We start from the raw sequence: 57,671 nt of genomic DNA on the forward strand, positions 1-57,671 counted from the left end.
CTCTGGCAGGGACTGCGCGAACGCGCCCCGGACGCCGTGGAGTTCCGCACCGGGACGACCGTCACGGCGGTCGGCGGGGGCGGCCCCGACGACGGCCCGCGGGCCTGGGTGGCGACCTCCGGCGGGCGCGACCCGTACGACCTGGTGGTCGGCGCCGACGGCCACCGTTCGGTGGTCCGGGGCGCCGTCTGCCCGGACGCCCGGCCCGAGTACGCCGGCTACGTCTGCTGGCGCGGCAGCTTCGACGCCCGCCTCCTCGACCGGCTGCCCGGCGGGGGCGCGCGCTGGCCCGGGCACGAGGTGATCACCGCCTGCTATTCCGGCGGCCAGGTCGTGCTCTACCGCATTCCCGGCCTGGCGCCCGGCACCACCCTGGTCAACTGGGTCTTCTACGCCCCCGCACCCGCCTGGCTGCACCCGACCGGCGGCACCGGGGCCGGCGTCCCGGCCCACACGTCGGCCGACCCCAACGGCATCCCGGCCGGCTCGCTCGACCCCGTCCGCCTCGACGAACTGGCCGACCTCGCCGACCGGCACCTCCCGCCGTACTGGGCCGGGGTGGTCAACCTGACCCCGGTCGAGCGGATCCTGCTCCAGCCGATCCACGACCTCGCGACCCCGCGCCGCACCGCCGGACGCCTGCTGCTCGCCGGGGACGCCGCCACCCTGGTCCGCCCGCACAACACCAGCGGCGCGGCCAAGGCCCTCCAGGACGCCTGCGCCTTCGAGGACGCCTGGCGGTCGGCGGACGGCTGGGACGATCTGCTGCCCGGTTACGACCGCGAACGCGGCGCGGTGGGGCGGGCGTTGGTCGACCTCGGCCGCCGGCTCGGACGGGCCCAGGTCACCGGCGCACCGGACTGGAGGACCATCGACGAGGCCGGAATGGCCGAGTGGTGGCGCGAACAGCTCGCCGGTACGGGCGGGTTCGGCGGCCTGTCCCTCGACCGGCCGTCGAACTCCCCTTCAGTGCCGGACGGTTCGACCCGTCAGACGTTCACGCCGTAGTCGGTCGCGATGCCGCGCAGGCCGGAGGCGTAGCCCTGGCCGATCGCGCGGAACTTCCACTCGGCGCCGCTGCGGTAGAGCTCGCCGAAGACCATCGCCGTCTCGGTCGAGGCGTCCTCGGTGAGGTCGTAGCGGGCGATCTCCTGGCCGTTGGCCTGGTTGACGACCCGGATGAACGCGTTGCGGACCTGGCCGAAGCTCTGGTGCCGGGCGTCCGCGTCGTAGATCGACACCGGGAACACCACCTTGGCCACCTCGGCCGGCACGGTGGCCAGGTCGACCTTGATCTGCTCGTCGTCGCCGTCACCGCCACCGGTCAGGTTGTCACCGCTGTGCTCGACCGAACCGTCCGGGCTGCGCAGGTTGTTGAAGAAGACGAAGTGCCCGTCCGAGAGCACCTTGCCGACCGCGTTGCAGAGCAGCGCGCTCGCGTCCAGGTCGTAGTCGGCGCCGGTGGTCGTCCGCACGTCCCAGCCGAGTCCGACGATGACGGCGGTGAGGCCCGGCGCCTCCTTGGTCAGCGAGACGTTGCCGCCCTTGGCCAGCGAAACTCCCACAGTGCCCTCCTCGGTTGCGCTACTGCTCTCCCTGGAAAAGAATCTACAACACTGTAGAGATCACGAGAATCCGTGCGACCGAATACGGCCATCCCTGGCCATCCCCGGCCGGCACACGGCCGACCACCCCGCCCGCCCCCGGCACGCTCCCCGGCCGAGCCCCGCCCCTTCGCGGCCCGCCGCCTCAGCCCCCCTCCGCCAGCAGCGCCGCCACCTGCGGCGGAAGCAGGCACGCCTGCCGGGCCAGCAGGTCGACGAAGGCCGCCGTCAACGGGTCCGGCCTGGTCCGGGTGTACGCCACCAGCGCCCGCCGGACCGGCGGCTCCGGCCGGCGGACCAGCCCGTCGAACCCCGGTGGCACGATGTTCGCCGGCACCAGCGCCACTCCCAGACCGGCCGCCGCGAGCAGCGGGGCCGCCGCCGTCTGCTCGGTCCGCACCGCCACCCGGGGCCGGAACCCGGCCTCCGCGCAGGCCGCGTCCAGCAGGTCCGCGAGCCCGTTCCCGGGGGCGTAGTGCACCCAGTCCCGCTCCGCCAGCTCGGCCAGCGGAACGCGCCGGCATCCCTCCGGCTCCGCGTCCTCCGGCGGCAGCGCCAGGACGAACTCCTCCACCCCCAGTTCCCTGATCGGCCCCTCCCAGTCGGCCGGCTGCGTCCCCACCGCGACGTCCGCCTGCCCCGCCGCCATCGCCGCCCGCAGCTCCTCGTTGTGCGCGTACTCGCGCAGCCGGATCCGCACCCCCGGGTGCGCGCGCCGCCAGGCCCGCAGCACCGGCGGCAGGATGCCCAGGCTCACCGAGTACACCGTCGCCAACTCCAGCTCACCGCCGTCGAGTCCGGCCGCCGAGCGGGCCGCCGCCCGCAGCCGCTCGGCATCCGCGAGCGCCGCCCGGGCGTGCGGCAGCACCGCCCGCCCCATCGGCGTCAGCCGCACCGCGCGCGGCAGGCGCTCCAGCAGCGCGCCGCCCACCGCCTTCTCCAGCGCCCGCACCTGGTGCGAGAGCGCCGGCTGAGTGACGTGCAGCAGCTCGGCCGCGCGCGTGAAGGAACCGGTGTCGACGACGGTCACCAGGTACTCGAACTGTCGGAGAGTGGCCATGCAGGCAGTTTATGGCTTTCCCAGAAAACAAGCCTTGGACGTATCACCCCTGCTCGGCGGAGGGTTGCGGACATGACCTCCTCCGCAACCCTCCCCCTCGCCGGCCGCCGCGTCGTCGTCGTCGGCGCCGGCTCCCACACCGGCCGCGCCCTCGCCCACACCGCCTCCGCCGCCGGCGCCGAACTCGTCCTCGCCGGCCCCGACCCCCGCAAGCTGGAGTGGACCGCCGGCGAACTGACCGGCCCCACGAAGGTCGTCCCGGTCGACCTCGCCGACGAGGACTCGATCGCCGCCCTCGCCGCCGCCACCGGCCGCTTCGACCACCTGGTCTCCACCGCCGCCATGCCCGCCAACGGCCCGCTCGCCGAACTCGAACTCGCCGACGTGCACCGCGCGTTCGCCGCCAAGGTGTACGGCCCGCTGCTGCTCGCCAAGCACCTCGCCGGCCAGGCCGCCACCGACACCCCCGACGGCGCCTCCTTCACCTTCTTCTCCGGCGTCGCCGCCTGGCGCCCCGCGCCCGCCCGCACCGTGATGGCCACCACCAACGGCGCCCTCGCCTTCCTCGTTCAGGCCCTGGCCGTGGAGATCGCCCCGGTCCGCGTCAACGCCGTCTCCCCCGGCATCGTCGACACCGGCGCCTGGGACCGGATGGGCGCCGACAAGACCGACTTCCTGCGTTCCGTCGCCGACCGCAACCCCGCACGCCGGACCGGCACCACCGAGGACCTGGTCCGCGCCGTCCACTTCGCGATGACCAGCCCCTTCGTCACCGGCACGGTCCTGCACGTCGACGGCGGCGGCCGCCTCGTCTGAGGCGCGGCCAGGGCGCCGCGTCGTCCCCCTTCCCCGGGGGCCCGTTCCCGAGGCCCCGTTCCCGATCCCGTTCCCGATTCCGGGCGGGAACGGGGGCGGCCCACCACTCCCGCAGCGCTCGCGCTCGCCCGGCCGGGCCGGGGGGCCGGACGTAGACTGGCGTGGTCGCGCGGGGGGCTCGGCGGTCCCCCGGAGGTCTTCATGCGCCAGCGGCACAGCTTCCATCTCGACCGGGCCGGGCACTCCGTCACGGTGAACGTCCGGTCCGGCTGGATCACCGAGACCGAGGTGCTGGTGGACGGCAAGGAGGTCGCCTTCCACCGCGTCCACGGGCACGGCGTCTACCCGCTCACGCTGGCCGCCCAGCTGCCCGAGGAGCCTCCGCTGCCGCTCGCCGTCGAGCTCAAGCGGACCGGTGACCCCGAGCGCCCCCTCGCGTGCGCGCTGGACGTGCACGGCGCGGTGCACCCGATGGCGGAGCGCACCGGGCAGTGACCGTCTGGCGACCCGGCCGCCTGCCGCCTGCCGCCTGCCGCAAGGCTCGGCACTCGGCGCTCAGCGGACCTTGGCGATGATCTCCTCGACGGCCGCCCCGGCCCGCTCCGCGTCCGCCGGGACCAGGCCGATCCGGGTCCGGCGGTGCAGCACGTCCTCGACGTCCAGCGCGCCCTCGTGCGTCACCGCGTACACGATCTCGGCCCGGCTGACGTCGATGCCGCCCGCGACCGGCGCCGCGTAACCGGCACCCAGCGCTTCCCCCGCCACGAGCACCTCGCGCGCCGCGCCGCCGTGGCGGGCGACCAGGGAGGCCGGCACCTCGCCCTCGGGGCAGGGCCGGCTGTCGCGGTGGCCGGGCGCACCGACCAGCGGCAGGCGGGTGGTCCAGCAGTCGCGGGCGGTCAGCTCGCGCAGGCGGACCGCGGTGTCGACGGCGTCCTCGGCCATCCGGCGGTAGGTGGTGAGCTTTCCGCCGACCACCGTGATCACGCCGTTGGGCGACTCCAGCACCGCGTGCTGCCGGGAGATGTCCGCGGTGGCGCCGTCGCCGGTGTCGAGCAGCGGCCGCAGCCCGGCGTAGGCGCCGCGCACGTCGGCCCTGGTCAGGGCCGTCTCCAGGGCGGAGTTCACGGTGTCGAGGAGGAAGTCCAGCTCCGCGTCGGTGGGCCGGGGCTCGTCCGGGATCGGGCCGGGCGCGTCCTCGTCGGTCAGGCCGATCGCGACCCGGCCGAGCTGCTGCGGCAGCGCGAAGACGAACCGGCTGGTCGACCCGGGCACGGGGACGGTGAGCGCGGCGGTCGGCCGGCCGAGGGCCGCGGCGTCGACCATCAGGTGGGTGCCCCGGCTGGGCCGCAGCCGGATCGACGGATCCACCTCGCCGGCCCAGACTCCCGTGGCGTTGACGACGGCGCGGGCGGTGAGGGTGAACGACTGGCCGGTGAGTCCGTCGGTGAGCCGGGCGCCGCCTCCGGTGACCTCGTCGGCGCGGACGCGGGTGAGCACCGAGACCCCGTACTGCGCCGCGGTACGGGCGAGGGCGACCACCAGCCGGGCGTCGTCGACGAGTTGCCCGTCGTGCGCGACGAGGCCGCCGTTCAGACCGGCTGCCCGCAGCCCGGGCACCAGGTCACGGGCGCGGGCGGCGTCCACCCGGCGGACCCGGGGCAGCAGGGTGCCCGAGGTGCCGGCGCCAAGCCGCAGGGCGTCGCCCGCGAGGAAGCCGGCCCGGACCAGCGCGGCCTGCCCCGGGCGGAACAACCCGTCCAGCAGCGGCACGAGTTGGGGCAGCGAACGGACCAGGTGAGGGGCGGTACGGGCCATCAGCACACCGCGTTCGCGGGCGCTCTCCCGCGCCACGCCGATCCGCCCGGAGGCGAGGTAGCGCAGGCCGCCGTGGACGAGCTTGGAACTCCACCGGCTGGTCCCGAACGCGAGGTCGCGGGACTCGACGAGCACGGTGCAGAGCCCGCGCGCCGCCGCGTCGAGGGCGACACCGACGCCGGTGATGCCTCCGCCGATCACCAGGACGTCGACGACGGGGTCGGCGGCGAGCGCGTCGAGCTCCAACTCCCGGCGACGGGCGGTGAGTCGGGTCGTCCCGGCGTAGGGTCCGGCGGTGGTGGTCATCTGCGGCCTCCGTGGCGGGTGGCGTTGCGGCGGTTCACCGGCTGCCGACGGCGGCCGACCGGGCATGGACGGGCGGTCACCCGCAGACGGACGGCCCGCCCGGCGCGGGCGTTCACCGGTCCCCGGCGGTCGTTCACGGCGCGAGGTACCCGTCCAGGGCGCGGGCCAGTTCACGCCGCCACGCGTCCTCGGACAGCAACTGGGCCACCATACGGTGCGACTGGACGGTGGACTGGGCGATCAGCAGCACCATCGCGGCGAGCTCGACCGGATCACCGGCCCGGATCGAGCCGTGCTCCTGCCCCTGCGCGATGCCGGCGCGGAGTGCTTCGAGGAGCCCTCGCTGGCTGGTCCCGAGGCGTTCGACCACGTACTCGAAGAGCGTGTCGGAGTCGGCGGAACGCAGCAGCGCGCCGAGCACCGGATGGTCGCGCAGGCGGACGGCGACCTCGACGACGCCGTCGACGAACGCGGCCCGGTCCACCCCGGCGAGCCGGACGGCCTCCTGGGTGGCCGCGATCTCGCGGGTGAGTAGCGCACCGATCACCGCCCGGACGTCCGGCCAGCGCCGGTAGACGGTCGGCCGACTGACCCCGGCACGGCGCGCGATCTCGGCCAACTGGGTCCGGCGTACGCCGAGTTGGATGACCAGATCGGCGGCGGCGTCAAGGATGGCGTCGTCGGTGCCGCGAGGCTCGGACGACCGGTCGAGGTCCGCGTTACTACTTGACATGATGTGTAAAACTGTAACGCATGACCGCCGAGAAGCAAGCGGAACCGGCCGACGCCGCGCTGCCGCTCCCCCCGATGAAGTGGGACGCCTGGGGCGACCCGGCCCTCGCCAAGGAGCTGTCCGCCGACGTCAAGGGCCTGCTCGCCGCCGCCCTCGGCGTCACCGGCGACGCCGAGCCGGGCCCGGACGCCCCGGACGTCGTGCTGCGGCCGTCCGCCCTGTCCCCGGACGACCTCGCGGCCCTCGCCGCCGTCGTCGGCGAAGCGCACGTCAGCGCCGCCGACGCCGACCGCCTCCCCCGGGCCGGCGGCAAGTCCACCCCCGACCTGCTGCGCCGCCGCAGCCGCGCACCGCAGGACGCGCCCGACGCCGTCGTCCTGCCCGGAGGGGAGGACGAGATCGCCGCCCTGCTCGCGCTGTGCGCCGAACGCCGCATCGCCGTCGTGCCCTTCGGCGGCGGCACCAGCGTGGTCGGCGGGCTGGACCCGGAGCGCGGCGGCCTCGCGGCCGTCGTGTCGCTCGACCTGTGCCGCCTCGACCGGCTGCTCGACCTCGACGAGACCTCCGGCGAGGCCGTCCTCGGCGCGGGCCTCACCGGCCCGGCGGCGGAGGCGCTGCTCGCCGCGCACGGCCTCGAACTCGGCCACTACCCGCAGAGCTTCCGCTTCGCCACCATCGGCGGCTTCGCGGCCACCCGCTCCTCCGGCCAGGACTCGGCCGGCCACGGCCGGTTCGACGAGATGGTGCGCGGCCTGCGCGTCGTCACCCCGGCCGGCACCCTCGACCTCGGGCGCGCCCCCGCCTCCGCCGCCGGACCCGACCTGCGCGAACTGTTCCTCGGCTCGGAGGGCACCCTCGGCGTGATCACCGCCGTCCGGGTCCGCGTCCACCCCGCGCCCGCCGCCAAGGCGTACGAGGCCTGGTCCTTCCCCGACTTCGCCACCGGCTCGGCCGCGCTGCGCGCCGTCGAGCAGCAGGGCACCGGCCCGACCGTCATCCGGCTCTCCGACGAGGCCGAGACCATGGTCAACCTCGCGATGACCGAGAGGATCGGCGGCGAACCCGCGGTCACCGGCTGCCTGGCCGTCACCGTCTTCGAGGGCACCGCCGAACAGGCCGCCACCCGCCACGCGGAGACCCGCGCCGTCCTGCTCGCCGTCGGCGGCACCCCGCTCGGCGAGGCACCCGCCCGGGCCTGGGAACACGGCCGGTTCAACGCCCCCTACCTGCGGGACTCCCTGCTCCGCGCGGGCGCGCTCTGCGAGACCCTCGAAACCGCCACCAGCTGGCGGAACCTCCCCGAACTCCGTCTGGCCGTCACCACCGCCCTCACCGAGGCCCTCCCCGGCTCGCTCGTGCTCTGCCACATCTCGCACGTCTACCCGACCGGCGCCTCGCTCTACTTCACGGTCGTCGCCGCCCTCGGCGACGACCCGTTGGAGCGGTGGGCCGGTGCGAAGCGCGCCGCCTGCGACGCCATCCTGACGGCCGGCGGCACGATCACCCACCACCACGCGGTCGGCGCCGACCACCGCCCCTGGATGACCGACGAGATCGGCGAGCTGGGCGTGCGCATCCTGCGCGCCGTCAAGGCCGAGCTGGACCCGGCGGGCATCCTCAACCCGGGCAAGCTGATCCCGTGAGCGGCCGGAGAACCATCGCCCGCGTCGTTCTCCTCACCAACCCCGCGGCAGCCGCCGGCCACGCCGAGCCGGCGGCCCGCCGCGCCACCGCCCGCCTGCGCGACCTCGGCATCGCCGTGGACGCGCGAGCGGGCACCTCCGCCGCCGAGTCCCTCGAACTCGCCCGCGCCGCCGTCGGCTCCGGGTCCTGCGACGCCCTGGTCGTCGTCGGCGGCGACGGCATGGTCAACCTCGGCCTGCAGGCCGCCGCCGGCACGTCCGTCCCCCTCGGGGTCGTCCCCGCCGGCACCGGCAACGACCACGCCCGCGCCTACGGCCTCCCCCGCAACGCCCCGGAGGCCGCCGCCGACGTCGTCGCCGCCGGCCACACCCGCACCGTCGACCTCGGCCTCGTCACGGCGGCCGACGGCAGCACCCGCCGGTTCGGCTCCGTCCTCGCCAGCGGCTTCGACTCCCTGGTCAGCGACCGCACCAACCGGCTCCGCTGGCCCCGCGGCCGGATGCGCTACAACCTCGCCATCGCCGTCGAGTTCGCCAACCTCCGCCCGCTGCCCTTCCACCTCACCCTCGCCGACGGCACCGAGATCACCCGCGACCTCACGCTCGCCGCCGTCGGCAACACCAGCAGCTACGGCGGCGGGATGCTCATCTGCCCGACCGCCGACCCCACCGACGGCCTCCTCGACCTCACCCTCGTCGACGCGATGCCCCGCCACCGCATCGCCCGCTTCTTCCCCACCCTCTTCAAGGGCACCCACGTCCGACGCCGCGAGGTCACCACCCACCGCACCACGTCGGTCCGCATCGACTCCCCCGCCATCACCGCCTACGCCGACGGCGAGTTCATGGCCCCCCTCCCCGTCACCGTCACCGTCACCCCCGCCGCCCTCCACCTCCTCACCCCCGCCTGACCCGCCACACCCCCGAACGCCGAAGGGCCCCGCGGCATCCGTCACCTTTTCCGAATTCACCTCTTCGAGCCTTCGGAGGCCGCGAAGACTGCTTTCCAGGATGTCGATCAAGACGCGACGGCGGGCATCCTGGTCAGACCCAAGAAACCAGAGGTAGCACCTGAAGGACCTCTCCCGAAGGTCACCCCTGCGACACCGAGCAGGAGCAGGGAGACGAGGGCAGGCCGGACGGCCGGTCGGACGGCCGGTCGGACGGCCGGTCGGACGGCCGGTCGGACGGCCGGTCGGACGGCCGGTCGGACGGCGCCGCCTCCGGCGCCCCGACGTAGCCGAGCAGTTCGGCGTGGAGCGCGCCCAGGTGGGTGGTCCGTTCGAGGATGTGCCGGGCCCAGGCGCCGAAGTTGAGGATCCGCGGGGCCAGGCCGTCCGGGTGCAGGGCCAGCCGGTAGGCGTTGGTGCCGGGGCCGACCAACTCGGCGGCCACCCCCTCGGTCAGCAGCCCGAGGGCGGCGTCGGCCGCGACGACGTCACCGGAGCGGTCCACCACCAGGGCGGGGTACGGGAGATGGCCGTCGAGGAGGTGACCGAGGGCGGTCCGGACCGGCGCCGGCTCGGGACCGTCGAGCGGGTGCTCGGCGTAGACGGGGGCGTAACCGGCGGACAGCAGCAGTTCGTTGCGCTCGCGCAGCGGCAGGTCCAGGGACTCGGCGAGCCGGACCACCATGCCGCGCCCGGGCGCCGAGCGGCCGGACTCGATGAAGCTGAGGTGGCGCCGGGTGGTCCCGGCGCGGGTGGCGAGTTCGAGCTGGCTGAGACGGCGGTGGGTGCGGCGCTCGCGCAGGGTCCGGGGGAAGTCCACGGGAGCCATTTGTCCACGGGGGCGGCTCCGGCCCCCGGGCGGGGCCGGACCCGGGCCGGGTTCGGTCCCGGGCAGGTCGGGGCGGCCTCAGATACCCCGCCGTGCCGCCACCGCGTGCGCGTCGATCGCGGCCAGCAACGCCGCGTGGTCGACGACGGTCCGGTCCGCGTACTGGACGGCGAAGTCGGCCACGGCCTCGGAGAAGGTGTCGGCGCTGCCCAGGTAGCCGGCGACGGCGAGACGGTCGCCGGAGCGGGCGTGGGCGCGGGCCAGGGTCCGGCCGCAGAGGTCGGCGTAGGCGCGCAGGTCCGCGGGCGCCATGTCGGCGACGGCGGCGGCCCCCTTCATGTCGCGCAGCTGGCGTCCGTAGAAGTGGCGGCCCCCGGGGCCGGTGGTCCAGCCGAGGAAGATGTCGCTGGCGGCCTGCATCAGGTGCTGGCCGGTGACGACGCGCCGGCCGCCGTGGACGACCGGCGCCTCGGTGAGGTGACGGCCCTCGGTCGGCGTCTCCGGCAGGTAGTCCTCCAGCACGGACCGCCCGGCCTCCTTGATCTGGAGGAAGAGGGGGTCGCGCTCGTCCCGGCCCTCCAGGAGGAGGATGAAGCAGCGGGTGCCGACACTGCCGACGCCGACCACCTTGCGGGCGACGTCGACCAGTTGGAAGCGGTCGAGCAGGACCCGGCGGTCCTCGGCGAGGGTGGCGCGGTAGTCGCTGAAGATCTTGCCGACCCTGCGCAGCTCGTCGCGCGGCACCGGTTCGATCAGCGGCGGGTCGCTGATGATGCGACGGCGGCCGTCCTCACCCCGCTCGGTGAGCTTGCCGAAGACCTGCAGGCTGGTGCGGCGGCGGGCGCGGTCGAGGTTGGCCTCGACCTGTCGGCGGCGACCGCCCCCGCGGACCGTCGCCGGCAGGTCGGCGGTGTCGATCCGGGCGTACCAGACCTCGAGTTCGCCCATCTCGGCGAGGCGCCGCATGGCGACCGCGTAACCGTCCGCGGCGGCGAGCGCGGCGCGGTGGGCGCGGTCGTCGTCGTGGCCGTTGTCGCGGGCGGCGACCGCGACGCTGGCGGCGAGCCGTTTGACGTCCCACTCGAAGGGGCCGGGGTAGGTCTCGTCGAAGTCGTTGACGTCGAAGAGCAGGGCGCGTTCCGGCGAGGCGTACACGCCGAAGTTCAGCAGGTGGGCGTCGCCGCACAGTTGGACGGTGAGGCCGGTGTCGGGGACGGCGGCGAGGTCGGCGGTCATGACGGCGGCGGAGCCCCGCAGGAAGGCGAACGCGGATTCGGCCATCCGTCCGTAGCGGATCGGGCGGAGGTCCGCGAGCCGGTCCTCGGCCTGGTGTTCCAGCAGGCGGATCGGGTCCGGGCGGTCGGCGGCGGGGATCCAGCGGCCGTGGGCGGAGCGGGAGACCCGGCTGCGGGCGGCCCGGCCGCGCCGGCGGCGTTCGGCGGGACTGGTCATGCGCGGCTCCTCGCTGTGCGGCCCGGAGCCCCTCCACGGCCGGGACCCCCCTCCCTCGCGACGCTAGGCCACGCGCCGCGGGGCGGCATGTCGGGGCGCGGGCGGGGGCTGCCACGAGGTGGGTGGGCGCGCGAATCCCCCGCCGACGCTCCGCCGAACGGGTGAAAGGTGCGCGAGCGGACGGAGCCGCGCACCGTCCCCGCTCACTCCACGACGAAGTCCGCCATCATCGCCATGTCCTCGTGCTCCAGGTTGTGGCAGTGCAGCATGTACGTCCCCGGGTAGTCGGTGAACCGCACCAGCACCTCCACCCCCTCCGACGGCCGCAGGTCCACGGTGTCCTTCCAGCCCGCGTCGTACGGGCCCGGGTCACCACCGTTGCGGGAGAGCACCTGGAACTGGTCCAGGTGCAGGTGGACGGGGTGGTGGACGTCGCTGAAGAACCTCCAGATCTCGGTGGTGCCGAGCGCCGGGGCCGCCAGCACGCGGCCCGGCTCGTACGGCCGGTTGTTGATCGTCCAGCCGTCGTTGCGACTGCGGCGGAAGCCGAAGGTGCGGGTGGTGACGGCGGCGCCGGGGTCGAGCCGTTCGAGGGTGCAGAGGCGTTCGGGGACGGTCGCGTCGTCGGTCACCGGGCGGGAGGTGACGTCGAAGCGGAGGACCTCGCCGGTCCGCTCGCTGCCGAAGCGGTTCGTCAGGCGGACGGACGCGCCGGGCGGGTAGCGGGAGAAGTCGACCACGACGTCGAACCGCTCGGCGGGGGCGATCTCGACGGCGTCGTGCCGGATCGGTGTCTCCAACAGTCCTCCGTCGCCGCCGATCTGGACCAGCGCGCCGCCGTCGGCGGGCTGCGGGTCGAGTTCCAGGCGGTAGATCCGGGTGTTGGAGGCGTTGAGCAGGCGCAGCCGGTAGTGGGCGCGGTCCACCTCGACGCGTGGCCAGGGCGCGCCGTTGACCAGGATGACGTCGCCGAGCACGCCGTTCATGTAGTCGTCGGTGACGCCCGGAACGGTCAGCCCGGGGTCGACGGAGGGGTAGCGGAACGAGCCGTCGGAGGCGAAGGCGCGGTCGGCGAGCATGAGCGGGAGGTCGCGTTCGCCGCGCGGCAGCGGCAGGGCGTCCTCCTCCTCGTCGCCGATCAGGTGGAAGCCGGCCAGGCCGCGCCAGATGCCGGGGCCGGTGAAGCCCATCCGGTGGTCGTGGTACCAGAGGGTGGCGGCACGCTGGTGGCCCGGGTACGTGTAGCTGCGCTCACCGACGACGGTCCGGCCCACGGTTCCTGTCCCGGACGTCCCGGCCATCCCCGCCATCCCGGCCATCCCCGCCATCGCGTGCGCCGCGTGGTCGGCCGACGATCCGGCCGGGAGCAGCAGGTCGACGGGGTAGCCGTCGCTGTCCGCCGGGGTGTGGCCGCCGTGCAGGTGGACCACCGAGGGCACCGGCAGCTCGTTGCGGTGGCGGACCACGACCTCGCGGCCCGCCCGCGCGACCATGGTCGGGCCGGGGAAGGACCCGCCGTACGTCCAGGCTTCGGTGCGCAGGCCGGGCAGGATCTCCAGGCCGGCGACCCGCTGGACGATCTCGTAGTGGTCCGTGGTCGCGTCGGAGCGGACCGGAGCGAGGACGGGCGGCACCGGCAGCGGCACCCGGAACGGCTCCGGCAGTGGGACCTCGCTGGTCAGCAGGCGTCCCGGCCGCGCCTCGGCCAGCAGCCGGGCGGCCGGCGGCACGGCGAAGGCCCCGACCGCGCCCGCGCCGATCACGGCCGCGCCGACGCCGAGGAACCGGCGGCGCCTCACTGCGCCACCTCCATCGAGCCGCTCGGACGGGGCAGCCGTCCGGCGGCGGCGCCCTGCGGGGCGGCGGGGGCGCCGCCGCTCGCGGGCAGCGGCAGACGCCAGGCGCCGACCAGGGCGAACAGCAGGGCGCTGACCAGCAGGACGCCCAGGGTCACGTGCAGCCCGACCGCCCGGTCGTATCCGAAGGCCGTCTGGGCGCCTGCCGCGACCGCCAGCAGCGCCGCGGTGCCGAGCGGCCGGAACGGTCCGCGCGTGCCGCCCGGGCCGCGACGGGCGACCAGGCCGACCAACGCGGCGGCCACCAGCTGGACGAGCACCAGGGTGTCCAGGGCCATGGCGGCCAGTTCGTGGGCCTTGAGCGAGTCGTAGTGGCCGTTCAGGAAGCTGGCGGCCAGCATCGTCTGGACCACGGCCAGGACGGCGAGCGCGGTGGCGGTGGCCCGCAGCACCAGCAGCGGCAGACGCGGCGGCAGGCGGGGCCGCAGGCGCAGCGACGGACGGGGCGGGCGGGGCGTGCGGGCCGCGGGAGGACTGCTCATCGGTCGGCCTTCTCTCTGCCGGGGCGCGCCGGGGCCCGGCAGCGGGCACACCGGGCGTGCCGGACCGGCTCGGCGCGGGGGTGGACGGGACGGCGTCCCCGGGCGTGCGGCACCGGACGGACGCGGCCGTGAGCGTAGCTGATCAGACATCACGATCGTTGTGGATCAAGGGCCTTCCGGCCTTCTACCACTCTCTGGCGCCTGTTCGGCGCGGCTTTGTCACCCGAACGGGCGGTGCGCCAGACCCGCGCGCACCGCCCGTTCACGCCCCCTGCGGAGCCGGAGCTCCGGTCCTTCCCCAGGCCGTTCCCTCCCCCGGGACGACCTCCCCCGGGACGGCCTTTCCCGCCCGGCCTTTCCCACCCGGCCTGCTGGGACCGGACCGGTCCCCTCCTCGCCGTCCCTACTGCCGGCCGCCGCCCATCGCCACCGGACGGGTCCGCAGCAGGGCCCGGGCCGGCAGGGCGGTCGCGGCGAGGCAGAGCAGCACCGCCGCGCCCCCCAGCGGCAGCGCCGTCCCGACCGGGACGTGCGGCGCCGCGCCGGCGATGCCCCGGGTGACCGGCACCAGGGTGGTCCAGGCGATCGCACCGCCGACCACCAGGCCGGTCGCGGCGACCAGCAGCGCCTCCCAGCGCATCATGCCGCGCACCTGCCGCCGGGTGGTCCCCGCCAACCGCAGCAGCGCGATCTCGCGGCGCCGGTCCAGCACCGTCATCACCAGGGTGTTGGCGGCCGTGACCGCCGCGAACCCGCCCAGCACCCCCGCCATCACGGTGTTCGCCCAGGCGCCGAGCTCCTGCGCCTTGTCGGCCTGGGCGACGAACCCGGCCCGGTCGGTGACGAGCAGAGCCGTCCCGCCGCCCACCCCGGCCAGCTGCTTCGCGACCGCGGCCCGGTCGGCGTCCGGCGCGTCCGTGACCAGCACCTGGCTGTCGTAGCCGGCGGTCACGTGCTCCGCGACGGCCGCCCGGGGCAGCAGCGCCTGCCCGAAGCCGAGCCCGCGCTCGTAGGTGGCGACCAGCAGCGGCTTCGCCTCCGTACCGTCACCGAGCCAGAGCGGGACCCGGTCACCGACCTTGACACCGAGGTCGTCGGCCATGGTCCGGGAGAGCGCGACGGTGTCCGTCGAGCGGCCGAGCTCGGCCAGCGAGCCCTCGTGCACGCCGAGGTCGAGCACCCGGGGGAGCCGGGCCGGGTCACCGGCGACACCCAGCGCGTTGGCGGTCTGCACCGTCTGCCCGCTGCGGTAGAGGACACCGGTGCGCAGGACGCCGACCGCCGCCTCCACACCGGGCACCTTCGCCGCCTGCTCGGCGGTGCCGGCGGGCAGGCCCGGGCCCGTCGACGCGAGCACGTGGTCGGCGGTGATGCCGCTGCGCACCTGCTCACCGGTCTCGTGGCTGATCGTGGTCTGCAGGAAGAGCAGGGTGCCGCAGAAGGCGGTGACCATGGCGATCGGCGTGATCGCGGAGGCCAGCCGGCGGGCGTTGGCCCGCGTGTTGTCGGCGGCCAGCGAGCCTGGCGCGCCGCCGGCCCGCAGCGGGGCACCGAGCACCCCGGCCGCGCCCCGGGCCACCCAGGGGCCGAGCAGCGCGACGGCGGTCAGGAAGCACATCACCACGCCGAGCGCGGTGTTGGCGGCGTCGGAACCCTTCAGGGCCGAGGCGAGGCCGGCCAGCGACACGCCACCCGCGGCGAAGAGCAGGCCGATCACGGTGCGCACCTTGCCCGGACGGCCGGCTTCGACGGCTGCCGCACCGAGCGCCTGGCCGGCGCGCATCCGGGCCGGGCCGCGGGCGGCGACGAAGCCGGCCCCCAGCGCGGCGAGCGTGCAGACGCCGACGGCTGCCAGCATCGGCACCGGGCCGACCGACAGTTCCACCGAGTCCGGGACGGCGCCGCGCTCCACCATCTCGTCGAACCACCAGCGGGCCAGGGCCAGTCCGGGCAGGATGCCGAGCGCACCGGCGAGGGGGGCGACCAGCATCGCCTCGGTGGCGATGGTGCGGCGGATCTGCCGCGGGGTGGCGCCGATGGCGCGCAGCAGGGCGAACTCGCGGGCGCGCTGGCCGGTGGCCAGGGCGACGGTGGAGACGACCACGAAGACGGCGGTCATGGTGGCGGTGCCGCCGAAGGAGCCGCCCAGGGCGGTCAGCATGGTGCGCGCCTCGGCGAGCACGGGCTGCTCGACGGTGCCGCGGTCGTCCCCGGTCAGCACCTCCGCCCGGTCGCCCACGGCCTGCTCGACCTGCGCGGCGAGCGCCTTGGCGTCGACACCCTCGCGGGGCTGCACGGCGATGGCGTCGACCCGGCCGGGGTGGCCGGAGAGGCGGTCGGCCGGCTGGTCCGCGAACCAGGCGGTGGGCGTCCCGGCCGCCGCGACGCCGAACTGCTGCGGGGCGGCGAGGCCGGAGATCCGGTAACTGCCGCTGCCGCCGGGCGCGGTGAGCGTCACGGTGGTCCCGGGCGCCAGCTTGGCGGCGCGCGCCGTGTCGGCGTCCAGGACGACCTCGCCGGCGCCGGGGGCGCGGCCCTCGACCAGCTTGTCGGCGGGGCCGGTGATGCCGAGCGAGGCGAAGCCCCGGCCGGTCAGCGGCGATCCCGCCAGCGGGGTGCCGGCGGCGCCCTGCACCGGGAAGGCGGTGTCGGGGCGGGCGGCGGCCACGCCCGGCTGGGCGGCGATCCGGGCCGCCAGCCCCGCGTCCAGACGGGCCCGCTCGGGCACCGACTGGCTCTCGGTCTCGGTGTCCTCGGCGCTCTTGTAGGTGATCGTGACGGTCGGGTCGGCGGCCACGACCACCGGCGCGCTCGCGTACCGGCCGACCGGCACGGAGGCGGTGAGGCCGGTCTGCAGCAGCGTGCCGCAGGCCATCACGACGGCCGCGCCGAACAGCAGCGCGACGAAAGTGCCGACGAAGGAGGCGGGGCGGAACCGCACCGAGGCGCGGGCGAGTCCGTTGGTCATGCCGCCACCCCCACCGGGCGCGCGGCCAGCGTGACCATCCGGTCGGCGATCGTCCGCGGGTCCGGCCGGTACAGCTCGTCGGCGAGCGCGCCGTCGGCCAGGAAGAGCACCCGGTCGGCGACCGAGGCGGCCACCGGGTCGTGGGTGACCATCACGACGGTGGCACCCATCGAGTCCACCGCGCCGCGGAGCAGGCCCAGCACCTCGTGCGCGGTCCTGGTGTCCAGTGCGCCGGTCGGCTCGTCCGCGAAGAGCACGTCCGGGTCGGTGATCAGTGCGCGGGCGATCGCCACCCGCTGCTGCTGACCGCCGGAGAGCTGCCCCGGCCGGCGCCCGGCGTGGTCACCGAGACCGACCCGGGCGAGCAACTCCTCGGCCCGGGAACGGTCCTGGCGCTCACCGGCGAGGCGCTGCGGGAGCAGGACGTTCTGCAGCACGGTCAGCGAGGGCAGCAGGTTGAAGGACTGGAAGACGAAGCCGATCCGGCTGCGGCGCAGCTTGGTGAGCCGGTTCTCGCTCAGCCGGGTGATCTCCTCGCCGCCCAGGTAGACCTCGCCGGCGGTCGGGCGGTCCAGGCCGGCCGCGCACTGCAGGAACGTGCTCTTGCCCGAGCCGGACGGGCCCATGACCGCGGTGAAGGTACCGCGGCCGAGGGCGAGGTCGACGCCGCGCAGGGCGTGCACGGTCTCGCCGCCCCGGCCGTAGCTGCGCCGCACGCCGCGCAGCTCGATCGCGGCGTGGGCGTCGGAACGCCCGTACGGCTCGGGCTGGGGGCGGGTGCGGCGGGGTGCCATGGTGGGCCTTCCTTCGGGGATCGTCGCTGGTCGTCGACGTGTTCCAGGCTAGGAAGACGCGGCGCGGCGGACCATGGAGGCCGCTGGCGGACGGGGGGTGGGGTTATCCCCCGGCGCGCTCTCCGGGTGGCGCCAGCCCTCCCCGCCGCCGCCGGACGACGGCCCGCGTGCGGGCGCGGTCGCGCCAGGGCGCCGGTCGCACGCCCGGGACTCTCCGTCGGGCTCGCCGTCGGGCTCGCCGTCCGGCCTCTCGGGCGGATCTCCTCCCCGGGCTCTCTCCTCGGGTCCTCCCCCTCGGGCCTCCTCGTCAGATCCGCTCGCCGTCGATGCCCTCGTACGCGGCGCGGAGTTCGGCGACGGCGGGGTGGGCCGGGTCGAACCGGGTGCCGTCGATCGCCGCGACCGGGCGGACCCCGACGCCCGCGTTGACGGCGACGGCGGCGACGAAGCGGTCCAGCCCGGACGGTGCGACGGGCTCGCGCCGCTGCGGGCCGCCGTACGCGCCGGCCAGCAGTGCCTCGGTGACGCCGGGCAGGGCGGCGGCGTCCGGTCGGACCAGGTCACGGCCGTCGTGGAGGGCGAGGTTCCAGGTGGCGCCCTCGGTGATCCGACCGTCCTCGTCGACCAGCAGCGCATCGTCGAAACCGGCCAGTTGGGCCAGCCTGCGGTGATGGAGCAGCCCGAACAGGCCGACGTGCTTCACTCCCGGCAACTCGCGCCGGTACACGGCGGTGCGGACCCGCAGCGGGCCGGGCGGGCCGGCCGGCGCCGGGCGGGTGGTGACCAGCAGCCGGGGTTCGGCCGGCGCGGCCGGGCGTTCGAGGCCGAGCGCCGGGTCGAACACGGTGACCCGGACGATCACCGGCGCGCCGTCGGCCGGGAGGACGTGCCGGATCCGGTCGCGGACCAGCTCCCGGTCCAGGGAGGCCCCGAACACCGTGCGGCAGTCGCGGACCAGCCGGTCCAGGTGGAGCGTCAGCCCGCGGGTGCGGCCCGCCTCGGCGCGCAGCGTGGTGAAGTGCCCGTAGTTGAGCAGGCCCAGCGCCGCGAGCTGCGCGGGGTCGGCGGGTGCGCCGTCGATCTCGATCTCTGCCATGCGGCGAGTTTCCCAGGTCGGCCCGCCGGGGTGCGGAGCGGTGCGCGGCGAGGTCATCGCGCGGGGTCGCCGGGCTCCCCCCTCCGGTCGCCGGTCCGGTCGCGGCCCTGATCGCGGCCCTGATCTCGGCCTTGGTCGTGGGCCTGCTCACGGACCTGTCTGCCGCCCGGGCCGCCGCCCGGGCCGGCCAGGATCGGACGGTAGGGGGTCGTGACCGGCCGGCCGCCGTCGCGCGCCGACCGCTCGACGTGCTCGATCCGGTACGCGAGCCCTTCCGGCTCCCCCGCGTCCGACCACCGCCACGCCTCCGCCCACCACTGCGGGCCGCGCACCAGCGGGCGTCCGGCGAGCGCCAGGTGCAGGGCGAGCGTGGAGCGGGCGAAGTCGCGCACCCAGCCGTCCGCCCGGCGGTAGTCCGTGGTCTCGTCCAGCCGCAGCCAGCGGCCCTCGCGGCCGGCGGTGAGCAGCGGGGTCCAGCCGCCACCGGGGCCCGGCGCCCCGTCCGCGACCAGCAGGACCAGCCGGTCCTCCTCCTCCCGTACCCGGTAGGGCGGCAGTTGGGGCAGCCGCGCCAGGCCGACGGCGTGCTTCCAGGAGACCACCCAGAGACCGCGGCGCAGGTAGTACCGGACGGCGTGCTGCCACGTCCAGTGCGCCTCCAGGCGGTAGCCGGGCAGACCCTCGGCCGTGGCGGCCCGGTAGAGCTGGTCGAGCGCCGTCGCGGCGAGGCCGCGCCCACGCGCGGCGGGGCGCAGGTAGAGCGAGGAGACGGCCAACTGCCCGGGCCCCTTCGTCCAGTTGTCGACGGCGACGGTGCCGACCGGGGCGCCGGCCACGGCACCGGTGGCGTCGGCCGCTCCGCCCACGGGGTCGGCGGTCCCGGCGGCGCCGGTCAACCAGTAGCGGCGGCGGTACAGCTCACCGTCCGGCCACTCGCGCCCGCTCTCTCCGAGCCGCTGTCGCAGGGCGCGTTCCTCCGCCGGACCGATCGCCTCCGGATCCACCTGCTCGCCCAACTCCCCCTCGGCGCGCGACGCGAGGTCCCAGAGCGCGAACCGCCGCCCCTCGCCCTCCCCCACCGCCCGCACCCCGGGCGCCGCCTCCAGCCGCGCCTGCGCCCGTTCCACCGCCGCATCCCAGGACCTCACCACGCCGTCCACGATAGCGACCGGACGGCACCGAGCGTAATTCCATGGACACCGAACGTCAGGTCGGGTACGAATTCACTTGTTCGGAACACCTCGCGAAAGGGCGGACCCCACCCGTGCACGATCCCACCGTCCGGCCTGCGCGCGGCCCTCCCCCGCGCGCCCGACCGTGGTAGGGGAAACCCGACCACAGGACTCGACCTGGCCCTCATGACCTCGCCGACCTGCGCCGCTGCAATGAAGTGGTGCTGATTCACCGCGCCCGTCGAAGCCGTCCGAGCCCTCCCCGCCCTCACGATCGACCTCGTCTCCACGACCGCCACCGCCACGACCGTCACCGCCACCGCTCCCCCGGCGGGCGACGGCTGCTGTGGTGCGGCGGATGGCTGGTCGCGGCCGGCTGGGCCGGGGCGTTCCCGCTCGTCTCCGGGCTGGGACCGCACCGGAGTTGGGGACTGCACGCCGCAACGGGATACCTGGCGGCGGCGGTTGCCGTGCTGGTGCTGCCCCGGCGGTGGGCGTCCCGCTGCGCGGCGGCCGTCGCGCTCGCCGGCGCGATCGCCGTACCGCTGTTCGTCCTGGTCGCCACCGGGCAGGGGCAGAGCGAGGTCACCGTCATCGAACGGTCGGGCGAACTGCTGCTCCGGCACGGCACGCCGTACCTGGCCGAGCCGCACACGGTCGCCGAGTACACGCCGTACCTGCCCGGCATGGCGCTGTTCGGGCTGCCTCGCGCGCTGCTCGGATCGGACGGGTGGCCGGTCCGGATGCTCGGCGACGCACGGGTGTGGTGTGCCGCCGCGTTCTTCGGCTGCCTGGTCGCGGCCGTCGGACCGCACCGGACCCGGCTGCGGCTGCGGCTGCGGCTGCGGCTGCGGCTGCGGCGTGAGCATCGGCGTCGGCATCGGGGCGGACCTGTTCCGACTTCGGGGCCTGCCGTCGGCCCGGTCGGCCCGCAGGTCGGCACGCAGGTCGCGGCGCTGATCGCCTCGCCGCCGGTCGCGCTGCCGCTCTGCGTCAGTGGGGTCGACCTGCCACTCACCGGACTCTGCTGCCTGGCGCTCGCCCTGGCCGGCCGGGCCCGCCCGCTCGGCGCCGGAGCGGCCCTCGCCCTGGCCTGCGCGCTCAAGTGGACGGCCTGGCCGGCGGTCGCCGTGGTCGCCGCCCTGCTGGCCGCCACCGCCGGACGGCGGGCGGCGGTGCGCGCGACGGCCACCGCCGTGGCCGGCACGGCCGCGATCGTCCTGCCCGGTGCACTGCGCGCGCCCGGACCGCTGGTGCAGCAGGTGTTCGCCTTCCCCACCGGGCGCGGCGGGCTGCCCACGCCCGCGAGCAGCCCCCTGCCCGGCCGGATCCTCGCCGACCTCGGCCCGGCCGGGTGGTACACCTCCCTCACCCTGCTCCTGCTCGCCGGACTCGCGGTCGCCGCGTCGCTCGCGCTCCGCCCGCCCCGGGACGCCACCGGCGCAGCCGACCGGCTGGCACTCGGACTCGGCCTGGCCTTCCTGCTGGCGCCCGCCGGACGGTTCGGCTACCTCGCGCTGCCCGCGCTCCTCGTCCTCCTCGCCAGGCTGTCCGCGCGCGACCGCCCCGGGGCCGACCGTGCCCGCACCGCCACCGCCGTGCCCGCCGTGCCCGCCCCGTCCGTACGTGCCCCTGCTCTCCTCGCCCCGCCGCCGCGGGCGGGCGGGTGCGTCCGTCCCGCGCCGCGCCGCCCCACCACCCCGGTGCCCGCCCGCCCCCGGCAACCGGCCCGCGCCCCGGCCCGCACCACCGCCACCGCCACCGCCTTCCCCCGAACCGAGGTCGTCACCACCCCATGACCAGCACCCTCATCGTCACCAACGACTTCCCGCCCCGACAGGGCGGCATCGAGACCTTCGTCCACGCCATGGCCACCCGGCTGCCCGGCGGCGAGGTCGTCGTCTACACCTCGGACGAACCGGGCTCCGCCCACCACGACGCCGCACTGCCGTTCCCGGTGATCCGCGACCGGTCCCGGACGCTGCTGCCGACCGGGCGGGTCACCCGCCGGGCCGCCGAGATCGCCCGGGCGTACGGCTGCGACCGGGTCTGGTTCGGCGCCGCGGCCCCGCTCGCCGCGATGACGCCCGGGCTCCGCCGCCGAGCGCCGGGAATCCGGCGGACCGTCGCCACCACGCACGGCCACGAGATCTGGTGGGCGCGCACCCCGGGGGCCCGTCGACTGCTGCGGCGGATCGGTGACAGCGTCGACGTCGTCACCTACCTCGGTCCGTACACCCGCGAGCGGATCGCCCCCGCGCTCGGACCCGCGGCCCGGCTGGAACGGCTCGTGCCCGGCGTCGACGCCGACCTGTTCCGGCCGCGGCCCGGGCGGCCGTCCGACGAGTCGTCCGCACTGTGGCGGGAGCAGCGGGGCGGCGGTCCCACCGGGCCGGTGATCCTCTGTGTGGCCCGGCTGGTCCCGCGCAAGGGTCAGGACTCCCTGATCCGCGCGCTCCCGCAGATCCGGCGGGCCGTCCCCGGCGCCACCCTGGTGCTGGTCGGCCGCGGCCCGGACGAACAGCGGCTGCGCGACCTCGCGCGGCGGCACACCGAGCCGGGCTCGGTCGTGTTCACCGGCGGCCGGGAGCACGCGCAGACGCCCGCCCACTACGCGGCGGCCGACGTCTTCGCGATGCCGTGCCGCACCCGCCGGGCCGGTCTGGAGGCGGAGGGTCTCGGCATCGTCTTCCTGGAGGCGGCGGCCTCCGGACTCCCCGTCGTCGCGGGCCGCTCCGGCGGTGCACCGGACGCCGTCCTCGACGGCGTCACCGGCACCGTCGTCGACGGCCGCGACGACACCGCCGTCGCCGAGGCGATCGTCCGCATACTCCGGACGCCCGCCGCCGAGCGCGCGCGGACGGGCGAGGCCGGTCGCCGGTGGGTCCGGGAACAGTGGTCCTGGGAGACCACCGCCCAGCGGCTGGCCGCCCTCCTCGCCCCCGACGCGTCCCCCTCGACTCCGAGGCCCACGCCGGCGACCGGCGACCGGCTCGGGAGTAGTGGGCCGGGCGCTCCCGAGCGATGACTTTTGAAATATCGACCGGAAGGGATTTTATACCTTGCTACTGTTCGATTCACGCCGATCGAACGGAGGGGACGTCGTGTTCACCGTGGAGGACATTCCGGAATTCCGGATCGCCTACCTGAGGCACGTCGGCCCGTACGGGCCCGGAAATGCCGCCCCGATGGAAAGGCTCAAGGAATGGGCCACCAGCAACGGCCTGTTCCGGGCCGACTCGGTCGTCCTGGGGATCGCCCGGGACGACCCCGCGCGGACGACGCCGCAGAACTGCAGGTACGACGCGTGCCTCGTCCTTCCGCAGGACGCCGGGATCCCGCACGGCGAGGTCGAGGAGGCCCGACTGGCCGGCGGCCGTCACGCGGTCCTGGTCGTCCCGCACACCCCCGAGGGGTTGTCACGCGCCTGGGCCGGACTGTTCCACGCACTGACAGGTGCGGGTTTCAGTCCGGACCCCGGGCGGCCGATTGTCGAACGGTACCGTCCACAGATGCTCGACGCTCACCTGTGCGAGATCTGCGTTCCCGTCCTCCCCTGCTGAGACGAGCCGGTTTCTTCGCACGGCCGTGAATTACCCACCCCCCCCCCCGGGGAAACTCAATCGAAAGGCTACGGGGCAGGCGCCCGTCGCCGCTCGTCGGGCCCGGGAGTCCGCATTCAGGGGGCGGCGGCTTCCCGCAGGACGCAGGCCGGTTCGCGCGGCTGGGAGAACATCGGCCGGTGGCCGGTCTCCGGCTCGGCCACGTGCCAGGAGACCGGAGAGCGTCAGCGGGTGGTGACCCGGCCCTTGGACGTCCGGCGGCTACTCGCCGCGCTGATCGGCGAGGTGGGCCAGGACGGCGAGGACGCGCCGGTTGCCCTCGGCCGGGTCGAGGTCCAGCTTCATGAAGATGTTCCCGCAGTGCTTGACCACCGAGGCCTCGGTGATGTTCAGCCGGGCGCCGAGGGCCTGGTTGTTCAGGCCCTCCGCCATCAGCCCCAGCACCTCGCGCTCGCGCGGGGTGAGCCGGCCGAGCGGCCGGTCCGCGGAACGGCCCCGGAGCAGGACGCGGACCACCTCCGGGTCGATCACCGTCTCACCGGCGGCCACCCGGCGCAGCGCGTCCAGGAAGTCGCCGACGTCGCCGACCCGGTCCTTGAGGAGGTAGCCGAGCCCGGCCTGCTGCGCGCCCGCGGCACCGAGCAGCCGGGTGGCGTACGGGGTGGCCACGTACTGGGAGAGGACCAGGACGGGCAGGTCGGTGTGGCGCTCGCGGAGTTCCAGGGCGGCGCGGAGTCCCTCGTCGTGGAAGCCGGGTGGCATCCGGACGTCGGTGACGACGGCGTCCGGCCGTTCGGCGTCCACGGCGTCGGCGAGCGCGGCCGCGTCGCCGACGGCGGCGACCACCCGGTGGCCGCCCCGGGTGAGCAGTTCGACGAGGCCGGCCCGGAGCAGGACGGCGTCCTCGGCGATGACTAGCCGGAGCACGGCACCTCCAGCCGGAGCCTGGTCGGCCCGCCGGTCGGGCTGGTCACCATGAGTCGTCCTCTCAGGATCGCGACCCGGTCGGCCAGTCCCTGGAGCCCGGCCCCGGCGGCCGGGTCGGCTCCGCCGCGGCCGTCGTCGGTCACCTGGACCACCAGCCGGCCGTCCGCGACCCGTCCGTGGACGCTGACGGCGGTGGCACCGCTGTGTTTGGCGGCGTTGGTGAGGGCCTCGGTGACCGTGAAGTAGGCGGTGCTCTCGACCGGGCCGGGCAGCCGGCCGGGCAGGTCGAGGTCGACCTCGACGGGGACCGGGTGGCGCAGCGCGATCTCGGCGACGGCCGCGGCGAGCCCGTGGTCGGTGAGCACCTGGGGGTGGATGCCGCGGACCAGGTCGCGCAGCTGTTCCAGCGCCAGCCGGGCCTCGGCCCGGGCACGGTCGACGAGCACGGCGGCCGGGTCCTCGTCGGTCCGGCCTCCCGGTCCACCCGCCCGGCCGTCGCGCTCGTCGGCCCCCGCACCCGGCGGGTGGGCCCGCTCGCGCAGTTCGTGGGCGGCGAGGCCGAGCGTCATGGTGAGGGCGACGAGCTGCTGCTGGGCACCGTCGTGCAGGTCGCGCTCGATGCGGCGCCGCTCGGCCTCGAAGGCGTCGGCCAACCGGGCCCGGGAGCGGGTCAGTTCGACGACCTGGCGACCGAGGTCCTCCTCCCGCGGGCCGAGCAGCAACCGGGCCAGCCGGACGTGGGCGGTGGTCAGCAGCGCGCCGCCGTAGGAGCCGAGCAGCAGGCCGACGAGGCCGGCCCCGGTCGCCGGGAGCGCGTGGAGCGGCCCCGGGACGGCATGGCCGGGGATCAGCATGACGGTCTCGGGGGCGAGCGCCCACACCACGACCGGGCTGACGACCAGGGCCGCGGAGAACACCAGCAGGGCGGTCAGGCCGAGTCCGGCGGCGGTGAGCACCGGACCGACCAGCGCGGTGTGGGCGAGTTCGCGCCAGGTCGCGCGCTCGCGCAGACGGGTCCGCAGCCGGGCGCGACGGCCGGCGCCGGGCAGCGCCCGGTGCGGGTCCGGCACGGCGTTCGGTTCGACCAGCCGGAGCCGGCGGCGTTCGAGGGCGCCGGCGGGCAGGCCGGCGAGGGCGACGGCGAGCAGCAGCGGCAGGCCGATGCCGGCCACGGAGAGGGCGAGTCCGAGCAGTGCGAGGACGACGAGGAGCACCGTCGTCAGCAGCCCGATCAGGGCGCCGCCGACCAGGTAGGCCCAGCAGCGCACCGTGTGGGGCGTGAACGGGAAGCGGAGCGGTCGGGCGCGCAGCGCGGCCCAGACGGCGACGGGCGGCGACGGCGACGGCGGTTCGGGGCCGTCGGCCGGGGGCTCGTTCGCCGCGAGCCCGGCGCGGAGGGGCCCACCCGCGCGCCCGGCGGCCGGCGCGGCCTCGACCACACCGGACGTACCCGGCGCGGAGTCGTCCGCCGTCGCGGCGTCCGCCGTCGGGGCGTCCGGCGCTGGGGCGTCCGCCGTCACGGCGTCCGGCACCGGGAAGTCCGACGCAGGCGCGTCCGGTGCGGCGCCACCCGGGTACCCGCCACGAAGGGCCGTGCTCGTACGGCCTCCGCCACCTGCCCGCCCCTTGCCCATCAACCCACCCTAACCGACCGGCTGACGCGCCTTCCGGCGGCTCGGGAAGCCCCGGCGGCTCCGACCGTCCCCGCCACCTGCCCCGCCGCCGGCCTCACCGCCCGCCCCCGCCCCCGCCCCGGCGGGGGCCGGGGGCCGGGTGAGGGCGACCGCGGCGATCACGGCGAGCCCGCCGAACAACGCGTTCCAGCCGACCGGCTCCGCGAGCAGGAGGGCCCCGAGCGCCGTCGACCAGAGCGGGGTCACGTAGGTGACGGCGGCGGCCACGGCGGTGCCCGCCGTGCGGACCAGGTTGAGGCTGAGGATGTAGGCCACTCCGGTGCCGAGGGCGCCGAGCACCAGCAGCGCGGCGGCCGGTCCGGCGCCGGGCCAGTGCGGGGCACCGGCGACGAAGGGTGCGACCAGGAGCAGTTCGGCACCACCGCAGGCGATCTGCACGGCGGACAGGGCGGTCGCCGACTCCGGGCGGCCCGCGAGGTGGCGCCGCAGGTAGGCGAACCCGGCGCCGTAACAGCAGGCGGCGGCCAGGCAGGCCAGACCGCCGACCGCGTCGACGGAACCGGCGCCGGCGCCGCGCCAGACGCCCAGGACGGTGAGCACCCCGGCGAAGCCGAGGCCGAGGCCGGCGAGCCGGCGCGGGCCGGGGCGGCGTTCCCCGGCGACGGTGGCGACCGCGAAGAGCAGGGTGAACAGCGGGGTGGTGGCGTTCAGCACGCCGGCCAGCACCGAGCTGACCCGCGTCTCGCCGTAGGAGAAGAGGACGAACGGCGCCGCGTTCAGCAGGACGGCCGCCACCGCGGAGTGGCCCCAGGTGGCGAGCGAGCGCGGGGCGGCCTCCCGGCGGACGGCGAGGATCGCCCAGAGTGCCGCGGCGCCGAGGAGGCATCGCCAGCAGGCCACCCAGACCGGCGGCACGCCCGCGTCGACGGCCACCTTGATCAACGCGAAGCTCGCGCCCCAGATCGCCGACAGTGCCACGAACCCCGGCCACCAGCGCTGCCGCACCCGGACCACCCGCCCTTCCTCGTCGCCCCGACCGGGTGTCCCGGCCGACCGCGTGGACAGAGGGTGGCTCGTCGGCGGACCATGAGTCCAACAAGTCATGGTGCGCAGCAGATGAGGAAGTCTCATGACCCCCGAGGTGAACCTGGCCCAGCTCAGGGCGCTGGTCGCGGTGGCCGACGCGGGCGGCTTCGGGGCGGCGGCGGCCGAGCTGGGCATCAGCCAGTCCGCGGTCTCGCACGCGGTGGCGGCCCTGGAACGGGTCCTGGGCGCGCCCGTGCTGCACCGGGCCGCACCGGCCCGGCCGACCCCGCTGGGCGAACGGATCCTGCCGCACGCCCGGACGGCGGTCGCCTCCGCGGCGGCCGTCCGCACGATCGCCGCCCGCCACTCGGGCGGGCTCACCGGAACGGTCCGGCTGGCCGCGCCCACGACCGTCTGCCAGGGGCTGCTGCCCGGGCTGCTGCACGACTGGCGGGCCGCGCACCCGCGGCTGACCGTGCGGGTCTTCGAGGGCGAGGACGACGAACTGACCGCCTGGCTGGAGGCGGGCACCGTGGACGCGGCGGTCCTGATCGACACGACCCAGGTGCCGCCGGGCGCGGTCACGCTCGGCTCGGACGCCATGCACGCGCTGCTCCGTCGCGACCATCCGCTGGCGGGGGAGGACACCGTGGACGTGGCCGAGCTGGAGGACGACGACTTCCTGCTCTCCGAGGGCGGTTGCGAACGCCAGATCCGGGAGGCGTACCGCCGGGCGGGCGTCCGGTTCGCACCCCGGCACCGGATCCGGGACCTCAACACGCTGATCGGCATGGTGCACGCGGGCGTGGGCGTCTCGGTGATGCCCTCGCTGGCGCAGCCGATGCTTCCGGCGGACTGCGTGCTCGTCCCGATCCGGCCCGCCGTGCACCGGACGCTCACACTCACCGGTCCGACCGGTCGACCGTGGTCCCCGGCGGTCGCGGGCCTGCTGACCGCCGTCCGCGCCGAGCGGATCGAGGCCCGCCCGTCCTGACCAACTACGCGTCACCGCAAGTGACTTGATGCTGAGTCGCTTGTACCGCAGGAGCCGCCCGAACGGAATCCGCATTTCGTCGTACGACATGCGGGGGGACCGCGGGCGAGGATGGCCGTGGCATGTTCGCGCTGAACGGTCAAGGCGGGGCGCCACATCCCCGCCGCCGTGGTCTCTCTCCGCACGTACCCGCACCTCACCCGAAGGCAGGTACTCCGATGAACCTCCGCGCCATGACCCACAAGCTCCTCCTCACCGGCGCCGCCGTCGCCCTCGGCGGCACGCTGGCCACCCTCCCGGCGCAGGCCGCCGGGCTCTCCCCCGCACCGGTCGCAGCCGCCGCACCGGCCGCGACCGCCGCGGTCGCGGCCTCCCCGCTGCTCGCCGCGCTCTCGCCCGGCGGCGCCGGGGTCCACCAGTGGAACGGATCCGCCTGGATCCAGGTCGGCGGCCCGGCGGGCACCGTCGTGAGCGGCGGCGGCGTCCTGGCCGCCACCAACCCCACCACCGGGGACCTCTACCGCTACGACGGCGCCGCGTGGTCCCGGATCGGCGGCCCCGGACGCCAGTTCGCGATCGACGGCTCCGGCCGCATCTACGGCCTGTCCCCCGACGGCAGCGGCGTCTTCCAGTGGAACGGCGGCACCTCCTGGACCCAGGTCGGCGGCCCCGCCGGCACCATCACCGCCGGAGGCGGCAACACCCTGATCGCCACCAACCCCACCACCGGCGACGTCTACCGGTACAACGGGGCGGCCTTCAACTGGTCCCGGATCGGCGGGCCCGGGCGCCAGTTCGCCGTCGACGGCTCCGGCCGGATCTTCGGACTCACCCCCGACGGCAGTGCCGTCTTCCAGTGGAACGGCGGCACCGCCTGGACCCAGGTCGGCGGCCCCGCCGCCACCATCACCGCCGGCGGCGGCAACACCCTGATCGCCACCAACCCCACCACCGGCGACGCCTACCGGTCCTTCGGCTCCGGCTCCGGCTGGGCCCGGATCGGCGGACCGGGCGCCGAGTTCGTGATCGACGGCGTCGGCCGGATCTTCGCCCTGTCCCCCGACCGCGGCGGCGTCTTCCAGTGGCTCAACGGCACCACGTGGAACCGGATCGGCGGCCCGGCGGGCCGACTCACCGCCTCCTGACCGTCCGACACCGATCCGAATGACCGACCGACCGGCTGACCCACGGCCCCACTGACCGCCCGACCGGAGAACGCCCCGGTGCCGATCCCCCCGGCACCGGGGCGTTCCCGTCCCCCGCGCCGGGGAGCACCGCACGACAGCCCCCACCGGGTCGCGCGCCGGACCGGCGACGCGCCGAACGGGGAACGCCGGGGGGTGATTGAACCGGATCGGACACGAACCTACAGTGGCGCCACCCCGCCGCCTCCCACCACCGGGGCCGCACCGGCCGTGACGGACCCCCACGGACCGGCACCCCCGACCGGGCGGGCGGCCTCCGTCGCCACCACGAAGAGGCTGCCATGACGATGCTCCTGGTCCACGGCTCGTTCAAGATCATCGGTTCCGAGCCGGACGGCGACACCGTCCGCTTCGTCCCGCTCGATCCGAAGGCCTGGGACCGGCTCCCCGGCTGTCCGGTCAAGCACAGCGCCGCCACCGGCGAGACCAGACTGCGGCTCGACGCCGTGGACGCCCTGGAGACCCACTACGACCGGACCGGCCCCGAGGTCAGCCAGCCGCACGAGTTCGCCCACGCCGCCCGGGACGCGCTGCTCGCCTTCCTCGGCTTCAGCCACGTCCAGCACGAGGGAGAGAAGGTCGTCGCCGCCACTCCCGCCACCACGCCCGGCTGGATCGCCACCCTCGGCGCCGACAACCTCGGCCGCTGCGTCGCCCTGGTCGGCGTCGGCGCCCCGCCCGGCGCCGACGGCAGCCAGGTCCAGATGGACGTCCCGCTGCTGCGGACCACCGCCAACCACGACCTGCTCTCCAGGGGGCTGGCCTACCCCACCTTCTACAGCAAGCTCTTCGCGGACCTCCGCACCGAACTCACCACCGTCGCCCACCAGGCCCGCACGGAGAAGAAGGGACTCTGGCGGGACGACGTCACCACCTCCGCCACCGGCGCGGTCATCCCCACCATGGAGGCGCTCACCGGCCTGGTGCTGCTGCCCAAGCTGTTCCGGCGGCTGGTCGACCACTTCAACCTGGTCGGGACCTCCCTCACCTGCCTCCCCGCCTTCCTCGCCGGGGCGCAGGACGAGGTCAAGGTCATCCCGACCGACCGGACCGAGCTGAGCCTCGAACCGCTGGTCCAGGTCCTCGACGGCAACGCCGTGCGGATGACCGTCGAGGTCGAGGACCTCGTCTTCAGCGAGGGCTGAGCGGGCGCCGCCCCGGCGCGGGCCCGGACACACCGCCGCCGCCCGCGGCCCGGCGGCTGGCCGGGCCGCGGGCGGCGGACAGCGGTGCGCGTCGGGCGCCGTCCCGTCAGACGCGGTCGGCGGCGATCAGGACGTACTGGAAGGAGCCGTCCCGGTACGAGTTGATGAACGCCTCCTCGATGCCCGTGACCAGCGAGGACGCGGTGGCCCGCAGCTCCCAGTAGGGCAGGGTCGCCGGGGTCAGGTCGATGACGGCGGCGGGCACCAGCCGGTTGTCGGCCATGGCCCGCAGGTACTCGCGGCGGGAGTGGATGTTGCACTCGAAGTGCGCGTTGATCTGCGACACGTACTTCGACGGCTGGCCGTAGATGGGGTTCCAGCAGCCCGTGATGGTCACGTACCGGCCGCCCACCGACAGGATGCGGGAGTGCTCGGCGAAGAGGTCGTGCAGGTCGACGTACATGCTGGACTCGTTGTTCCAGGACGAGCGGACCGAGCCGGTGTCGAACGGCGTGGCCAGCATGTTGCAGACCCGGGCGCGGACCGAGTCGTCGATGCCCAGCTCCCGGGCGCGGCGGTTGCCGAAGTCGGCCTGCTTGGCGGAGAGCGTGACGCCCTCGACCTTGGCCCCGAAGCGCTGGTGGGCCATCACCATGGAGCCGCCGCGGCCGCAGCCGGCGTCGACGAGCGTGTCGCCGGCCGTGACGTCGCCGAGGTGGTCCAGGAGGACGCCGGTCTGTGCGGACTCCAGCCGGTGCAGTTCGGCGATCACCTTCTTCTCGCGCTCGCTGTCACCCGGCTCGCCCAGCGCGGAGTGGTCGACGTCGCCGATGCCGTAGTGGTGGTGGTAGAGGCCGTCGACGTCGCCGAGGCGCAGGTTGACGGGCCGTGCCTCATGGTCCCAGTAGCGGGCGATGTCGCCCTGGTAGGGGGTGGCCGGCCCGGGGACGGTGGCGGCGCCGTTCAAGGGGGCGGACCCGTTCAGGGGGGTGATGTCGGTCGTGGTCATCGGTCATCTCCTCGCTTACCAGAAATCAGGCAGGCTGTAGCGGTAGGTGTTGGTCTGGTGCCAGTTGTGGTTGCCGTCGACCCAGACGGCGACGCCGCGCAGGAAGCGCACCACGGTCGGTACCGGGCAGGCGGCGGCCAGGGCGGCCGCCTCCGCCTCGAAGGCGTGCATGAGCTCGTTGTGGACCTCGACGCCCTTCAGGTAGGCGTCCCGCTCGGAGACGCCCTCGCGCTCGGCGATCACCACGGGCAGGTTGAGGTGCCGGCCGGGGCTGGCGAGCTCCTTGGTGTAGGAGTACAGGTCGTTGACGATCGTGGTGGCGTTGGAGGCCAGCGCGATGACCCGTTGCAGGGCGGGCTGGGCGTGGAGGTCCGACGGCAGTTCGTAGCCACCGACCGTGTCCGTGATGGTGGGGCAGGGGCGGAAGTTGTTGAACTGGCGCATCGCCAGGTACTCCCACACCTCGGGGACGTACTCGGTCTCCGACCAGGCGGCCTCGGCGAGGTAGCCGAGGTGGAGGCGGGCCATGTCGTGCCGGAACCGGTCCGCCTGGGCGGGGGTGGCCGTGCGGGTGAAGTAGTCCATCGCGGAGCGGTACGCGCGCCGGGGGGCGTCCGACCCGAGGGACTCCGCCCAGTCCGGCCCGTAGGCCTGCGTGGTGTGGAGCGGGTCGAGCGCGGTGTGGGCGAGCAGGAGCCGCCCACCGAGGCCGACCGGCGAACCGCCGTGGTCCTCGCAGTAGTAGTCGTCGACGGCGTTCTCGGCGGCCATCAGCCGCGTCGCGATCATCAGGTGGTCGACGGTCGGGGCGTCGGGGTGGCAGGTGACCATGTAGCGGCCGAGCGTGAAGCCGTCGAACTGGTCCTCCCACTCCGGCGGGTAGAGCTGGACCTCGTCCTCCGCCCAGGCCTTGATCCGGCGGCTGACCTCCGCCACCCGCTCGGGGTCGGGCTCCGGCACCGGGTGCCAGTACAGGCCGGGGATCGGGTCGCCGGTCTTCGGCGGGCCCGCCTCGGGCGCCGGGCGTGACGTTTCGCCAGCGTCCGAACCGGATGCCTCGGCCACCGCCGGCGCCTCGTCGCGCGGCGCGAAGTGCAGGCCCGCCGTGCCCAGCCCGCTGGGACCGCGAAGGATCCGGTCCAGGGCCACGGAACTCACGACCGCACCGCTTCCGTCCGGACGTGCTCCGGCACGCCTCGCTCGGCCACGGTCCGAGCGTCCTCCGGTACGCGCCGCGCGGCGGCGGGGACGAACCGCGCGCGCCACGGCGTCCGCGGCGTCTCCGGCCTGGTGCCCAGGGGCATGGGGGAGCCTCCCTCCGAGAAGGAACTACAGGGGATGACGGATCGTCATATAACCCGGCGGGAACGGGATCTACGCAAGCGGACCCGTCTCGCTCGCTTCCCAACGGTAGGCGGGGTGGCAGGTCTGGAACGAGCCGAACGATCTTCTACACCCGATCGGGTGAACGTATCCACCTACCGTGTTTGAAGCGCACCGGCGGGGAATCGTCGACCGTTCGACCTCCCTCCACCCGGGGCCGGAACGACTTCCCCGCACGCCAGGGCACCCTCCCCCACCTGTCGGCGGATCCGGCCGACCACACGAACCCGCGCCGATCCCCCGGATCCGAAACCCGCCACCGCCCGGACACGGGCGCCACGCACGGCATCACCCCCGGCCGAAATCGATCCCACGTTCGGTAGAGCTCACGTCAGTTCGATTCCCGGCAGCCTCCCCCGGGCGACCGTCCGGGCGGTGGACAGGGCCGGTGGACGGGGCCGGTGGGCAAGGCCGGTGAACGAGCCGGCGGGTCCGCCGGGATGCGGGCGCGACAGCCGACCGGGGTACAACTTCCCTGCGGTGCGGTCTCCTTCCGGCGGCGTATGCGGGTACCTCCGGGGGCCGAGGAGCGGGTCCTCAGTCAGGGCGACGATCCGGTGGCGAGCAGCCGGGAGGCTGAGGTCGGGGCGGACGCGGTTCGCCCACAACCGAGGAGAAACCGTGAAACGTCGCCTGGCCTACGTCGTGGCCGCAGCGGCCTGTCTCGTCCTGGCCGCGCCCGCGGCCCCCGCGCTCGCTTCGGCGGCGGGCGCCCCGTCCACGGCCGAAGCGGCCGAACCCACCGAGTCCACCGAGTCCACGGCGACCGCCGACGCGGCCGAGGCCGAGGGCGAGGACGGCCGGTCCGACCGGTCCGCCGCCCGGCAGCGCCGGCAGGCCCTGGCGGCGCTGACCTCCGCCGGAGCGGTCTCCGCGATCGCCGAGATCCGCGACCGCGGCGGGGTCTGGCGGGGCGCCTCGGGGGTGTCCGACCTCGCGACCGGCGCGCCCGTACGCGGCGACGGGCGCTTCCGGGCGGGCAGCGTGACCAAGGTCTTCGTCGCCACCACCGTGCTGCAACTGGTCGGCGAGCGCCGCATCGGTCTGGACGACGCCGTGGAGAAGCACCTGCCGGGCCTCGTGCCGAACGGCGCGAACGTCACGGTGCGCCAGCTGCTGAACCACACGTCGGGGCTCTGGGATCCGACCAACGAGAGCGGCGGCATCTTCCCCGAACTGTTCGACCCGGCGGTGTTCCGCGCCTGGTTCGCCGACGGCGGGCTACAGCGCACGGTCACCGCCCGCCAGTTGGTCGCGGCCTCCGCCGCCCACGCGCCGTACTTCGCACCGGGCGCCGAGTGGCGGTACTCCAACACCAACTACGCGCTGCTCGGCCTCCTGATCGAGAAGGCCACCGGGCGCGAGTACGGCCAGGAGATCACCCGGCGCGTCCTGCGGCCGCTCGGGATGGACGACAGCTCGTTCCCCGGCAGCGCGAGCGCGATCCCCGGCCCGCACGCCCACGGGTACTGGACGATCGTCGACGAGGCGGGGCCGGTCCGCACGACGTACGTGGACGTCACCGAGCACAACCCCACCTGGGCCGGCGCCGCGGGGGCGCTGATTTCCAGCACCGACGACCTGGTCCGCTTCGAACGAGCTCTGCTCAGGGGACAGTTGCTGCCCGCTTGGCTGATGCGAGAGATGACGACCGCGGTGCCGACCGAGCCCGGCGGGCACCAGCTCGACTACGGCCTCGGCCTGGCGCGATACCAGCTCTCGTGCGGACCGGTGCTCGGGCACAACGGCGGCATCTTCGGCTACGACACCCAGCTCTGGGGCACCGCCGACCGCCAGGTCGCGCTCTCGTACACCGGCCGCGGCGACGAGAAGGACGAGGCCGCCCAGATCACGGCGATGCGGGCGTTCCTCGAAACGGCTTTCTGCGGCGGCCGCTGAACGGTCGGTCCGGACGGCGGCGGTATGACTCACCGTCCACGCGGCTGACGGGGAACGGGGAGGCGGCCGGAAGTCCACCGGCGGCCTGCGGACGTTGTCGGCGAGGTCCTGGGCGGCGCCTGCGGCGCGGCGGGCGCGTCGATCGCGGCCCAGGAACTCCTGCCGACAGGTGAGCGAGACTCACCACCGCAGGCGCGCCGGACATGGCCGTCGCCGGGGCCTGCCCCGGCGACGGGCTACCGCAGGCGCGTGTCCAGGGCCAGCGAGTCGATGAGCTCCTCGACGCTCCGCTCGGGCAGGCCCCGGGACACGAACCACGCGCCGACGTTGCGCACATCCCGCTCCAGGAACGACAGGCCGCGCGGGTTCGCGATGACGTCCACGATCTGCGGGACGTCGATGATCACCAACTGGCCCTGACGAACCAGGATGTTGTAGGCCGACAGGTCCCCGTGCGCGTAGCCGTCGGCCGCCAGCAGCGACAGGCTGTGGCCGAGCTGCCGCCAAAGATCCCCGATGTCGGCCTCCTCCGAGCGGAGTTGGGCGAGCCGGGGCGCCGCGGTGCCGTCCGCGGTCCCGACGAACTCCATCAGGATCTCGGTCCCGGTGATCTGCACCGGGTAGGGCACGGCCACCCCCGCCGTCCAGAGCCGGCAGAGCGCCGAGAACTCGGCCGCCGCCCACTGGCCGGCGATGGCCTCCTTGCCGAACGCGGTGCGCTTGGCCATCGCCCGGGAGATCCTGGACTCCTTGTGCTGGCGTCCCTCCAGGTAGCCGGAGTCGCGGTGGAACATCCGGTGCTGGGAGTCCCGGTAGCGCTTGGCCGCCATCAGGGTGCGCCGCCCGGTGCCCGGGACACCGCGCTCCAGCAGGAAGACGTCGGCCTCCTTGCCCGTCTTGACGATCCCGAGCTCGGTGTCCACGGCCGCGAGTTCGGTCACCACCCAGGCGGGCCGCGGCTCGGGCCCCTTCTCGGTGGGGGTGGACCGGTCCCAGGTGGACCAGCGGTCGCCCTCCGCCGGACCGTCGGCGGGGGGCGGGGACAGGAGGGCGGACTCGTCGAGGCCGCCCTCGGAGGTGCCGGCCGTCCCGGCGGGGAAGTACTCGGGCTCGAAACCGTCGAACCCGTCCAACCCCTCGGACCGGCGGCCGCGCCGGGACCCGCCCCTGGGACGGATACGGGAGAAGGAATCACTGTCGGAATAACGCTCGCGCACTGCGGTGGCTCCTGAGGAGATGACCCACCGGGGCACGACCGATGCGACGCGCTGTCAGCCGGTGGGGAGAAGACGTACGAGGGGGGCGTATGGCGCGCGCACGAAGGCGCGCCGCATCACGGCGGCAACCATCCGGACACACCTCCTCGTCATCGACTCCTCGCACCGCATCGGCGAGGACACCCAGAACCTAAGCCGCTGCCGCCCCCGGCGCAACCCGTTTATCTCCCCCTCCCACCGGGGCCGGTCCCCATCCACCGGGGCCGGTCGGCGGTGTTGTGTCAGGGTTCTCGGCGTCGAAGCGGCAGCCGGCGTCCCACTCGGAACGCTGGTTGCCGTGGGCGGGGATGCCGCCGGGGGCCGGCAGGACCACCCTCGGGGACGACGACGCCCGCCCCCTGCACGCGTCACCATCATTCCGTCCCCTCGGCCCGGACGACAGCGACAGCGACAGCAGAAGGAGAGCGCCCATGGCCCCGAACGCCTCCCCCGGTACTCCCGGTACTCACGCCTCGTCCACCGCCCCCGTCTCCCCCGCGCGTCCCGCGCACCCGCGCCGGGTCGCCGTCGTCGGCGCCGGGATGGTCGGGCTGGCCACCGCCTGGTTCCTCCAGGAGCACGGCGTCGAGGTCACCGTCCTCGACCGCGAGGACATCTGCGCGGGCGCGTCCCGGGGGAACGCCGGGTGGCTGACGCCGGGGCTGGCGTCCCCGCTGCCGGAACCGGCGGTCCTGCGCTTCGGGCTGCGCGCGGTGTTCGACCCGGCCTCCCCGGTGTACGTGCCCCCGAGCACCGACCCCGGGCTGCTGCGGTTCCTCGCCGGGTTCGTCCGGCACAGCACACCCGGTCGGTGGCGGCGCGGGATGGCGGCGCTGGTCCCGCTGAACCGGCTGGCGCTGCCGGCCTTCGACCTCCTGGCGGCGGGCGGAGTCGCGGCACGGACGCTCCCGGCGGCCTCGTTCCTCGCCGCGTTCCGGACGGCCGCTGAACGGCGGGGTCTGATCACGGAGTTGCACCACCTGCGGGTCGCGGGCCAGCCGGTGGAGCACGAGGTGCTGGACGGCGGGCAGGCCCGGGCGGTGGAGCCGGCGCTCTCGGAGCGGATCGGCGCGGCGGTGCTGCTGCAGGGCCAGCGGTACCTGGACCCGGGCCGATTCGTGCACGCCCTGGCCGAGGCCGTGCGCGGACGCGGCGGGACGATCCTGCCGGGCACCGCCGTCGGGGCGCTCCGGGACCGGGGCGGGCGGGTCGAGCTGTTCACCGGAGACGGGGACGCCGAGGACTTCGACGCGGTGGTGCTGGCGGGCGGCGTCCACCTCGGGGACCTGGCACGCCGGTTCGGCGTGCGGTCGGTCGTCCAGGCGGGTCGCGGCTACAGCTTCGACGTGGCGGTGCGCCGGCCCCCGGCCGGGCCGGTGTACTTCCCGGCGCAGCGGGTGGCCTGCACGCCGTTGGGCGACCGGTTGAGGGTGGCCGGGATGATGGAGTTCCGCCGGCCGGGCGCACCGCTCGACGGCCGCCGGGTCCGGGCGGTCGCGGAGGCGGCGCGACCGCTGCTGGAGGGGGCCGATCTGGACGACCGCCGCAACGTGTGGGTCGGCTCGCGGCCGTGCACGCCGGACGGGCTGCCGCTGGTCGGCGCCACCCGCTCGCCCCGGGTGTTCGTGGCGGGCGGGCACGGGATGTGGGGGATGACGCTGGGCCCGGCCACCGGACGGCTGCTCGCCGAGGCGGTCGCCACGGGGCGTCCCCCGGCCGTGCTGGCACCGTTCGACCCGCTGCGCTGAGCCGTCGGCGTGCGTGTGGGAGGTCGGTGTCAGACGTCGCCGTCCGGCTGCTCCACCGGCGGCAGGACGGGGGTGAGCAGCATCCGTCCGGCGGGGGCGGTGGTGCCGGTGACGGCGGTCAGCGTGGCGTCGTACACCGGGCGGAGGTTGCGCTGGTGCCAGAGGGCCTCGGTGGTGGCCCAGGCCGCGTCCCGGGCGCGGGCGACGGAGAAGCTGGCGACGAGGTGCTTCAGGGGCTCGGCGGCGCGGGTGTCGGCCTTGCCGATCTGCACCTCGAAGGAGGCCCGCACCTCGGCCTCGACCTGGGTGAGCAGTTCGTTGACCTTGAGGTAGTCGGCATGGACGGGCGGGGTGTCGGGCGTGGTGCGGCACTCGATGCAGGTGGTCACGACGGCGAGCGCGAGGTCGTGGTTGATGTGGGCGTTCATCCCGGCGAACGCGAACTGGATCGGCCAGACCACCCGGTCGGCGCGGCCCTCGAACAACGGCTGCCAGGCGGCGTTGACCGGGCGCCCGGTCTCGGCGGCGTCCACGGCGTCGAAGTAGAGGTTGGCGAAGTCGACGTCGAGGTGTTCGACGAACGCCCGGTCCTGGAAGGAGCCGGCAGTCAACCGTTCGCCGACGAGTTCGGTGACGCGCAGGTACATCCGGTTGAAGCAGGCGACGCCGTCCCGCGGGTCCAGCCGGGCCTTGGTCGCGCGCATCCGCTCGATGACCTCGTCGACGCTCTGCGCGGCCCTGGCCCGTGGCTGGGTCATGGGGTTCCCTTCCGTAGCGGTCTCCGGCGGGCGGTCGGCCCACCGGCTGCCACGTATACACACCGGGCACCGCCCCCGGGCCCGCGCGCCGCCCGGACACACCGCCCCCGGTCACCCGAACCGCCGTACGGCCGCGTCGCCTCCCGTCACCCGGCGGGTGCGGCCGTTCCGGGAGCGCGGTCGACGGCCGACGTGCGGAAGGTCTCGGCCACCGCGATGTTGGCGACCGTCACGCCCGCCATGACTCCCGCCGCGACGGGGTGCCCCACCGCCCAGAGAGCGGCGGCGCCGCCACCGAGCACCACCGCCTTGACCGCGAGGACGAGCGGAAGCCCCGGCCGCAGCCGTGCCCGGGGGGCGGCGAACAGCGCCCAGAGCGCGATGCCCGCCAGCGGCGCCCCGACCCCGAGCAGGATCCGCAGGACGCCCTCGTGGCCTGCGCCGAACCCCCACCAGCCCAGCGAGCCCAAGGCGGCGAGTTCGATCAGGAAGGCCAGAACCTCGTTGGCGGCGTACCAGGGCCGTGCACCGGGCCCGGCCTCACCGACGTTGTCCCCCGCCACGCGCGCCTCCTCTGTATCGGTGGCCCCAGCATGACACCGGGCCCGGTGCGGCGGGCAGGGTGGCCACCGCTTCTCGCGGCGACGGGGCGCAGCGACACCGCGTGGAACGCGGCGGGGCGGTGCGGAGGGGCGACGTGTCGGCGCCCACGGGCTCGGCCGCGATCCGTCGGATCGTCCTCCGGTGGAACGCCGCGGGCCGCCACCGGACGCGGCCCGGGCCGGGGAGCACGTGGCTCCCCGGCCCGGGCCGGTCAGTCGCGCCGTACGGGCTACGGCTTGGCCGCGCCCGCGGTCGCGCCCGCTCCTGCGGCCGTTCCCGCACCCGTTCCCGCACCGGCCGTCGTGCCCGACACCGGGCCCGCCTTCGCCGAGACGGCGACGTAGTCGACCCGCATCGGGTGGCCGGGTTCCGTCGCCGGGCCGGGGGTGCCGCCGAAGGCGGCGGGGAGGTTGCCGCCGACGGCGACGTTCAGGATCAGGAACAGCCCGTGGTTGACGGCCCTGTCCCAGGTCGCGCGGTCCATCTGCGCGGCCGCCACCCGGTGGAACTCGCGGCCGTCGAGGTACCAGCGGACCTGTTCGGCGCCGGCCGTGAGGTCGACCTCGACCGCGTACCGGTGGAAGCCGGTGCGGCAGTCCGCGCCGCACGGCTGGTCGCCCGAGCCGAGGCCCCGGGGTTCCTGGCAGGGTCCCCCGTCGAGGACACCGCAGTGCATCGTGCCGAAGACCGTGTCCCGGCCGTTGACCTGCTCCATCACGTCCAGCTCGCCGATGGCCGGCCAGCCGGTGTACCCGTTGCGCAGGTCGGCGCCGAGGGTCCAGAACGCGGGCCAGTACCCGGCGGCGGCGGGGCCGGTGACGTCGGGCAGGGCGAGCGAGGCCTCGATCCGCAGCACTCCGCCGGGCGGCGGCGCGAAGTCGGCGCGACGGGACTCGATCCGGCCCGAGGACCACCGGCCGTTCGCGTCCCGGGTGGGCACGATCTCCAGCGCGCCCTTGCCGTCGAGGCGCACGTTGTCGGTCGAGTCGGTCATCGTCTCGATCTCGCCGGTGCCCCACTGCGGGGCCGGGCAGCCGGGGTAGCAGGTGCCCAGGTCGTACTGCCAGTTGGCGGTGTCGGGGCGGCTGCCGGCCTGGCCGTCGAAGTCGTCCCGGAGCAGGTGGGTCCATCCGTCCGGACCCACCGGGCCCACCGGGGTGCCCGGGCCGCCGGACCCGCCGGGAGCGGCGCCCCTGGCGGGCAGTGCGCCCGCCTCGACCAGCAGCCGCTCCAGTCGCGGAGTCAGGACGACCGCCGCGACGTTGGTCAGGTGCGTGTCGTCCCGGTAGAGCAGGATGCGCTCCAGGACGGCCGGGCAACTCCGCCCGTTGCCGGGGCAGATGACCGAGTTGACCTCGACCGACTGCACGCCGGGCAGCCGGCCGGCGGCGATCTCGTCGGCCAGCGGGTCGGCCCACAGGGCCCGGTCGCGGGAGAACTCGCAGGTGGCCGGGTCGTCGGTGTGGCCGGAGATGCAGGCCGGGACGTCGGTCCCGGGGATCGGGGTGTCGCGCAGGTAGACGATCGGCACGCCCAGCTCGCGCAGCGGCGTCAGGGTCTTCTCCCATCCCCGGAGGAGGAGTTGACGGTCGTCGGTGTAGCGGTTGAGGGTCGAGACGACGATCAGCCGGGGCTTGGGGCCCTCCTTGAGCCGGGCCAGGGCGTTGTCCCGCCAGGTGTCGCACTCCCGGTAGGGGCGACCCAACTGCGGGTTGATCACGTCGAGTTCCGGGAGCGGGCAACCCTGCTTGACCAACTCCTCCAGCGCCCAGCGCCGTTCGGCGGCCATGGCGAGCAGCGCGGAGAACCACTGGCCGGCGTGCGAGTCGCCGAGCAGCACGATCCGGTCCGGGCTGTCCACCACGCCGAACCGGCAGTCGGGGCTGGTGGTGGCGGCCGGCGCCACCTCGCACTCGCCGTCCGGCGGGAAGTCCTTGCGGGCCTGGACGGCGTCCGGGACCACCGCCGGGCCGCCCTTCGGCGGGGCGGCGGTGCGCACCAGCAACGAGGTGCCGTCGGGCGAGCCGGGCGGCAGGCCCTGGAGGTCGACGGGAGAGGCGGGGCCGAGCAGGCGCAGCGTCCCGGTGCCGACGACCAGCGCCAGCATCACCGGGACGACGACCGCGGTGAGCCCCAACGAGAGCCCCCGGCGCGGGAGTTCGGAGACGGTCCGGCTGCGGCGGAGCGGCCGTTCGACCCACCGCATGACGGCGGCGGCGGGCAGCGCGGCGGCGGCGGTGAGCGCCACCTTGACGGGCCAGCCGAGGGCGCCGAACTGCGCGCCGGCGAGGACCAGGACCGGCCAGTGCCAGAGGTAGAGGTTGTAGGAGAGCCGGCCGAGGGCACGCGGCACGCGGGTGCCGAGCACCCGGTCCACGCCGAGGACGGCGGTGGCACCGGCCCGGTCGGGCGTCCCCGCCAGGATCACGGCGGCGGTGCCGAGGGTCGGGACGAGCGCGGCGACGCCCGGGTACGGGGTGGTGTGGTCGTACGCGAGCACGCAGCCGACGACGGCCAGCGCACCGCCCCACCCGACGAGCAGGCGCAGCGACCGCGGCCCGCGCAGCAGGTGCCAGGGCAGCAGGGCGAGCAGGGCGCCGACCCCGAACTGCCAGACGCGGGAGGGCGTGCCGAGGTAGGCGAGCGAGACGGAGTCCTGCGTCCAGTGCAGCGAGAGCGCGAAGGAGCCGACGGTCAGGACGGCCGCGATCACGGCCGCCACGGGCCGGACCGACCGGCCGCGGCCGTCGGGGCGGCCCTTGCGGACCACCCGGAGCACCAGGTAGCAGGTGAGCGCGAGCAGCGGTCCCCAGAAGAGGTAGAACTGCTCCTCGACGGCGAGCGACCAGAAGTGGAGCAGCGGGCTCTCGTCGCGGCCGGCCGCCAGGTAGTCGGTCTGCTGGGCGACGAACCGCCAGTTGGCGACGGAGAGCGCCGCCGCGAGGACGTCGTGCTCCAGGTCGGCTCGGCGCAGCGGGACGGTGAGCCAGGCGCCGACCAGCGCGACCGCGGCGAGCACGATGGCGGCGGACGGCAGCAGGCGCCGGGCCCGGCGGGAGAAGAACTCCCCGAGCCGGATGCGGCCGTTGGTGACGGCCTCGCGCACCAGCAGGCCGGTGATCAGGTAGCCGGAGATGACCAGGAAGACGTCAACGCCGACGAAGCCGCCGGCCAGGCCGGGGACGGAGGCGTGGAAGGCGAGGACGGCGAGGACCGCGACCGCGCGCAGGCCCTCGATGTCGGGCCGGAAGCCCGGCCGGGGCGCCGGGCCCGGGGCATCGGAACCCCGGGAGACGGCGCCCCGGGAGACGGCCCCCGGGGCTCCGGCGCCGCCGGGCGGCGGGCCGGGAATGGTGTAGGCATCCGGACGGAGTTCCGGAACCGCGGGCGTTTCCATGGGTGGTGACGACCTTTCAACCCAGCCAGGGCAGCATCGGGCGGACCCAGCCGGAGGCGAGCAGAGCGGTGAGCACGAGCGTGGCGGTGGCGGCCAGCCCCTCCGGCCAGCGCCGGGGGAGCATGCCGAAGCGGCTCGTGGGTGCGGACGACGCACTGCTTCGGGCGTCCCCCCTGATCTCGCCCACCAGGTCCCGGATCAGCGGTACGCCGATCTGCGCCTGGACCGCGAGGTACAGGCCGAGGCCCCAGTTGGGTTCCCATCCGTAGTGGGCGACGGCCAGGGCGAGCCCGGCCGCGCCGGCGCCGAGCGAGGCGATCAGCCAGGCCAGCGAGACCAGCACGACCTGCCTGGCCAGCCCGCCGGGCTTGGCCTTGCCCGCGCCGGTGGGCACCCAGGCGGCGCTGCGGCCGCGCAGGGTGTGCCAGAACGCGGCGCCGGCGGCGGCGCTCATCAGCACGTTGGAGCGGATCACCTCGATCCGCCAGCGGGTGCGGCTGACCCTGGGCAGCAGGACGTGCCAGAGCCAGAGCGGCGCGAGCATCGGCAGGACGTGCCAGGGCCGGATCTGGTCCGGGTACCAGAACATCATCACCAGCGGCGGCAGTGGCGCGACGAAGATGTTCACGGCGGCGGCGAGGTAGCCGACGATGCCCTCGTAGAAGCAGAGCCGCATCCGCCAGGGTGCGCCGATCCGCTTGAGTTCGGGCGAGCCGAGCAGGTGCAGGTTGCCCATCGCCCAGCGGTACTGCTGGTTGACGAAGGAGGCGAGGTTGTCGGGCGAGGTGCCCTTGGCGACCAGCACCGGCACGTAGAGCGTGCGGTAGCCCTTGGCGTACAGGCCGAGGCCGGTGAAGAGGTCCTCGCTGTGGTCGAGCCGGGCGAAGCCGCCGGCCGCGTCGATGGCGGCGCGCCGGTAGACGGCGTTGCTGCCGCAGCAGATGGCGGCGTCGCTGGCGTCCCGGGACGGCTGGATCCAGCGGAAGAACCACTCCTGCGCGGCGCCGGCGGAGCGCTGGATCCACCCCATCGTCTCGTCGGTGTCGAAGCACTGCGGGCTCTGGACGATGCCGGTCCGCGGGTCCGCGAAGTACGGGACGAGGTGGCGCAGGAAGTCGGGCCTGGGCGCGAAGTCCGCGTCCAGGATCGCGATGAACTCCGCCTTGCTGAGCGTGAGCGCGTGGTTGAGGTTGCCGGCCTTCTTGAGGTGGCCCCGGTCGGGGCGCACCACGTACTCGTAGCCGTGGGCGGCGGCGAGCGCGGCCACCTCGGGCCGGTCGCCGTCGTCGAGCACCCAGACGGTCAGCGCGCCGGGCCAGTCGACCGCGGAGACCGCCCGGTAGGCGTTCTCCAGGATGTCCAACGGCTCACCGCAGGTGGGCAGGTAGAGGTCGACGGTGGGCAGTTCGTCCGGGTCCCAGGCGTGCACGAGGACTTCGTGCGACTGCCGGGTGAGCCGACGGCTGCGCAGGCTGTTGAAGGAGGAGAGGACCAGCGCCACCACGTTCAGCGCCAGTACCGCGAGGAAGATCCAGAGTGCGGGCGTCCGCAGCGCGAACGTGAACATCGTCCCGGCCGTGAAGACGAACGCGGCCGAGGTGGCGACCAGCACCCAACGGCGCTGTGGTCCGAAGTACCAGTAGAGCTCCTGATCCGAAGGAGGTTGAGGAAGGTGCCCGACGGGCTCGGTAAGCCCCGTCCGAACAGGCGGAATCTCTTGGACAGTCATATGGCCCCCACAGCCGTGTTTCTGACAGCTCCACGGTCACAGTACCCCATTGGTATAGACCATTCGCCCACTCGTCCGACGGCCGGACCTCACCCCTGCCCCACTAGACCGACCAGCCCACCCCCGCCCGTAAAGCAGCAGGCCACAGTAGGGTTAACAGTCCTCCAACATCCCTGCGGACACGCCCTCGAAGGGCCGTTCGGGCAGGCCGGAAACCGCCCCACGCACCTCTCGCGGCCCCCTGCGACACACGATTGCCACAGACGCGGAACGCGTGTACACGGACACCGGACGGGCGGACCCACGGCCCGGGCGGGGGCCCGGGCGGGGCGGGGCGGCGAACGACCGTGGGGCGGCGACCGGAGAACCGGTCGCCGCCCCACGGGGGTCGTACTCGTCGATCAGACCGCCGGAGCGGGGAAGGTCGGGAACTCCACGCCGGAGACGTACTGGACGACCCGGATGACCTGGCAGGAGTAGCCGAACTCGTTGTCGTACCACAGGTAGAGGATCGCGTTGTCGCCCTCGACCTTGGTGGCGCCGGCGTCGACGATCGAGGCGTGACGCGAGCCGATGAAGTCGTTCGACACCGCGTCGGGCGCGGTGGTGAAGTCGATCTGGCGCTTCAGCGACGAGGTCAGCGACACCTCGCGGAGGTACTCCAGGACCTCCTCGCGGCTGGTCTCGCGCGCCAGCTGCAGGTTGAGGATCGCGATCGAGACGTCCGGCACCGGCACGCGGATCGAGCTGCCGGTGATCTTCGCCTTGAGGTCCGGCAGCGCCTTGGCGACGGCGGAGGCGGCACCGGTCTCGGTGATCACCATGTTCAGCGGCGCCGAGCGGCCGCGGCGGTCGGCCTTGTGGTAGTTGTCCAGCAGGTTCTGGTCGTTGGTGAACGAGTGGACCGTCTCCACGTGGCCGCGCAGCACGCCGTACTCGTCGTCCATCGCCTTCAGCGGCGGCACGATCGCGTTGGTGGTGCAGGACGCGCAGGAGATGATCTGCTCGTCCGGCTTGACCGTGTCGTGGTTCACGCCGTGCACGATGTTGGGCACGTCGCCCTTGCCCGGGGCGGTCAGCACGACCTTGTCGATGCCGGGGCGGAGGTGCTTCGACAGGCCCTCGCGGTCGCGCCACTTGCCGGTGTTGTCGATCAGGATCGCGTCGTTGATCCCGTACGCCGTGTAGTCGACCTGGGACGGGTCGTCGGCGTAGATCACCTTGATCGCGTTGCCGTTGGCGACGATCGTGTCGTTCGCCTCGTCGACGGTGATGGTGCCCTGGAACTGGCCGTGGATCGAGTCGCGCCGCAGCAGCGAGGCGCGCTTCACGATGTCCTGGTCACCGCCCCGGCGGACGACGATCGCCTTCAGCCGCAGACCGTTGCCGGAGGCCTTCTCGATCAGCAGGCGCGCCACCAGGCGGCCGATGCGGCCGAAGCCGTAGAGCACGACGTCGCGCGAGCCGAAGCGCTCGATCTTGTTGTCGCCGGTGGCACCGGCGACCGCCTCCGCGGTGAACTGCTCCACCGAGAGGCCGCGGCCGTCGGCGCGGTGGGTGGCGGCGAGCATGCCGATGTCGATCTGGGAGGGGCCGAGATCGAGCGCGGTGAGCGCCTGGAGGAAGGGCAGCGTCTCGGTGACCGAGAGCTCCTCGCCGGCTATCTGGCGGGCGAACCGGTGGGTCTTGAGGATGCTGACCACCGACTTGTTCACCAGGGAGCGGCTGTGCAGCAGGACTGTGACGTCCCGCTCCCGGTGCAGTCGGCCGATGATCGGAATCATCGACTCCGCGATCTCCTCGCGGTTTTTCCAGTCCGTGAACACGTCGTCGTTGACAGTCACAAGTCCATCTTTCGAGCTAGGAGGGTGTTCACATGCTAGCTCCGGCCCCGCCCGGTCAACGAAACGGGCCCCGGGGCGCCCTTCCGCCCCACCCTCCCCACCCGCCCCCGGGGCCCCCCGAAACCCACCCGCGGCACCGGCCGCAACACCCGCGGCGCCACCCCCGGGAGCGACTTCCGGGCACCGTCCGGGCGCCTCCCGGAGCGCACCTCCGGAGCCGCCCCCGGCGGTCGACCGGACCGGCCGGACGGCACAATCGCTGTCATGCAGCACATCTTCGTCATCGGCATCGGTGCGGGCGACCCCGACCACCTGACCCTCCAGGCCGCCAAGGCCCTGGCCCGCACCGACGTCTTCTTCATCCTCGACAAGAACGAGGAACGGCAGGACATGATCCGGCTGCGCCGGCAGATCCTCGCCGAGCACGGCCGGCCCGGCCACCGCGTGGTCGGCGTCTCGGACGCGGAGCGGGACCGCACCACCCCCGCGTACGCGGCGGCCGTGGAGGACTGGCGCAGCCGCCGGGCCGACCTGGTCGAGCGGCTGGTCGCCGAGCACCTCGGCCCGGACGAGACCGGCGCGTTCCTGGTCTGGGGCGATCCGAGCCTCTACGACAGCGTCATCGCCGTGATCGACGAGGTCCTCGCCCGCGGCGGAGAGGCGTTCGGCTACGAGGTGGTCCCGGGGATCAGCAGCGTCTCGGCACTCGCCGCCCGGCACCGCACCACGCTGACCCGGGTCGGCCGCCCGGTGCAGATCACCACCGGCCGCCGGCTCGCCGAGGGCTTCCCGGAGGGCGTGGACGACGTGGTGGTGATGCTCGACGGGCGCGCCGCCTTCACCGCGATCGACCCCGAGGGGCTGGAGGTCTTCTACGGCGCCTACCTCGGCACGCCCGACGAGATCCTCGCCGCCGGTCCGCTCGCGGAGACCGCCCCGCGGATCAGCGAGCTGCGCGAGGAGGCCCGGGCGCGCAAGGGATGGATCATGGACACCTACCTGCTCCGCCGCTCGGAGGGCTGACGCCCGGGAGAGCTGACGTTCGGTCATGCGCCGTCCCCGCCAAGGCGGGGGCGGCGCATTCGTGTGTGCGAAGGATCCTTCGGCACGGGTCGGACGGGAAACTCTTGACGTTTGTTGACCGCGAGTAGGTAAGGTTAGCCTCACTTCATAGACAGCGTCCAACAGGAGCTGCAGATGGCCCACCGACCATGCCGTCCGGGCCTCCCTGTCCAGCCCTGTCCGGACCAGGCCCACCCCCGTCGTGCCGGCCCGGACGGTCCCGGCCCCCACCGCAGCGGCTCAGCCCGTCGCGGTGGCACCACCCGTCACGGCCGCGAGGCCCGTCGCTGCGGAACCACCCGTCGCGACGGCACAGCGCGGACCGGTCCCGCCCCCGGGCGGCACGGTCCGGCTCGGGCGGGTGTGGGCGGCACCCGCCACCGCCGCCGCCACCCTCCCGGAGGGACCGCTCCCTTGACGATCCCGCAGACAGCCCCGCACGCCGCACCGGTCGGACGCACCGGGCCGACCCCGACGCGCACCGGGCCACGCACCTCCGCCCCGACCCCGACGCGGGACTCCTCGCCGACCGCACCGCCCGCCACCGCCGGAAGCACGCGGCGATGACCCGGACCGCCCAACGGCTGCTCCGTCTCATCACCGGCCCCACGCCGCCGCCGTTCGCCCTGGTGCACCGCCCCGCAACCACCGGCCCGGGCATCCTCGACGTGCTGACCGGCACGGTGAGCCGCCCGGCCCGGATCGGCGACCTGCCGGTGCCGGACGCCGACGCATCCGGCCGCCACCAGGTCCTCGCGCTCCTCCCCCACCGGCTTCCCGCCGGCCCCGGCGGGACGGCCTCCGACGACGGCGACGCCCTGACCGCGCTCCGCGTCACCGAGCAGGCCCTCGCACCGGTCGCCGAGGTGCTCGGACTGCTGCCCGGCACGCCGGTCGGCCTCACCGGAGCGGGCGCCGAGCCCGACGACGAGGACCCGGCGCCCCTGCGACGGACCGACGCCGGGCGATCCTTCTCGGTCACCGTCACCGACTGGTCGCCCTCCACCGCGCTCGCCCTCTTCCGGCGCCTGCTCGGTCAACAGCCCGGTGCGTACTGGACGTTCGTCCTGCACACCGGCGACCGCGTCCTCCTCGGCGCCTCGCCCCGGCGCCATGTCGGCCTCGACCGCGGCACCATCGCGCTGAACCCGGCCGGCGGTACCTACCGCTACCCGCCCGGCGGGCCGACCACCGAAGGCGTCGTCGCCTTCCTGACCGGCGCGGAGGAGGCCGCCCGGCTCTACCGCGCGGTCGACGAGGGTCTCGGAACGGCGGGCCGGCTCTGTGCGGCCGGCGGCCGGATCGCCGGCCCCCGGCTGCGGACCATGCCCCACCTCGCCCACACCGAGTACCAGGTCGAGGGCCGGACCACCCGCGACGTGCGGACGATCCTGCACGAGACCCGGCCGCCCGCGCCCGCCGTCCGCACCTTCCCGGACGACGCGGGCGGTCCGAGCGGACCGGACGGGCTCGGCGGCCCGGGCCACCACCCCGGCGTGATCGCGCTGATCGGCCGGGACGGACGCGGCCGCCAGGCCCTGGACTCCGCAGTCCTCGCCCGGACCGTCGAGGTCGACGCGACCGGGCGGCTGCGGATCCGCGTCGATCCGGCCCCGGTCCGCGGGTCAGCCCCGGCAGCAGCGACCGCCTGGACGCGGATCGAGGCCGCCGACCTGCTCTCGGCCCTGCGGACCGTCGCGCCCGCTCCGGGGGCGCGCGCGCCGGAACCCTCCGACCTCGGCTCGCAAACGGCGGTCCGCCGGGTCCTCGCCGCCCGGCACGAACCGGTCGCCGCGTTCTGGCAGGCGGAACCGGAGGAACGGGCGCAGCCGATGCCCGCGCTCGAAGGGCGCCGGGTCCTCGTCCTGGACCCCGGGGACACCTTCACCGCCCTGGGCCGGCAGATGCTCACGGCCCTCGGCGCCACCGTCGAGGTCAGCCGGTTCGGCGATCCGCACGGCTCCGACGCGCACCCCCGCCACCCGTTCCGCCCCGACGGGCCCCGCCTGCCCGGACCCGGTCTCCCGGGCCGCGGGCCGGAAGGGCTCGGGCCGGAAGGGCTCGGGCCCCAGGAGCACGGACCGCAGGAGCACGCGGCGGGGAGGCACCACCCGGAGCGGCACCTGCCGGACGGGTTCGGGCTGCCCGGGTCCGGCTTCGACGGGTACGACCTGGTCATGATCGGCCCGGGCCCCGGCGACCCCCGGCAGAGCAGCAACCCCGGGATCGCCCACCTCCGCGGCGCCGTCGCCATGCTCCTCTCGAACGGCACCCCGTTCCTGGCGGTCGGGCTCGGCCACCAGGTGCTCTGCACCCTGCTCGGCCTGGCGGTCGTCCGCAGACCCGCGCCGCAGCGGGGCGTGCGGCGCACCATCGACCTGTTCGGCCGGACCAGGACGGTGGGTTTCCACAACACCTTCGCCGCCCGCTGCGACAACGAGGACTTCCCCTCCATCTGGCGGCCCGGCACCGTCCTGGTCTCCCGCGACGACGTCGACGGCGAGGTCCACGCCCTGCGCGGACCGGACTTCGCCTCCGTGCAGTTCCACCCGGCGTCCGTCCTCACCCGCAACGGCCCCGCGCTCCTCGGCGGCCTCCTCGCCGATCTGCTGACGGCTCCGGTCGGGACGTCCTGAGGCGGGCCGGGAGGCGACCGGCGGCGGCCGAAGCGCGTCCCCCGGACCGGTCGCGGTCCACCTTCCACAGCGGTCACGGTCCGCCTGCCGGGACGGCCCGGCAGGCACCCGCGGCGCTCCCCCGGGCGCGCCCACGGCCCGTGGTGGACCGGGCCGGGGAACCGCCCCGGAGGCCGAGAACGCCAGGTCGCGGGGGCGCGGCGGGCGGTGCGGCGAGCCCCCGCGCGCACCGTGCGACCACTCGCCAGACTCTCCGGGGCTGAACTAGGGTCGCCGTATGATCCGGTCCCCCCGCAGACGCTCCCGCATGGCCGAGGGCCTCCCGCCCATCACCGCGGAGAAGATCGTCGCCGCGGCTCTGGAGCTGACCAGGGCGCACGGGCTGGACACCTGGTCGATCCGCCGGCTGTCGGGGGCCCTCGACGTCTGGCCGGGCGTGATCTACCACCACGTCGGCGACCGGGACGCCGTGGTGGCGGAGGTCACCGGTGCCGTGGTCGCCGCCCTGCCCGTCCCGGACCCGAGCCTCCCCTGGCGGCAGTGGTTCACCGAGCTCCTGCTCGACGGACGGACGGTGATGCGGCAGTATCCGGGCGTCGCCCGACGGATGTGCCTCGTCGGCCCGACCGTGCCGGCCGCCCTGCCCGTCGTCGAGACCGGCGTGCAGATCCTGGAGCGCGCCGGGTTCGGCGCGGACGCCGCCCTGGTCTACCGCTACCTGTTCAACAGCGCCTTCCTGCTGGTCGCCGCCGAGGACGACCGCGCCGCGGCCCCCGCCGCCCGGGACGCCCGGGAACGCGCGCCCCACCAGCAGACTCCCGACGAGGCCGCGACCGCGTTCTACGCGTTCACGGTCGCCCGGGCCCTCGACGGCGCCGAGGCCCTCCTCGGCCGCGGCACGCGCCGGACGCGCTGAACGCTCCGAACGCACCGAACGCGCCGGGGGCCGATCTGGGCCCCTCGACAAGCCGCCCGGTAAGCCGAGTCGCCGCCCCGGACCGGTCCGCGCCGACGCTCAGTCGAGACCGCCCGGCCCCTGCACCGCCGAGGTGTCGGCGACCGGATGGCGAACGTCCTCGACGTACTGCCGCGCCCGCGCCCGGACGCCCTCGGGAAGCTGCCCCCGGGCCAAGTCCTCCAGCGTGACGTGCTCCAGGACCTGCCGCAGGCTGACCCGCACCGCCCGCCAGACGTCCGGCAGTTGAGCCGCCGCGCCCGGGTAGTCGAGGCCCGTGAGGCTGAGGTCCCGGACATTGGCGAGCGAGCCGTCCACGGCCCTGATGACGTCCGCGAGGGTGATCTCCGCGGCGGGTCGGGCCAGGGCGTAGCCGCCCTCGGGGCCCCGCACGCTGCGCACCAGCCGGTGCTGACGCAGCTCGCGCAGGATCGAGAGGAGGAACCGCAGCGGAATGTCCTGGGCACCCGACAGGTACTCCGCCTTCGTCGGGCCGGCGGGCCGGAGGGCCAGCTCCGCCATGGCCCGTACCGCGTAGTCCGCCCTGGCCGAGATCCGCATGGGTCCAATCTCTCACGCCGCCCCCTCGGTCACACCACCGCTCCGGGCACGATCCGATCACCACGCGACCCACACACCTCGGACACCTGATCAGACGCCCCCGTCACTCCACTTCCATATAGTGCATCGAGTTAGTGGACAACATCGCTCGCTGGAGAAACCGATGTCCCTGCCGACACACCAGTCCCACCCGACCCGGCACACCGTGGCGGTCGTCGGGGCCGGCGCCGCCGGCGCGCTCGTGGCGATCCACCTGTGCGAGGCCGCCCTCCGCCGGAACACCCCCTTAACCCTCCTCCTCGTCGACCCCGCCCTCGCTCCCGGCTCGGGCTCGGCCCCGGGAGCGGGCACCGCGTACGCCACCCGGGACCGCCGACACCGGCTGAACGTCCCTGCGGGGGGCATGAGTTGCTACCCCGAGGACGACACCCACTTCGTCCGCTGGCTGGTCCGCCACGCGGACGCCCGCACCACCGCCGCCGACTTCGTCCCCCGCGGGCTCTTCGGCTCCTACCTCGCCGACGCCCTCACCGACGCCTCGGCCCGGGCCCGCGCCCTGGTCACGGTGCACCGGGTCGCGGCCACCGTGACCGGCCTCGCCCGACAGCGCGGCCGGACGGTGCTCACCTTCGCCGACGGCGCCGAACTCACGGCCGACAGCTGCGTCCTGGCCACCGGTCCGCTCCGCTCGCGGCAGTCCTGGGCACCGCCCGGGCTCCGCGACTCCGCCCGGTTCGTCCCGGATCCCTGGGCGCCGGACGCCCTCGCCGGGCCGCTCGCGTCCGACGGCGACGTGCTGCTCGTCGGCACCGGGCTGACCGCCGTCGACGTGGCGCTCACCCTCGACCGTCCGGGCCGCACCCTCCACGCCGTGTCCCGCGGCGGCGACCTGCCCAGCCCGCACGCCGTGGCCCCCCTCGCCGCCGTCCCGCCTGCCGAGCCGCTGGACGGGCTCGCCCTCGCCGACCTGCGGCGTGCCGTCCAGCGGCACGTCCGCCGCACCGTCCGCACGCACGGGGACTGGCGGCCGGCCCTCGACGGTCTGCGCCCGCTGACCGCGCGGCTCTGGTCGGCCCTCTCCGTCGAGGAGCGCGCCGAGTTCCTCGCCCGCGACCGCTCCCGGTGGAACACCCGCCGGCACCGGATGGCACCCGCGACCGCCGAGGCCCTCGCCCGGCTCCGGGAGGCCGGCCGGTTCCGGCCCGCCGCCGGGCAGGTGGCAGCCGTCCGGGAGGACGAGCCCGGGGGCACCGGGCTCGTCGTCACCCTGGTCGACGGCCGCACCCTGCGGGTCCGCTGGGTGGTGGACTGTACCGGGCCGGCGACCGATCCGGCCCGCTCCCCCGACCCCCTGCACACCGGCCTCCTGGACGCCGGCCTCGCCCGCACCGGCCCACTGGGCATGGGGTACGCGACGGACCCGGACGGACGGCTCCTCGGCGCCGACGCCTCGGCGCCCGCGCCCCTGTGGACGCTCGGCGCCCACCGCCGCGGCGAACTCTGGGAGACCACGGCGGTACCCGAGATCCGGGCGCAGGCCGCGCGCATCGCGGACGTCCTGCTGACCCGGGCCGCCGCTCCCCGGACCCGCCCCGCAGGCGTCCGGCCCACGGACCCGATGGGGCTTCCGCTCAGCACCGACCCGGCGGCGGCCGAGGCCTACCGCACGGCCCTGGACCTCCTCATGGCGGTCCGGGCCGGCGCCGACGAGGCACTGCACCGGGCCCTCGAACTCGACCCGGGCTTCGCCCTCGCGCACGCCGCGCTGGCCGCGCTCGGCCATGAGGGCGGTGCCACCGCGGACGTCCCCCGCGCGCTCGCCGACGCCCGCAGCGCGGTCCGCGAGCGCGGCGACGAACGGGAACGCTCACTGGTCGAGGTCGTGGCCCACCGGGTCCGCGGCACCGGCGGGGACGCCGCGCTGCTGCGCCACCTCGCCGACCACCCCCGGGACGTGCTCGCACTCGGCATGGCCGTCCCCACCATCGCCTTCTCGGGTGTGACGGACCTTCAGGACTACGCGTACCGGCTGGTCGGGCGCATCGCTCCGGAGCACGACGGCCACTGGTTCCACACCTCGCTGCTCGCCTTCATCCGGCAGGAGCAGGGCGACTTCGCGGCCGCCGAGCAGCTCGCCGACCGGGCCCTCGGCGTCGAACCGGCCGCCGGCCACGCCGTGCACGCCCTCACCCACGTCCACTACGAACGCGGGAACCACGAGGAGGGGCGCCGCTGGCTCGACGCGTGGATCGACCGCCACGGCCTGGGCACCGCGCACCACGCCCACTTCTCCTGGCACGCGGGCCTGCACGAACTGGCCCTCGACGACGCGTCCGCCGTCCGGGAGCGCTGGTACTCCCAGCTGTCGCCGTCCCGGGTGAGCGGCGTCCGGGCGCTCGTCGACTCCGCCTCGTTCCTGTGGCGGGCCCGACTGGCCGACCGGTGGCACGGCGCGACGCCCGTCACCGCGGTGCTGGACTCGATCGGCCGCGAGTCCCTGGAACGGCCCGCGACGGCCTTCGTCGCCCTGCACAGCGCGATGGCTCTCGCGTCCGCGGGCGACCTGGTCGGGCTGCACCGCCTCCGGCGGCACGCGGCGTGGCACACCGACCCCGTGCAGCACGAGGTCATCGCGCCGCTCTGCGACGCCATGACGGCCGTCGTCGAGGAGCGCTGGGGCGACGCCGCGGACACGCTGACCGCCCTGCGGCCGACGCTGCGCCGGGCCGGCGGGAGCGCCGCCCAGCGCGAGGTGGTCGAGGAGACGCTGATCCACGCGCTGACCGCCGCCGGCCGCTACGCCGACGCGGAGCGGCTGCTGCGGACCCGACTCGACCGCCGTCCCTCCCCGCTCGACCGGCGCCGGGTCCGGTCGCTGCCCCGGCACCTCCCGACGGCCTGACCGCCGCGGGCCCGACCAGGACCACCGGCCACCGCCGATCGCCACCGGCCACCGCCGGCCTGTCCCCCGCGCCGACCTCACGCGCCCGGGGACAGGCCGGCGGTGGTCGTCAACCGGCCTCGGGTGCGGGGGATTTCACGGAACCCGGGCCGGTGTCGTCGCGGCACTTCCGGTGGCGTTTCCCCCACCGCGAACGGCATTCCGTGGGCGCCTCCGCACGACGGGACCGCGGTCCCCCCAATTCACCGCCGGTGAACGGGCGTCAGTAATTCCGCTCATCATCGTCACCCCCCGTGATCGCAATTCGGGTCGGCCTCCGACCGCGCCAAGAAGGGGCGTTCGGCGCCGAACCGGCTCGGAGCCTATGCGGCCGACCGCAAGATCGTCAACGGCCTTTCCGGGAGCCCGAATCCCGCGAATCGGACCAATGGGTGGAACCTTCGCAAGAGCGCGGACAGCGGGACAGCTTCCCAGGTCAGGAGGGCTGGGATAGGGTGCGGCCGACGGGCCGGCCCAGGGGGGCCGGAGCCCGTCGGGCCGCTGCGCCCAGGGGGTTCCGGGCCGCGCCACGTCTCCGCGCCACGCCTGATCCGACGTCATCCGGTTCGGTACGGACCGGGATCGACGATGCGCGCACCGACTGTCACTCCAGTCACATTCCGCAGGCCAGCGCTCTATGCCGTGTACCTGACATGCTTATACTGGCGCTGCCTCACCAAGGGACTGCTTCCACGCGCCCCGAGGTCCACCACCGCCGCCGCGGCATCCGGCCCGCGAGGCGGCAGCGCGCTCCCCCACCCGTGTGCGGGGGACACCGACCGGTGGCCGTCCTCCGCACGGCCGCCCGGAGAATCTGCACGTCCGTTTCGTCGTGACGAAGTTTGGAGAAATCACCATGACCTCACGTCAGGAGATCACGGATTCCGTGGTACTTCGTCTTCGCCAGACCCTCCCCGCCCTCGGCGAGGACGGCGTGAACGAGGACAAGGACCTGCGCGACTACCCGGAGTTCGACTCGCTCGGAATTCTGGAGGTCCTGGTCTGGCTGGAGGGCGAATTCGCCGTCTCCATTCCCGACGAGGAACTGAGCGTGGACAACTTCAACACCATCGGGAAGATCGTCGACTACGTCGTCGCCCAGGGCTAGGGCTCTCGTCACCGGAGTCGGACGATGGAGATCTTCACCCTGCCGGACCTGCTCACGGTCCGCGCGGCGACCCATGGCGCCAACCCGGCCGTGAGCCGGCACGGCGACGTGCTGAGCTACCGCGAACTGCTGTCCCTGGCCGAGGGGTTCGCCGACGCCCTGGCCGCGAACGCGGTCGGGCCGGGCGACCGGGTCGCCGTCCTCCTGCCCAACTCGGTGCAGTGCCTCGGGTGGTTCTTCGGGGCACTGCGGCTGGGCGCGGTCGCGGTGGTCGTCAACGAGTCGCTGAAGCCGCAGCAGGTCGAGCACATCGTCCGGCACAGCGGTGCGGCCGTGGTGGTGACCGACCGGCGGCACCGCCCGCTGGTGGGCGACCTCGGCGTGCCCGTGCTCGACGCGGCGGACGCCGCCCCGCGCGGCGGCACCGGCGACCCGGCCAGGACACCCGGCACCGCCGCGGGGACCGTCGGCACGGGGACCGTCGGCACGGGGGCGGGCCGCACAGGGCCGATCAGCGGGGACCTCGCCGCCCTGATCTACACCTCCGGCTCCACCGGCCGGCCCAAGGGCGTCATGGTCACCCACGCCAACCTGGTCGCGGGGGCCCGGATCGTCGCGACGTACCTGCGCCTCACGGAGGCGGACCGCACCCTCTCCCTCCTGCCGTGGAGCTTCGACGCCGGCCTCAACCAGGTGCTGGCGACGTTCTGGGCCGGTGGCACGCTGGTCATCGGCGGCCCGGCCTTCGCACCCAGGGTCTGCCGGGAGCTGGCCGCCGAGCGGATCACCGGCCTCGCCGGGGTTCCGCCGCTCTGGGAGCTGCTGGTCAACCGGCCGTCACCGTTCCTCGGCCTCGACCTGCCCGAACTGCGCTACGTCACCAACACCGGCGGCGCGCTGCGGGCCGACACCGTCGCCCGGATCAGGGACGCCCACCCCGGCACCGAGGTCTACCTGATGTACGGGCTCACCGAGGCGTTCCGCTCCACCTACCTGCCGCCCGACCTGGTCGACAGCCGCCCGGGGTCGATGGGCCGGGCGATCCCGGACACCGAGATCCTGGTGCTCGACGAGCACGGGCGCCGCTGCGCGCCCGGCCAGGTGGGCGAACTCGTCCACCGGGGGCCGACCGTCGCCGCGGGCTACTGGCGCGACCCGGACGCGACCGCGCGGGTGTTCCGGCCGTACCCGTTCGCCCCGGGCGGGGCGGTCGCGGAGCGGGTGGTCCACTCGGGCGACTACGTCCGCTGCGACGAGCAGGGGTTCCTCAGCTACCTCGGGCGGCGCGACGAGCAGTTCAAGTCCCGTGGCTTCCGGGTCAATCCGACCGAGATCGAGGCCGGACTGCTCGCCTCCGGCCTGCTCACGGAGGCGGTCGTCTTCGCGGACCGCCCCGGCCTGTCCGCCGACCCGGCCGACGGGACGGACGCCGATCCCGTCGTCGTCGCCGTCGTGGTGCCCGCCGACCCGGCCGGCTTCGCCCTCGACCTGCTGGAGGAGCACATCGCCGCACACCTGCCGCTCTACCAGCGGCCCGGTCGCCTCCGGGTGCTGCCGACGCTGCCCCGCACCTCCTCGGGCAAGGCGGACCGTGCCCGGGTCAAGGCCGAGTACGGCGCCCGGCCCGCCGCCGAGGCACCGCAGGAGGCCGCCCGTGCGACCCGCTGACACCACGGCGTCGACCGGCGCCACGGCGCCCACCGAACCCACCGCGCCGACCGAACCCACCGAGCCCACCGGCGTCACGGCACCCGCCGGGCCCGTCGGCGTCACGGGGCCCGCCGACGAGGAGGCCCGGCTCGCCGCTCCGCTGGAGCGGTTCGCCGCCCTGCACGCGGCGACGCTGCGCGGATCACGCGGCGGTGTCGTCGACCTCTCCTACCCCAATCCCCTGGTCCACCGCGACCCGCGCGGATTCGACCTGCTGCGCACGCTGACCGCCTCGGTCGGGCAGAGCGAGCTCCAGTACACGCCGTTCGGCGGCGGCACGCTCGCCCGGCGCCGAACGGCCGCCGCGCTCTCGCGGCGGCTGGGCCTGCGGCTGGGTCACCGCGACCTCCTGCTGACCCCGGGCGCGACCGCCGCGCTGAACACCGCCCTGGCCGCCCTCTTCGAACCCGGGGAGGAGGTACTGGTCGTCACGCCGTGCTGGATGGACTACTTCCTCTACGCGCACCGGCTGGGCCTGCGGGCCCGCCCGGTGCCCTCGGGCGCCGGCAAGCGGCTGGACCTGACGGCGCTCGCCGCGGCGATCGGTCCCGACACCGCGGGCGTGATCATCAGTCAGCCGGTCTGCCCGACCGGGGTGCTGCACGACGCGGACGAGCTGACCGGACTGGCGGACACCCTGCGCGCCGCCGCCTCCCGTTTCGGCCGCGCGCCCGTGCTGATCAGCGACGAGGTGCACCGCGACCAGAACTGGGGCGGGGCACCCTTCACCAGCCCGATGCAGGTGTACCCGGACACGGTCAGCGTGTACTCGTACGGCAAGGCGTGGTCCCTCCAGGGGCAGCGCACCGGCTACCTCGCCCTCGGGCCGGGCCTGCGCCGGCGGGAGGAGACGAGGGTGCGCGCCGAGCGGGCCCTGCGCTCGATGGGCCACTGCGCCCCGACCGCCCTGATGCAGCGGCTCGTGCTGGAGCTGGCCGATCTCGACCCCGACTGCGGGGACCTGCGCGCCGACCAGGTGCGGCTGCGCGCGCTGATGAC

43 protein-coding genes and 2 pseudogenes (2 of these 45 running past the window's edge) are annotated in these 57,671 nt (G+C 75.0%); 20 read left to right on the forward strand and 25 right to left on the reverse strand.

Translation table 11 applies throughout. The annotated features are described in order from the left end of the window. On the forward strand, positions 1–1,008 hold the 3' portion of the coding sequence (locus PUR56_RS27610; RefSeq protein ID WP_329950905.1) for an FAD-dependent monooxygenase. It extends 321 nt beyond the left edge of the window; the window shows 1,008 of its 1,329 coding nt (coding positions 322–1,329); its start codon lies off the left edge, out of view; it ends in the stop codon at positions 1,006–1,008. Here the strand turns inward: PUR56_RS27610 and PUR56_RS27615 are convergent. Continuing rightward, positions 990–1,565, reverse strand: coding sequence for a TerD family protein (locus PUR56_RS27615; RefSeq protein ID WP_329878346.1), 576 nt, complete (start codon positions 1,563–1,565; stop codon positions 990–992). The two genes, PUR56_RS27610 and PUR56_RS27615, sit on opposite strands and share 19 nt — an antisense overlap. A 184-nt stretch (positions 1,566–1,749) precedes the next feature. Continuing rightward, positions 1,750–2,664 (reverse strand): LysR family transcriptional regulator, encoded by a 915-nt coding sequence (locus tag PUR56_RS27620; protein WP_329878348.1) that lies wholly within the window; start codon positions 2,662–2,664, stop codon positions 1,750–1,752. 72 nt (positions 2,665–2,736) lie between these two features. On the opposite strand from PUR56_RS27620, the gene PUR56_RS27625 reads away from it, so the two are divergent. Continuing rightward, positions 2,737–3,480 carry an SDR family oxidoreductase gene (locus PUR56_RS27625; protein WP_329950906.1) on the forward strand — a complete coding sequence of 248 codons (744 nt, stop codon included), beginning with the start codon at positions 2,737–2,739 and terminating at the stop codon, positions 3,478–3,480. Between the two features lie 201 nt (positions 3,481–3,681). Then, on the forward strand, positions 3,682–3,975 hold the full coding sequence (locus PUR56_RS27630) for a hypothetical protein (RefSeq protein ID WP_329950907.1): 294 nt from the start codon (positions 3,682–3,684) through the stop codon (positions 3,973–3,975). 60 nt (positions 3,976–4,035) lie between these two features. Here the strand turns inward: PUR56_RS27630 and PUR56_RS27635 are convergent, their stop codons facing one another. Together PUR56_RS27635 and PUR56_RS27640 are read right to left on the reverse strand one after the other, a co-directional pair. Continuing rightward, on the reverse strand, positions 4,036–5,604 hold the full coding sequence (locus tag PUR56_RS27635; RefSeq protein ID WP_329950908.1) for a glycerol-3-phosphate dehydrogenase/oxidase: 1,569 nt from the start codon (positions 5,602–5,604) through the stop codon (positions 4,036–4,038). Positions 5,605–5,737: 133 nt separating this feature from the next. After that, positions 5,738–6,337 carry a TetR/AcrR family transcriptional regulator gene (locus PUR56_RS27640; protein ID WP_329950909.1) on the reverse strand — a complete coding sequence of 200 codons (600 nt, stop codon included), beginning with the start codon at positions 6,335–6,337 and terminating at the stop codon, positions 5,738–5,740. A 20-nt stretch (positions 6,338–6,357) separates the two neighbouring features. Between PUR56_RS27640 and PUR56_RS27645 the strand changes: the two genes are divergently transcribed. Next, positions 6,358–7,980 carry an FAD-binding oxidoreductase gene (locus PUR56_RS27645; protein ID WP_443034579.1) on the forward strand — a complete coding sequence of 541 codons (1,623 nt, stop codon included), beginning with the start codon at positions 6,358–6,360 and terminating at the stop codon, positions 7,978–7,980. Beyond that, complete coding sequence (locus PUR56_RS27650; protein ID WP_329950910.1) at positions 7,977–8,891, forward strand: diacylglycerol kinase; 915 nt, start codon at positions 7,977–7,979, stop codon at positions 8,889–8,891. Before PUR56_RS27645 ends, PUR56_RS27650 begins: the two co-directional genes overlap by 4 nt. 181 nt (positions 8,892–9,072) lie before the next feature. Here PUR56_RS27650 and PUR56_RS27655 read toward each other — a convergent pair whose 3' ends face one another. The 8 genes from PUR56_RS27655 to PUR56_RS27690 form a co-directional block, all read right to left on the reverse strand. After that, positions 9,073–9,750 carry an MmyB family transcriptional regulator gene (locus PUR56_RS27655; RefSeq protein WP_329950972.1) on the reverse strand — a complete coding sequence of 226 codons (678 nt, stop codon included), beginning with the start codon at positions 9,748–9,750 and terminating at the stop codon, positions 9,073–9,075. A gap of 87 nt (positions 9,751–9,837) precedes the next feature. Continuing rightward, positions 9,838–11,211 carry a DUF2252 domain-containing protein gene (locus PUR56_RS27660; protein WP_329950911.1) on the reverse strand — a complete coding sequence of 458 codons (1,374 nt, stop codon included), beginning with the start codon at positions 11,209–11,211 and terminating at the stop codon, positions 9,838–9,840. A 203-nt stretch (positions 11,212–11,414) separates the two neighbouring features. Next, positions 11,415–13,010, reverse strand: a complete 1,596-nt coding sequence (locus PUR56_RS27665; RefSeq protein WP_329950912.1) for a multicopper oxidase family protein — start codon at positions 13,008–13,010, stop codon at positions 11,415–11,417. Then, a complete protein-coding gene (locus PUR56_RS27670) occupies positions 13,007–13,549 on the reverse strand; it encodes a hypothetical protein (RefSeq protein WP_329950913.1) in 543 nt (180 codons plus the stop codon). Before PUR56_RS27670 ends, PUR56_RS27665 begins: the two co-directional genes overlap by 4 nt. 403 nt (positions 13,550–13,952) lie before the next feature. Continuing rightward, the gene (locus PUR56_RS27675) at positions 13,953–16,517 is read right to left on the reverse strand and encodes an FtsX-like permease family protein (RefSeq protein ID WP_329950914.1); all 2,565 of its coding nucleotides are present in this window, start codon (positions 16,515–16,517) and stop codon (positions 13,953–13,955) included. Further along, positions 16,514–17,311 (reverse strand): ABC transporter ATP-binding protein, encoded by a 798-nt coding sequence (locus PUR56_RS27680; protein ID WP_329950915.1) that lies wholly within the window; start codon positions 17,309–17,311, stop codon positions 16,514–16,516. Before PUR56_RS27680 ends, PUR56_RS27675 begins: the two co-directional genes overlap by 4 nt. Positions 17,312–17,618: 307 nt before the next feature. Next, positions 17,619–18,407 carry an aminotransferase class IV gene (locus tag PUR56_RS27685; RefSeq protein ID WP_329950916.1) on the reverse strand — a complete coding sequence of 263 codons (789 nt, stop codon included), beginning with the start codon at positions 18,405–18,407 and terminating at the stop codon, positions 17,619–17,621. A 53-nt stretch (positions 18,408–18,460) separates the two neighbouring features. After that, positions 18,461–19,558 (reverse strand): GNAT family N-acetyltransferase, encoded by a 1,098-nt coding sequence (locus tag PUR56_RS27690; protein ID WP_329950917.1) that lies wholly within the window; start codon positions 19,556–19,558, stop codon positions 18,461–18,463. 491 nt (positions 19,559–20,049) lie between these two features. Here PUR56_RS27690 and PUR56_RS27695 point away from each other — a divergent pair, with 491 nt between their 5' ends. The 3 genes from PUR56_RS27695 to PUR56_RS27705 all read left to right on the forward strand — a co-directional run bounded on the left by PUR56_RS27695 (position 20,050) and on the right by PUR56_RS27705 (position 23,142). Next, the gene (locus PUR56_RS27695) at positions 20,050–21,378 is read left to right on the forward strand and encodes a hypothetical protein (protein WP_329950918.1); all 1,329 of its coding nucleotides are present in this window, start codon (positions 20,050–20,052) and stop codon (positions 21,376–21,378) included. Next, positions 21,375–22,607, forward strand: a complete 1,233-nt coding sequence (locus tag PUR56_RS27700) for a glycosyltransferase family 4 protein (protein WP_329950919.1) — start codon at positions 21,375–21,377, stop codon at positions 22,605–22,607. Before PUR56_RS27695 ends, PUR56_RS27700 begins: the two co-directional genes overlap by 4 nt. A gap of 76 nt (positions 22,608–22,683) precedes the next feature. Further along, positions 22,684–23,142 carry an AraC family transcriptional regulator gene (locus PUR56_RS27705; RefSeq protein ID WP_329950920.1) on the forward strand — a complete coding sequence of 153 codons (459 nt, stop codon included), beginning with the start codon at positions 22,684–22,686 and terminating at the stop codon, positions 23,140–23,142. A gap of 261 nt (positions 23,143–23,403) precedes the next feature. Here PUR56_RS27705 and PUR56_RS27710 read toward each other — a convergent pair whose 3' ends face one another. The 3 genes from PUR56_RS27710 to PUR56_RS27720 all read right to left on the reverse strand — a co-directional run bounded on the left by PUR56_RS27710 (position 23,404) and on the right by PUR56_RS27720 (position 26,717). Beyond that, on the reverse strand, positions 23,404–24,069 hold the full coding sequence (locus PUR56_RS27710; protein WP_329950921.1) for a response regulator transcription factor: 666 nt from the start codon (positions 24,067–24,069) through the stop codon (positions 23,404–23,406). Next, entirely contained in the window at positions 24,057–25,379 is a 1,323-nt protein-coding gene (locus tag PUR56_RS27715; RefSeq protein WP_329950973.1) for a sensor histidine kinase, read from the reverse strand. Before PUR56_RS27715 ends, PUR56_RS27710 begins: the two co-directional genes overlap by 13 nt. Positions 25,380–25,712: 333 nt before the next feature. Continuing rightward, positions 25,713–26,717, reverse strand: coding sequence for a DMT family transporter (locus tag PUR56_RS27720; protein ID WP_329950922.1), 1,005 nt, complete (start codon positions 26,715–26,717; stop codon positions 25,713–25,715). A 115-nt stretch (positions 26,718–26,832) separates the two neighbouring features. On the opposite strand from PUR56_RS27720, the gene PUR56_RS27725 reads away from it, so the two are divergent. From PUR56_RS27725 to PUR56_RS27735, 3 genes are all read left to right on the forward strand, one after another. After that, a complete protein-coding gene (locus tag PUR56_RS27725; RefSeq protein WP_329950923.1) occupies positions 26,833–27,723 on the forward strand; it encodes a LysR family transcriptional regulator substrate-binding protein in 891 nt (296 codons plus the stop codon). Between the two features lie 233 nt (positions 27,724–27,956). Next, positions 27,957–28,868 carry a hypothetical protein gene (locus PUR56_RS27730; protein WP_329950924.1) on the forward strand — a complete coding sequence of 304 codons (912 nt, stop codon included), beginning with the start codon at positions 27,957–27,959 and terminating at the stop codon, positions 28,866–28,868. A gap of 341 nt (positions 28,869–29,209) precedes the next feature. Then, positions 29,210–30,073 carry a thermonuclease family protein gene (locus PUR56_RS27735; RefSeq protein ID WP_329950925.1) on the forward strand — a complete coding sequence of 288 codons (864 nt, stop codon included), beginning with the start codon at positions 29,210–29,212 and terminating at the stop codon, positions 30,071–30,073. Positions 30,074–30,179: 106 nt separating this feature from the next. On the opposite strand, the gene PUR56_RS27740 is transcribed toward PUR56_RS27735, so the two are convergent. After that, positions 30,180–31,082, reverse strand: coding sequence for a geranyl diphosphate 2-C-methyltransferase (locus PUR56_RS27740; protein WP_329950926.1), 903 nt, complete (start codon positions 31,080–31,082; stop codon positions 30,180–30,182). Positions 31,083–31,097: 15 nt separating this feature from the next. Next, positions 31,098–32,219, reverse strand: a pseudogene (locus PUR56_RS27745) (family 2 encapsulin nanocompartment cargo protein terpene cyclase); the annotation flags it as partial. An 867-nt stretch (positions 32,220–33,086) separates the two neighbouring features. On the opposite strand from PUR56_RS27745, the gene PUR56_RS27750 reads away from it, so the two are divergent. Next, positions 33,087–34,364, forward strand: a complete 1,278-nt coding sequence (locus tag PUR56_RS27750; protein WP_329950927.1) for a serine hydrolase domain-containing protein — start codon at positions 33,087–33,089, stop codon at positions 34,362–34,364. Between the two features lie 236 nt (positions 34,365–34,600). Here PUR56_RS27750 and PUR56_RS27755 read toward each other — a convergent pair whose 3' ends face one another. Together PUR56_RS27755 and PUR56_RS27760 are read right to left on the reverse strand one after the other, a co-directional pair. Continuing rightward, positions 34,601–35,497, reverse strand: a complete 897-nt coding sequence (locus PUR56_RS27755) for a serine protein kinase RIO (RefSeq protein ID WP_329950928.1) — start codon at positions 35,495–35,497, stop codon at positions 34,601–34,603. A gap of 364 nt (positions 35,498–35,861) precedes the next feature. Beyond that, positions 35,862–35,951, reverse strand: a pseudogene (locus PUR56_RS27760) (flavodoxin family protein); the annotation flags it as partial. 100 nt (positions 35,952–36,051) lie between these two features. On the opposite strand from PUR56_RS27760, the gene PUR56_RS27765 reads away from it, so the two are divergent. Beyond that, entirely contained in the window at positions 36,052–37,368 is a 1,317-nt protein-coding gene (locus tag PUR56_RS27765) for an NAD(P)/FAD-dependent oxidoreductase (RefSeq protein ID WP_329950929.1), read from the forward strand. A gap of 29 nt (positions 37,369–37,397) precedes the next feature. On the opposite strand, the gene PUR56_RS27770 is transcribed toward PUR56_RS27765, so the two are convergent. The 5 genes from PUR56_RS27770 to PUR56_RS27790 all read right to left on the reverse strand — a co-directional run bounded on the left by PUR56_RS27770 (position 37,398) and on the right by PUR56_RS27790 (position 45,699). Continuing rightward, entirely contained in the window at positions 37,398–38,126 is a 729-nt protein-coding gene (locus tag PUR56_RS27770; protein ID WP_329950930.1) for a DUF5995 family protein, read from the reverse strand. 146 nt (positions 38,127–38,272) lie between these two features. Next, positions 38,273–38,689 carry a YrdB family protein gene (locus PUR56_RS27775; RefSeq protein WP_329950931.1) on the reverse strand — a complete coding sequence of 139 codons (417 nt, stop codon included), beginning with the start codon at positions 38,687–38,689 and terminating at the stop codon, positions 38,273–38,275. A gap of 269 nt (positions 38,690–38,958) precedes the next feature. Beyond that, positions 38,959–42,126 (reverse strand): acyltransferase family protein, encoded by a 3,168-nt coding sequence (locus PUR56_RS27780; RefSeq protein WP_329950932.1) that lies wholly within the window; start codon positions 42,124–42,126, stop codon positions 38,959–38,961. A 16-nt stretch (positions 42,127–42,142) separates the two neighbouring features. After that, positions 42,143–43,855, reverse strand: a complete 1,713-nt coding sequence (locus PUR56_RS27785; protein ID WP_329950933.1) for a glycosyltransferase family 2 protein — start codon at positions 43,853–43,855, stop codon at positions 42,143–42,145. Between the two features lie 401 nt (positions 43,856–44,256). Continuing rightward, positions 44,257–45,699, reverse strand: coding sequence for a glyceraldehyde-3-phosphate dehydrogenase (locus tag PUR56_RS27790; protein ID WP_329878405.1), 1,443 nt, complete (start codon positions 45,697–45,699; stop codon positions 44,257–44,259). A gap of 264 nt (positions 45,700–45,963) precedes the next feature. Here PUR56_RS27790 and cobF point away from each other — a divergent pair, with 264 nt between their 5' ends. From cobF to PUR56_RS27805, 3 genes are all read left to right on the forward strand, one after another. Then, on the forward strand, positions 45,964–46,722 hold the full coding sequence (cobF, locus tag PUR56_RS27795) for a precorrin-6A synthase (deacetylating) (RefSeq protein WP_329950934.1): 759 nt from the start codon (positions 45,964–45,966) through the stop codon (positions 46,720–46,722). Between the two features lie 602 nt (positions 46,723–47,324). After that, complete coding sequence (locus PUR56_RS27800) at positions 47,325–49,397, forward strand: aminodeoxychorismate/anthranilate synthase component II (RefSeq protein WP_329950935.1); 2,073 nt, start codon at positions 47,325–47,327, stop codon at positions 49,395–49,397. Between the two features lie 277 nt (positions 49,398–49,674). Beyond that, entirely contained in the window at positions 49,675–50,313 is a 639-nt protein-coding gene (locus PUR56_RS27805; protein WP_329950936.1) for a TetR/AcrR family transcriptional regulator, read from the forward strand. A 99-nt stretch (positions 50,314–50,412) separates the two neighbouring features. Here PUR56_RS27805 and PUR56_RS27810 read toward each other — a convergent pair whose 3' ends face one another. Beyond that, positions 50,413–50,913 carry an RrF2 family transcriptional regulator gene (locus PUR56_RS27810; RefSeq protein WP_329950937.1) on the reverse strand — a complete coding sequence of 167 codons (501 nt, stop codon included), beginning with the start codon at positions 50,911–50,913 and terminating at the stop codon, positions 50,413–50,415. A 163-nt stretch (positions 50,914–51,076) separates the two neighbouring features. On the opposite strand from PUR56_RS27810, the gene PUR56_RS27815 reads away from it, so the two are divergent. From PUR56_RS27815 to PUR56_RS27830, 4 genes are all read left to right on the forward strand, one after another. Further along, positions 51,077–53,815, forward strand: a complete 2,739-nt coding sequence (locus tag PUR56_RS27815) for an FAD/NAD(P)-binding protein (RefSeq protein ID WP_329950938.1) — start codon at positions 51,077–51,079, stop codon at positions 53,813–53,815. Positions 53,816–54,710: 895 nt separating this feature from the next. Further along, positions 54,711–54,962 (forward strand): acyl carrier protein, encoded by a 252-nt coding sequence (locus PUR56_RS27820; RefSeq protein ID WP_329878415.1) that lies wholly within the window; start codon positions 54,711–54,713, stop codon positions 54,960–54,962. Positions 54,963–54,986: 24 nt separating this feature from the next. Next, a complete protein-coding gene (locus tag PUR56_RS27825) occupies positions 54,987–56,630 on the forward strand; it encodes an AMP-binding protein (RefSeq protein ID WP_329950939.1) in 1,644 nt (547 codons plus the stop codon). Next, on the forward strand, positions 56,617–57,671 hold the 5' portion of the coding sequence (locus PUR56_RS27830) for an aminotransferase class I/II-fold pyridoxal phosphate-dependent enzyme (protein WP_329950940.1). The gene runs 265 nt beyond the window's last position; 1,055 of the gene's 1,320 nt are visible here — the first part of the coding sequence; its start codon is at positions 56,617–56,619; the stop codon falls past the right edge of the window. Before PUR56_RS27825 ends, PUR56_RS27830 begins: the two co-directional genes overlap by 14 nt.

The organism is Streptomyces sp. BE303, from assembly GCF_036290945.1.
Taxonomy (GTDB): domain Bacteria; phylum Actinomycetota; class Actinomycetes; order Streptomycetales; family Streptomycetaceae; genus Kitasatospora.

What these genes read in the sequence shown, in the direction of transcription:
- PUR56_RS27620 (WP_329878348.1), bottom strand. Translation starts at nt 2,664, where the DNA reads ATGGCCACTCTCCGACAGTTCGAGTACCTGGTGACCGTCGTCGACACC.
- PUR56_RS27625 (WP_329950906.1), top strand. Translation starts at nt 2,737, where the DNA reads ATGACCTCCTCCGCAACCCTCCCCCTCGCCGGCCGCCGCGTCGTCGTC.
- PUR56_RS27630 (WP_329950907.1), top strand. Translation starts at nt 3,682, where the DNA reads ATGCGCCAGCGGCACAGCTTCCATCTCGACCGGGCCGGGCACTCCGTC.
- PUR56_RS27635 (WP_329950908.1), bottom strand. Translation starts at nt 5,604, where the DNA reads ATGACCACCACCGCCGGACCCTACGCCGGGACGACCCGACTCACCGCC.
- PUR56_RS27640 (WP_329950909.1), bottom strand. Translation starts at nt 6,337, where the DNA reads ATGTCAAGTAGTAACGCGGACCTCGACCGGTCGTCCGAGCCTCGCGGC.
- PUR56_RS27645 (WP_443034579.1), top strand. Translation starts at nt 6,358, where the DNA reads ATGACCGCCGAGAAGCAAGCGGAACCGGCCGACGCCGCGCTGCCGCTC.
- PUR56_RS27660 (WP_329950911.1), bottom strand. Translation starts at nt 11,211, where the DNA reads ATGACCAGTCCCGCCGAACGCCGCCGGCGCGGCCGGGCCGCCCGCAGC.
- PUR56_RS27670 (WP_329950913.1), bottom strand. Translation starts at nt 13,549, where the DNA reads ATGAGCAGTCCTCCCGCGGCCCGCACGCCCCGCCCGCCCCGTCCGTCG.
- PUR56_RS27675 (WP_329950914.1), bottom strand. Translation starts at nt 16,517, where the DNA reads ATGACCAACGGACTCGCCCGCGCCTCGGTGCGGTTCCGCCCCGCCTCC.
- PUR56_RS27680 (WP_329950915.1), bottom strand. Translation starts at nt 17,311, where the DNA reads ATGGCACCCCGCCGCACCCGCCCCCAGCCCGAGCCGTACGGGCGTTCC.
- PUR56_RS27685 (WP_329950916.1), bottom strand. Translation starts at nt 18,407, where the DNA reads ATGGCAGAGATCGAGATCGACGGCGCACCCGCCGACCCCGCGCAGCTC.
- PUR56_RS27700 (WP_329950919.1), top strand. Translation starts at nt 21,375, where the DNA reads ATGACCAGCACCCTCATCGTCACCAACGACTTCCCGCCCCGACAGGGC.
- PUR56_RS27725 (WP_329950923.1), top strand. Translation starts at nt 26,833, where the DNA reads ATGACCCCCGAGGTGAACCTGGCCCAGCTCAGGGCGCTGGTCGCGGTG.
- PUR56_RS27730 (WP_329950924.1), top strand. Translation starts at nt 27,957, where the DNA reads ATGACCCACAAGCTCCTCCTCACCGGCGCCGCCGTCGCCCTCGGCGGC.
- PUR56_RS27735 (WP_329950925.1), top strand. Translation starts at nt 29,210, where the DNA reads ATGACGATGCTCCTGGTCCACGGCTCGTTCAAGATCATCGGTTCCGAG.
- PUR56_RS27740 (WP_329950926.1), bottom strand. Translation starts at nt 31,082, where the DNA reads ATGACCACGACCGACATCACCCCCCTGAACGGGTCCGCCCCCTTGAAC.
- PUR56_RS27765 (WP_329950929.1), top strand. Translation starts at nt 36,052, where the DNA reads ATGGCCCCGAACGCCTCCCCCGGTACTCCCGGTACTCACGCCTCGTCC.
- PUR56_RS27770 (WP_329950930.1), bottom strand. Translation starts at nt 38,126, where the DNA reads ATGACCCAGCCACGGGCCAGGGCCGCGCAGAGCGTCGACGAGGTCATC.
- PUR56_RS27780 (WP_329950932.1), bottom strand. Translation starts at nt 42,126, where the DNA reads ATGGAAACGCCCGCGGTTCCGGAACTCCGTCCGGATGCCTACACCATT.
- PUR56_RS27785 (WP_329950933.1), bottom strand. Translation starts at nt 43,855, where the DNA reads ATGACTGTCCAAGAGATTCCGCCTGTTCGGACGGGGCTTACCGAGCCC.
- cobF (WP_329950934.1), top strand. Translation starts at nt 45,964, where the DNA reads ATGCAGCACATCTTCGTCATCGGCATCGGTGCGGGCGACCCCGACCAC.
- PUR56_RS27800 (WP_329950935.1), top strand. Translation starts at nt 47,325, where the DNA reads ATGACCCGGACCGCCCAACGGCTGCTCCGTCTCATCACCGGCCCCACG.
- PUR56_RS27805 (WP_329950936.1), top strand. Translation starts at nt 49,675, where the DNA reads ATGATCCGGTCCCCCCGCAGACGCTCCCGCATGGCCGAGGGCCTCCCG.
- PUR56_RS27810 (WP_329950937.1), bottom strand. Translation starts at nt 50,913, where the DNA reads ATGCGGATCTCGGCCAGGGCGGACTACGCGGTACGGGCCATGGCGGAG.
- PUR56_RS27815 (WP_329950938.1), top strand. Translation starts at nt 51,077, where the DNA reads ATGTCCCTGCCGACACACCAGTCCCACCCGACCCGGCACACCGTGGCG.
- PUR56_RS27820 (WP_329878415.1), top strand. Translation starts at nt 54,711, where the DNA reads ATGACCTCACGTCAGGAGATCACGGATTCCGTGGTACTTCGTCTTCGC.
- PUR56_RS27825 (WP_329950939.1), top strand. Translation starts at nt 54,987, where the DNA reads ATGGAGATCTTCACCCTGCCGGACCTGCTCACGGTCCGCGCGGCGACC.